General features: G+C 36.9%; 55 protein-coding genes and 1 riboswitch (1 of these 56 running past the window's edge). Of the genes, 26 read left to right on the top strand and 29 right to left on the bottom strand.

From position 1 onward, the window contains the following. On the bottom strand, positions 1-398 hold the 5' portion of the coding sequence (locus AC2A07_RS12470) for an NUDIX hydrolase (protein ID WP_484050686.1). The gene continues 214 nt to the left of window position 1, outside the view; 398 of the gene's 612 nt are visible here — the first part of the coding sequence; its start codon is at positions 396-398; its stop codon lies beyond the left edge, outside the window. 30 nt (positions 399-428) lie between these two features. Here AC2A07_RS12470 and AC2A07_RS12465 point away from each other — a divergent pair, with 30 nt between their 5' ends. Then, a complete protein-coding gene (locus AC2A07_RS12465) occupies positions 429-818 on the top strand; it encodes an SRPBCC family protein (protein ID WP_314498080.1) in 390 nt (129 codons plus the stop codon). A gap of 32 nt (positions 819-850) precedes the next feature. On the opposite strand, the gene AC2A07_RS12460 is transcribed toward AC2A07_RS12465, so the two are convergent. The 4 genes from AC2A07_RS12460 to mdlD all read right to left on the bottom strand — a co-directional run bounded on the left by AC2A07_RS12460 (position 851) and on the right by mdlD (position 5,297). Then, on the bottom strand, positions 851-1,897 hold the full coding sequence (locus AC2A07_RS12460) for an anhydro-N-acetylmuramic acid kinase (RefSeq protein WP_314498078.1): 1,047 nt from the start codon (positions 1,895-1,897) through the stop codon (positions 851-853). An 11-nt stretch (positions 1,898-1,908) separates the two neighbouring features. After that, positions 1,909-2,505, bottom strand: coding sequence for an LPS export ABC transporter periplasmic protein LptC (gene lptC / locus AC2A07_RS12455; protein WP_314498076.1), 597 nt, complete (start codon positions 2,503-2,505; stop codon positions 1,909-1,911). A 2-nt stretch (positions 2,506-2,507) separates the two neighbouring features. Continuing rightward, positions 2,508-3,794, bottom strand: a complete 1,287-nt coding sequence (gene bamG, locus AC2A07_RS12450) for a BamG family beta-barrel-assembly machinery protein (RefSeq protein WP_314498074.1) — start codon at positions 3,792-3,794, stop codon at positions 2,508-2,510. A 189-nt stretch (positions 3,795-3,983) separates the two neighbouring features. Then, entirely contained in the window at positions 3,984-5,297 is a 1,314-nt protein-coding gene (gene mdlD / locus AC2A07_RS12445) for an NAD(P)-dependent benzaldehyde dehydrogenase MdlD (protein WP_484050685.1), read from the bottom strand. A 212-nt stretch (positions 5,298-5,509) separates the two neighbouring features. Between mdlD and AC2A07_RS12440 the strand changes: the two genes are divergently transcribed. From AC2A07_RS12440 to AC2A07_RS12420, 5 genes are all read left to right on the top strand, one after another. Next, positions 5,510-6,628 carry a DNA polymerase III subunit gene (locus AC2A07_RS12440; RefSeq protein ID WP_484050684.1) on the top strand — a complete coding sequence of 373 codons (1,119 nt, stop codon included), beginning with the start codon at positions 5,510-5,512 and terminating at the stop codon, positions 6,626-6,628. A gap of 161 nt (positions 6,629-6,789) precedes the next feature. Further along, positions 6,790-7,416, top strand: a complete 627-nt coding sequence (locus tag AC2A07_RS12435; RefSeq protein ID WP_314498067.1) for a TetR/AcrR family transcriptional regulator — start codon at positions 6,790-6,792, stop codon at positions 7,414-7,416. Beyond that, positions 7,400-8,713 (top strand): TolC family protein, encoded by a 1,314-nt coding sequence (locus tag AC2A07_RS12430; RefSeq protein WP_484050683.1) that lies wholly within the window; start codon positions 7,400-7,402, stop codon positions 8,711-8,713. The genes AC2A07_RS12435 and AC2A07_RS12430 overlap by 17 nt, the downstream gene beginning before the upstream one ends. A gap of 19 nt (positions 8,714-8,732) precedes the next feature. After that, the gene (locus AC2A07_RS12425; RefSeq protein ID WP_484050682.1) at positions 8,733-9,836 is read left to right on the top strand and encodes an HlyD family secretion protein; all 1,104 of its coding nucleotides are present in this window, start codon (positions 8,733-8,735) and stop codon (positions 9,834-9,836) included. Positions 9,837-9,949: 113 nt separating this feature from the next. Continuing rightward, entirely contained in the window at positions 9,950-11,527 is a 1,578-nt protein-coding gene (locus tag AC2A07_RS12420) for a DHA2 family efflux MFS transporter permease subunit (RefSeq protein ID WP_484050681.1), read from the top strand. Between the two features lie 48 nt (positions 11,528-11,575). Here the strand turns inward: AC2A07_RS12420 and AC2A07_RS12415 are convergent, their stop codons facing one another. Next, positions 11,576-11,941, bottom strand: coding sequence for a winged helix-turn-helix transcriptional regulator (locus AC2A07_RS12415; RefSeq protein ID WP_314498060.1), 366 nt, complete (start codon positions 11,939-11,941; stop codon positions 11,576-11,578). 90 nt (positions 11,942-12,031) lie between these two features. On the opposite strand from AC2A07_RS12415, the gene AC2A07_RS12410 reads away from it, so the two are divergent. Both AC2A07_RS12410 and AC2A07_RS12405 read left to right on the top strand, forming a co-directional pair. Beyond that, the gene (locus AC2A07_RS12410; protein WP_484050680.1) at positions 12,032-12,562 is read left to right on the top strand and encodes an NAD(P)H-dependent oxidoreductase; all 531 of its coding nucleotides are present in this window, start codon (positions 12,032-12,034) and stop codon (positions 12,560-12,562) included. Positions 12,563-12,797: 235 nt separating this feature from the next. Further along, positions 12,798-13,352 carry a DNA-3-methyladenine glycosylase I gene (locus tag AC2A07_RS12405; protein WP_484050679.1) on the top strand — a complete coding sequence of 185 codons (555 nt, stop codon included), beginning with the start codon at positions 12,798-12,800 and terminating at the stop codon, positions 13,350-13,352. A 675-nt stretch (positions 13,353-14,027) separates the two neighbouring features. On the opposite strand, the gene AC2A07_RS12400 is transcribed toward AC2A07_RS12405, so the two are convergent. From AC2A07_RS12400 to AC2A07_RS12385, 4 genes are all read right to left on the bottom strand, one after another. Continuing rightward, positions 14,028-14,393 (bottom strand): glyoxalase, encoded by a 366-nt coding sequence (locus AC2A07_RS12400; RefSeq protein ID WP_484050678.1) that lies wholly within the window; start codon positions 14,391-14,393, stop codon positions 14,028-14,030. Between the two features lie 146 nt (positions 14,394-14,539). Beyond that, a complete protein-coding gene (locus tag AC2A07_RS12395; protein WP_484050677.1) occupies positions 14,540-15,037 on the bottom strand; it encodes a DUF2199 domain-containing protein in 498 nt (165 codons plus the stop codon). Positions 15,038-15,123: 86 nt separating this feature from the next. After that, positions 15,124-16,710 carry a patatin-like phospholipase family protein gene (locus AC2A07_RS12390; RefSeq protein ID WP_484050676.1) on the bottom strand — a complete coding sequence of 529 codons (1,587 nt, stop codon included), beginning with the start codon at positions 16,708-16,710 and terminating at the stop codon, positions 15,124-15,126. Between the two features lie 288 nt (positions 16,711-16,998). Beyond that, the gene (locus AC2A07_RS12385; RefSeq protein WP_484050675.1) at positions 16,999-17,898 is read right to left on the bottom strand and encodes a magnesium transporter CorA family protein; all 900 of its coding nucleotides are present in this window, start codon (positions 17,896-17,898) and stop codon (positions 16,999-17,001) included. 78 nt (positions 17,899-17,976) lie between these two features. Here AC2A07_RS12385 and AC2A07_RS12380 point away from each other — a divergent pair, with 78 nt between their 5' ends. After that, a complete protein-coding gene (locus tag AC2A07_RS12380) occupies positions 17,977-18,999 on the top strand; it encodes a 3-oxoacyl-ACP synthase III family protein (RefSeq protein ID WP_484050674.1) in 1,023 nt (340 codons plus the stop codon). A 92-nt stretch (positions 19,000-19,091) separates the two neighbouring features. Here AC2A07_RS12380 and AC2A07_RS12375 read toward each other — a convergent pair whose 3' ends face one another. The 4 genes from AC2A07_RS12375 to AC2A07_RS12360 all read right to left on the bottom strand — a co-directional run bounded on the left by AC2A07_RS12375 (position 19,092) and on the right by AC2A07_RS12360 (position 21,685). Next, complete coding sequence (locus tag AC2A07_RS12375) at positions 19,092-20,252, bottom strand: thioredoxin family protein (protein WP_484050673.1); 1,161 nt, start codon at positions 20,250-20,252, stop codon at positions 19,092-19,094. 162 nt (positions 20,253-20,414) lie between these two features. Then, on the bottom strand, positions 20,415-20,672 hold the full coding sequence (locus AC2A07_RS12370) for a hypothetical protein (protein WP_484050672.1): 258 nt from the start codon (positions 20,670-20,672) through the stop codon (positions 20,415-20,417). An 82-nt stretch (positions 20,673-20,754) separates the two neighbouring features. Next, the gene (locus AC2A07_RS12365) at positions 20,755-20,967 is read right to left on the bottom strand and encodes a cytochrome C551 (RefSeq protein WP_314498037.1); all 213 of its coding nucleotides are present in this window, start codon (positions 20,965-20,967) and stop codon (positions 20,755-20,757) included. A 319-nt stretch (positions 20,968-21,286) separates the two neighbouring features. Then, positions 21,287-21,685 (bottom strand): DUF7674 family protein, encoded by a 399-nt coding sequence (locus AC2A07_RS12360; RefSeq protein WP_484050671.1) that lies wholly within the window; start codon positions 21,683-21,685, stop codon positions 21,287-21,289. 397 nt (positions 21,686-22,082) lie between these two features. On the opposite strand from AC2A07_RS12360, the gene AC2A07_RS12355 reads away from it, so the two are divergent. The 4 genes from AC2A07_RS12355 (at position 22,083) to AC2A07_RS12340 (ending at position 27,175) form a co-directional block, all read left to right on the top strand. Then, positions 22,083-23,096, top strand: coding sequence for a nucleoid-associated protein (locus AC2A07_RS12355; protein ID WP_484050670.1), 1,014 nt, complete (start codon positions 22,083-22,085; stop codon positions 23,094-23,096). Between the two features lie 218 nt (positions 23,097-23,314). After that, positions 23,315-25,522: an ATP-binding protein gene (locus AC2A07_RS12350; RefSeq protein ID WP_484050669.1), complete on the top strand. Its 2,208-nt coding sequence runs from the start codon at positions 23,315-23,317 to the stop codon at positions 25,520-25,522. A gap of 13 nt (positions 25,523-25,535) precedes the next feature. Next, positions 25,536-26,087: a biliverdin-producing heme oxygenase gene (locus tag AC2A07_RS12345; protein ID WP_484050668.1), complete on the top strand. Its 552-nt coding sequence runs from the start codon at positions 25,536-25,538 to the stop codon at positions 26,085-26,087. 161 nt (positions 26,088-26,248) lie between these two features. After that, positions 26,249-27,175, top strand: a complete 927-nt coding sequence (locus tag AC2A07_RS12340) for a malate dehydrogenase (RefSeq protein ID WP_314498028.1) — start codon at positions 26,249-26,251, stop codon at positions 27,173-27,175. 204 nt (positions 27,176-27,379) lie between these two features. Here AC2A07_RS12340 and AC2A07_RS12335 read toward each other — a convergent pair whose 3' ends face one another. The 6 genes from AC2A07_RS12335 to AC2A07_RS12310 all read right to left on the bottom strand — a co-directional run bounded on the left by AC2A07_RS12335 (position 27,380) and on the right by AC2A07_RS12310 (position 32,345). After that, complete coding sequence (locus tag AC2A07_RS12335; protein WP_484050667.1) at positions 27,380-27,769, bottom strand: RidA family protein; 390 nt, start codon at positions 27,767-27,769, stop codon at positions 27,380-27,382. Positions 27,770-27,852: 83 nt separating this feature from the next. Beyond that, positions 27,853-28,434 (bottom strand): Crp/Fnr family transcriptional regulator, encoded by a 582-nt coding sequence (locus tag AC2A07_RS12330; protein ID WP_484050666.1) that lies wholly within the window; start codon positions 28,432-28,434, stop codon positions 27,853-27,855. Positions 28,435-28,438: 4 nt separating this feature from the next. Then, positions 28,439-28,996 carry a hypothetical protein gene (locus tag AC2A07_RS12325; RefSeq protein WP_484050665.1) on the bottom strand — a complete coding sequence of 186 codons (558 nt, stop codon included), beginning with the start codon at positions 28,994-28,996 and terminating at the stop codon, positions 28,439-28,441. 16 nt (positions 28,997-29,012) lie between these two features. Further along, positions 29,013-30,374, bottom strand: a complete 1,362-nt coding sequence (locus AC2A07_RS12320; protein ID WP_484050664.1) for a glycine-rich domain-containing protein — start codon at positions 30,372-30,374, stop codon at positions 29,013-29,015. Between the two features lie 107 nt (positions 30,375-30,481). Continuing rightward, the gene (locus AC2A07_RS12315) at positions 30,482-31,390 is read right to left on the bottom strand and encodes an NAD(P)/FAD-dependent oxidoreductase (protein ID WP_484050765.1); all 909 of its coding nucleotides are present in this window, start codon (positions 31,388-31,390) and stop codon (positions 30,482-30,484) included. A 244-nt stretch (positions 31,391-31,634) separates the two neighbouring features. After that, positions 31,635-32,345 (bottom strand): hypothetical protein, encoded by a 711-nt coding sequence (locus tag AC2A07_RS12310; protein WP_484050663.1) that lies wholly within the window; start codon positions 32,343-32,345, stop codon positions 31,635-31,637. A 307-nt stretch (positions 32,346-32,652) separates the two neighbouring features. Here AC2A07_RS12310 and pafA point away from each other — a divergent pair, with 307 nt between their 5' ends. Then, a complete protein-coding gene (gene pafA, locus AC2A07_RS12305) occupies positions 32,653-34,296 on the top strand; it encodes an alkaline phosphatase PafA (RefSeq protein ID WP_484050662.1) in 1,644 nt (547 codons plus the stop codon). A gap of 140 nt (positions 34,297-34,436) precedes the next feature. Here the strand turns inward: pafA and AC2A07_RS12300 are convergent, their stop codons facing one another. From AC2A07_RS12300 to AC2A07_RS12285, 4 genes are all read right to left on the bottom strand, one after another. Beyond that, entirely contained in the window at positions 34,437-34,742 is a 306-nt protein-coding gene (locus AC2A07_RS12300) for a barstar family protein (RefSeq protein ID WP_314498017.1), read from the bottom strand. A gap of 359 nt (positions 34,743-35,101) precedes the next feature. Then, positions 35,102-35,587 (bottom strand): ribonuclease domain-containing protein, encoded by a 486-nt coding sequence (locus AC2A07_RS12295; protein WP_484050661.1) that lies wholly within the window; start codon positions 35,585-35,587, stop codon positions 35,102-35,104. A gap of 499 nt (positions 35,588-36,086) precedes the next feature. Further along, positions 36,087-36,878: an NAD(+) synthase gene (gene nadE, locus AC2A07_RS12290; RefSeq protein ID WP_484050660.1), complete on the bottom strand. Its 792-nt coding sequence runs from the start codon at positions 36,876-36,878 to the stop codon at positions 36,087-36,089. 14 nt (positions 36,879-36,892) lie between these two features. Next, positions 36,893-37,423 carry a GNAT family N-acetyltransferase gene (locus tag AC2A07_RS12285; RefSeq protein ID WP_484050659.1) on the bottom strand — a complete coding sequence of 177 codons (531 nt, stop codon included), beginning with the start codon at positions 37,421-37,423 and terminating at the stop codon, positions 36,893-36,895. Between the two features lie 118 nt (positions 37,424-37,541). On the opposite strand from AC2A07_RS12285, the gene gldB reads away from it, so the two are divergent. The 7 genes from gldB to AC2A07_RS12250 all read left to right on the top strand — a co-directional run bounded on the left by gldB (position 37,542) and on the right by AC2A07_RS12250 (position 44,032). Continuing rightward, on the top strand, positions 37,542-38,528 hold the full coding sequence (gldB, locus tag AC2A07_RS12280) for a gliding motility lipoprotein GldB (protein ID WP_484050658.1): 987 nt from the start codon (positions 37,542-37,544) through the stop codon (positions 38,526-38,528). Positions 38,529-38,615: 87 nt separating this feature from the next. Then, on the top strand, positions 38,616-38,942 hold the full coding sequence (gldC, locus tag AC2A07_RS12275) for a gliding motility protein GldC (protein ID WP_314498004.1): 327 nt from the start codon (positions 38,616-38,618) through the stop codon (positions 38,940-38,942). 126 nt (positions 38,943-39,068) lie between these two features. Next, positions 39,069-40,208, top strand: coding sequence for a cystathionine gamma-synthase (locus tag AC2A07_RS12270; protein WP_484050657.1), 1,140 nt, complete (start codon positions 39,069-39,071; stop codon positions 40,206-40,208). Positions 40,209-40,409: 201 nt separating this feature from the next. Beyond that, entirely contained in the window at positions 40,410-40,859 is a 450-nt protein-coding gene (locus tag AC2A07_RS12265) for a GNAT family N-acetyltransferase (RefSeq protein ID WP_484050656.1), read from the top strand. Between the two features lie 77 nt (positions 40,860-40,936). Beyond that, complete coding sequence (locus AC2A07_RS12260; RefSeq protein ID WP_484050655.1) at positions 40,937-41,440, top strand: DinB family protein; 504 nt, start codon at positions 40,937-40,939, stop codon at positions 41,438-41,440. A gap of 325 nt (positions 41,441-41,765) precedes the next feature. Beyond that, a complete protein-coding gene (locus AC2A07_RS12255) occupies positions 41,766-42,314 on the top strand; it encodes an L-threonylcarbamoyladenylate synthase (RefSeq protein WP_484050654.1) in 549 nt (182 codons plus the stop codon). 299 nt (positions 42,315-42,613) lie between these two features. Further along, entirely contained in the window at positions 42,614-44,032 is a 1,419-nt protein-coding gene (locus AC2A07_RS12250) for a CCA tRNA nucleotidyltransferase (RefSeq protein WP_484050653.1), read from the top strand. A gap of 117 nt (positions 44,033-44,149) precedes the next feature. Here AC2A07_RS12250 and AC2A07_RS12245 read toward each other — a convergent pair whose 3' ends face one another. The 4 genes from AC2A07_RS12245 to AC2A07_RS12230 are packed head-to-tail and all read right to left on the bottom strand — an operon-like array spanning position 44,150 to position 49,668. Next, a complete protein-coding gene (locus AC2A07_RS12245) occupies positions 44,150-45,157 on the bottom strand; it encodes a T9SS type A sorting domain-containing protein (RefSeq protein ID WP_484050652.1) in 1,008 nt (335 codons plus the stop codon). Between the two features lie 32 nt (positions 45,158-45,189). Continuing rightward, positions 45,190-46,479, bottom strand: coding sequence for a DUF5074 domain-containing protein (locus tag AC2A07_RS12240; RefSeq protein ID WP_484050651.1), 1,290 nt, complete (start codon positions 46,477-46,479; stop codon positions 45,190-45,192). Positions 46,480-46,502: 23 nt separating this feature from the next. Next, positions 46,503-47,627, bottom strand: coding sequence for a YncE family protein (locus AC2A07_RS12235; protein WP_484050650.1), 1,125 nt, complete (start codon positions 47,625-47,627; stop codon positions 46,503-46,505). A 16-nt stretch (positions 47,628-47,643) separates the two neighbouring features. Beyond that, entirely contained in the window at positions 47,644-49,668 is a 2,025-nt protein-coding gene (locus AC2A07_RS12230; protein ID WP_484050649.1) for a TonB-dependent receptor plug domain-containing protein, read from the bottom strand. Between the two features lie 119 nt (positions 49,669-49,787). Then, positions 49,788-49,936: riboswitch (cobalamin riboswitch) on the bottom strand. A 643-nt stretch (positions 49,937-50,579) separates the two neighbouring features. On the opposite strand from AC2A07_RS12230, the gene AC2A07_RS12225 reads away from it, so the two are divergent. Together AC2A07_RS12225 and AC2A07_RS12220 are read left to right on the top strand one after the other, a co-directional pair. Then, the gene (locus AC2A07_RS12225) at positions 50,580-53,468 is read left to right on the top strand and encodes a SusC/RagA family TonB-linked outer membrane protein (RefSeq protein WP_484050648.1); all 2,889 of its coding nucleotides are present in this window, start codon (positions 50,580-50,582) and stop codon (positions 53,466-53,468) included. Between the two features lie 11 nt (positions 53,469-53,479). Beyond that, positions 53,480-55,078: a RagB/SusD family nutrient uptake outer membrane protein gene (locus AC2A07_RS12220; protein ID WP_484050647.1), complete on the top strand. Its 1,599-nt coding sequence runs from the start codon at positions 53,480-53,482 to the stop codon at positions 55,076-55,078. A gap of 54 nt (positions 55,079-55,132) precedes the next feature. On the opposite strand, the gene cdd is transcribed toward AC2A07_RS12220, so the two are convergent. Continuing rightward, positions 55,133-55,615: a cytidine deaminase gene (gene cdd, locus AC2A07_RS12215; RefSeq protein ID WP_314497982.1), complete on the bottom strand. Its 483-nt coding sequence runs from the start codon at positions 55,613-55,615 to the stop codon at positions 55,133-55,135. A gap of 106 nt (positions 55,616-55,721) precedes the next feature. Here cdd and namA point away from each other — a divergent pair, with 106 nt between their 5' ends. From namA to AC2A07_RS12200, 3 genes are read left to right on the top strand one after another with little or no spacing between them, the layout of a single operon-like run. Beyond that, on the top strand, positions 55,722-56,774 hold the full coding sequence (gene namA, locus AC2A07_RS12210) for an NADPH dehydrogenase NamA (protein ID WP_484050646.1): 1,053 nt from the start codon (positions 55,722-55,724) through the stop codon (positions 56,772-56,774). A gap of 30 nt (positions 56,775-56,804) precedes the next feature. Next, complete coding sequence (locus AC2A07_RS12205; RefSeq protein ID WP_314497976.1) at positions 56,805-57,092, top strand: DUF2752 domain-containing protein; 288 nt, start codon at positions 56,805-56,807, stop codon at positions 57,090-57,092. 23 nt (positions 57,093-57,115) lie between these two features. Further along, the gene (locus tag AC2A07_RS12200; protein WP_314497972.1) at positions 57,116-57,445 is read left to right on the top strand and encodes a CCC motif membrane protein; all 330 of its coding nucleotides are present in this window, start codon (positions 57,116-57,118) and stop codon (positions 57,443-57,445) included. The last annotated feature ends 226 nt before the right edge of the window (positions 57,446-57,671 follow it).

The following is a 57,671-nucleotide window of genomic DNA, read 5'->3' as shown; positions in this document are numbered from 1 at the left end:
ATATGGTACGTAGTATTGATGAAATCGAGAAGCTCAACATTATGTAAATTGGTCTCTTCTTCAATTTCACGGACTGCAGACTCTTCACGGGATTCGCCCTTTTCCATTTTTCCTTTAGGAAGATCCCATTTTCCCAATCTTTTGATAAAAAGAATATCACCATTGGATCTCTTGACGATACCTCCTGCGGCTTCAATAATTCTGAAAAGTTTTTTAAATTCTTCCCAAATTTCCCCGATCTGTTCTCCATAAACATTCAGCTCTTTCACGGATGTATTCTGAATCAGATCAAGCGCAATCTCTAAAGTTGTGAAACTTTCATATTTCAACGTTTTTTCCAGGTCTTCAGACTGCTTAGAGAGTAATAATTTTTTTTCGTTCACAAAAACTTTATACATTTGTAAGAATTTAAATACAAAAATAAAAAAATGAATTTAGAAGGACGAAAAATTGTTGTCAATAAATCATCTAAAGAATTATCTGAGCTGTTGAAAACACCAGAAAATTATAAAGATTTTATGCCAGACGGTCTTCAGAAGTTTGAAAGCAGAGAAGATGGGTTCAAATTCGGACTTCAGGGCATGCCCGAAATTGCTTTAAAAATCGACGAAGTAACCGAAGAAAAGGCTGTTTTAAAATCTGCAAGTTCCAGCTTAGACTTCACGCTGACAGCAACTTTAAAACCTCTCAGTGAAAATCAGACAGAGGTTCAGATGCTTTTTGAAGGGAAATTTAATCCATTTATTAAAATGATGGTTGAGAAACCTCTTCAGAATTTTATCAATACTTTAACGGATAAGATTGAGGCTTATAAATAATTATAAGAAACCTTCAGAAATGAAGGTTTTTTTTATGCCATAACTCCTGAACTGTGATCTGAGCTGCTTCCTGTAGCGGACGAAAGAACATTTGTTTCACCGTTGATTCTTAAAACCCCCATAAAAGCAAAGATCAGAGCTTCTTTAAAATCAATAATTTCTTTATCAGGAATAATGATTTGTGAATCTGTTTTTTTTCTGATTCTCTCAATAAGATAATCATTATAGCTTCCTCCACCGGTACATAATACTTTTTCCAGTTTATACTGATTACATACTATCGAAATTTGTTCTGCAGCATGTTCCGTAAAAGTGTTTAAAAGATCTTTAAAGTCTGATCCCTGTAGCAAAGGGAATATATCCTCATTGCACCATTCAATACCCAGCGATTTCGGATGAGACTGGCTGTAGAAGCCAATAGAATTAAGCTGTGTAAGTAATTCATGATTAATCCTGCCCTGTCGGGCTAAATTACCATTCTGGTCAAAATCCTGATTAAGATGTCGGGCTAATTTATTTAATACAATATTGACAGGAACAATATCAAAAGCGATTCTTTTATCATTATATCTTAATGAAATATTAGAGAACCCACCAAGGTTAAGACATGCGCTGAATTCCGAAAATAACAGTTCATCACCAATCGGAACCAGAGGAGCTCCGTTTCCGCCCATCAGGACATCAAGTGTTCGGAAATCGTACACTACAGGAAGGCCCGTTTCAATTCTGACTGCCCGTCCGTCACCAATCTGCAGGGTAAATTTTTTCTGAGGCTGATGAAAAACCGTATGACCATGTGATGCGATCAGATCAATATTTTTAAGATGGTGTTTTTCAATGAAATTTTTCACTGCTTTCCCTAAATAAAACCCATATTCAGAATGAAGTTCCAGAATTTGCTCAGCGGATAAAAGGATAGAATTTCTGAGCTGTTTTTCCCAATGATCGCAATAAGGAATGGTTTCAGCTTTTACGATCTGAAACTTCCAGGTTGAGTCTTTTTTTTCAAACTTTACCAGGCAGATATCAAGACCGTCCAAACTTGTTCCCGACATTAATCCGATTGCCTGAAAAACCATGATTTTAAAGTTTATTTTTTAGATTCGGCAATTTTACTCTTGCTGATATCAAGATCACCTGAATTGTTGTAGAAAGTATATTCAGAAAAGTCATCTTTTGCAGTCATGCCGTTCGCACCGACCAATACAGATCCGTCCGCTGTTGTTGTATATACGGTGTCCTTCGTATAAATTCTGTTTTTTCTCTGATCCCAGAACACACTCTGTGTGGCAAATCTCTGTCCGTCACTGGTTAAGATCCGAACATCGCCGCGGGCTTCGTAAAACTGCTTATATTCGTATATTTTTGCATATTTAGCTGTAATATTTCCCGGCTTTTTAGGATTTTTCTTATCAAAAAATTCTATTTTCATTCCTCTTCTTGCAATCGTATACGGGCTGTCAATCAATTCATATTTTTCGATGATCGGAGCAGTGGCTTTCAACGTGACAAAACCGGAATCTCTCTGAACGATTTTAGCATTATTAATGATCTGGGAAGGAAAGTTTTTACTCTGTTTTTCGTTCTGTTTGGTCAGATCTTCTTCACAGGAGGTAAATACAAAAAATATAGCACAACTGAAAAGGTATGCTATATTTTTATATGATATGTTGAAAGTCAACATCATGATTAATTATAAAGTGATTTTCTAAACCATCTGTCTGCAAAATTAAATCCTACTCTTAAATTAATGAAATTCTGATTGATCAGGTTGTTTTTAAGAGTACCTCTTTTTCCGAGTTCAACGCCTATTTCAAGGCCACTCATTCTCGTAATACTGCTTGTTTTGAACGGAAGCATTACCCCTCCGGAGATACCAAATTTGTTGATGTCAGTTCCTGCAATTTTAAGATTTCCTTTTTCATAGAAAGCCCCGTAACGGTAAACCACTCTTGAAAAATAATTTCTGAAGTTATTGTAGTTGGGAAGATACCATCCACCGGCAGAAATTCTGTAAGAGTCGTTGAAATCAAATGTATTTCCAAAATAACTGACTGTTTCCCCTTTTTTATAATCCAGCTGTGCAGATAAAAACCATTGGTTTTCGCTTCCGTAACCTGCACCTAAAGAGGCTTGGAGAGGAAGAAGATTTTTAGAATTTGTCTTTCTTGTTTCGATCGGTGCTCCGCTGTCAGGAATTACTTTCACATTACCTTCTGTATAATAGTAGGTACTGTTGGTATATTCAGTTGCCATATTACTGGTATTACCGAAAGTAGCGGTTGCTCCCAGGGTAAATTTACGGTCTGTACTGGTGTTGAGTTTCTGATAGCTTGTTCCTAAAGTGAAATTCAGATTCTTGATCTTATTTTTAGTTTCATATCCGTTGATCAGTTCAGCGTTAGATGTAGTAAACTCATTGGTATCGTACAGGCTTCCAAAATAAAGGTTGGCACGGGCACCCACCGCAAATTCTGAATTTATTTTATAAGAGAGCGCTAACTGTGCCGTATTCAGTGTTCCGCTACCTGTGAAACGGTTTGCGTACACTGTTCCGTCCTCCATTGTTTCCCTGTTAATGATGTCGTAACTTTTAGAGCTATATGGCTGATATAAAAGTCCCATTTTTATTTTCGAAGAAATAGGAAAAGCCAATGAAATATTGGATAAATACGTAGAATGTTTTGTAGACTTTGTATTATTATAATCAGTTTTGAAGTAATTATTTTCGTTCGTAGCTTCAAGCTTGATGCTTGTTAATTCGAAATTGCTGTTGTTCGCAGGGTTTCCGAAGTTGAAGTTACTGCTGAAGTCACTTATAAAAGCAGTCGAAATTCCTCCCATAGAGGTAGTTTCAATCGTATTATCATATTTTACATCACCAATTCCATAAGTTGCATAAGGTGAATTGCTCAAACTTTGCGCGTCAAGGAAATACCCAACTGAAATGAATGATAGTACAAAAATTTTTTTCATTCTAGATTTTTAAAATAATGCGCAAATATCTTAAATATTAATGAATTGTAAAAATTTACTGAGGTTAAAGTTTGTTAAGGGCTTTTTCATCGGCATAAAATGTATTTTCTTCAAGATAATGGGATTAATTTTATCAATAAAACAGGCTACCCTTAGTGAGTAGCCTGTCATCTTTCTAATAATTAAAATTTATTTTACCTGTAATACAGATCGGGTATGACTGAAGTTTTCAAAACTGAATTTTCCGTGGTATTTTCCCATTCCGGAAGTGCCTACACCGCCGAAAGGAATAAAATGAGAACCCACATGGATGAGCGTGCTGTTTATTTCAGCATCACCACTTGTGGTGCGGCTTAAAACATCCTCTGCAAAATCCTGACTTTCTGTGAAAATGTACAGAGCGAGAGGTTTTGGGCGGTCATTGATCTGTTCAAGGGCTTCATCAATGTCAGAGTAGGTCATGATCGGAAGTACAGGACCGAAGATTTCCTGCTGCATCACCTTGTCATCCCAGTTGACATGATCCATTAAGGTCGCCTCAAAATGGCGGGTTTCCGTATCATAATTTCCTCCATAGATTACTTTTTCCGGCGCAGCTTCAAGATATCCTGCCAGATTTTTAATCTGTTTTGAACTTACGATCTTCCCGATTTTTCCTAAAGAATCATCATTGTATGTCATTTTCAGATAAGCTTTCATTTTTTCAATGAAAGAATCTTTTACGGACTCATGGATATAAATGTAATCCGGAGCAACACAGGTCTGACCGCAATTGATCCATTTCCCATAGGATATTTTAGCAACAGCTTTATCAAGATCGGCGTCTTTATGTACAATCGTTGGAGATTTGCCTCCCAATTCAAGTGTTAACGGGATCAGTTGTTCCGCAGCAGCTTTCATCACGATTTTACCCACATTCGGGCTTCCTGTAAAAAAGATATAATCAAATGGCAGGCTTAAAAGCAACGTGTTTTCTTCAATTGCACCCTGAACAACGGCAACATAGGATTCATCAAATGATTCTTTTACTATATTTTCCAGCACTTCTGCAACATGCGGCGTGTTTTCTGAAGGCTTTATAACAGCCGTATTTCCTGCGATCAGGGCACCGATCATAGGGCTTAATGTCAACTGCACAGGATAGTTGAAAGGTCCTATGATATAATTGACACCAAACGGCTCATAAATTATTTTACTCACTACATCGTCCCCTGATGCCTGTGGTTTGGATTCTGTAAAAACTGGCTTTGCCCATTTGTCAATATTTTCTAAAAGATAATCAAGCTCACTGACTACAATCTGAATTTCCACATACTCTGCTTCTTTTCTGCTCTTGCCTAAATCGATATCCAGTGCTTCACAGAGAGCATCGGTATGCCCGATAAATACCTCACGGAATTTTTTCAACTGGGTCTTTCTGAATTCAATATCCTTTGTCTGATTCGTTTTGAAAAATGCTTTCTGCTTTTCAAATATTTCTCTTATTCTTTCTTCTGATTTCATATACATGGATTCTTTTTAATAATAAATTTCTGCAAATATATTGATTGCAATTAAATTGCGCACAATTTAATTATGAGTTTATCTACAGCTTTGTTCAGTAATTTCTGTAAAGTATGTTCTGCAGATGAAAAATTGATGCCAAAGATTTTGAATATTAAATTTAATTAAAGCATTATCTCATAAATTGAGAGAAGATTTTTTATCTTTGAAACATGAATTGGGAGAACATTGCCGGACAGGAAAATCTTAAAAAACTTCTTCAGGACAGCATCGCAGAAAACAGGGTGAGCCATGCCCAGCTTTTCATCGGAAAAGAAGGCTACGGTACGATGCCGTTGGTTTTAGCGTATGCAAAAGAAATTTTAAACAGAGAAAATGAGCATGCTGCTTCAAAGGTTGAGCATCTGAATCATCTTGATCTCCATTTCTGCTTTCCGGTATTCACAGATAACAAAAACTCACTGAGTAAAAATAAATTTGAACAGTTTCGTGAAATGATGCTGGCATCGCCTTACGCAAGCTATGATGACTGGACTGCATTTTTAGATTCAGAAAATAAACAGTTATTTATCTCGGCAGATGAAATTGATGATCAAAATCAGAAATTTGCCCTGAAAAGTTTTGAAGGCGGCACCAAAATTCTTATTGTCTGGAGAGCAGATAAGATGAACATTGCAGCATCAAACAAGTTTCTTAAGTTCCTGGAAGAGCCACCTGCCAAAACAATCATCCTTTTAACTGCAGAAAGTGCAGATGATATACTTCCGACGATATTATCAAGAACCCAGATCATTGAAGTCCCGAGAATCGCAGACGAAGATCTGAAAAACCACCTGAAAAATCAGTTGGCAGCTTCAGAAGATCAGGCGAAATCAGTAACACATGAAGCGCAGGGAAATCTGAATGAAGGCATAAAGCTCTTGAATTCAGAAATCAAAAATCCGGAGTTTGAAAAGCTATTTGTGCAGTGGGTACGAGACGCATTTATGGTAAAAAAGAAGCCTGAATTCCTGAAAAATATTATCATTTGGGCACGGGAAATTGCTGGATGGAACAGAGAGAAACAAAAGAACTTTCTCAATTATGCTTCAGAAATTTTCAGATTGGCTCTGCTTCAGAACTATCAGACCGAGGAACTGGTCTATAAAAAAATCGATGCCAACGGTTTCAACTGGGAGGGATTCTCTAAATTTATAAGCGGTGCGAATATCATCAGTATTCTAGATGAAATCAGTACGGCGGATCTTCACTTAACCCGCAATGGAAATCCTAAAATTGTCTGGACTGACCTGGGAATCAAACTGTCAAGATATATTCATAAAAATACATAGAAATTCAGGTTTATATCTGAATTTTTTTTACTCAGCAGAACCTGCAACCATTATTATCGCCATCTATTGAGATTATATTCAAAATCTAATTTAAAGTTCAATCAAACGTTTGATTTTGTCAGAATTTGATGTACATTTGCACCCGAAAAAACATCATATTTATGATTTCAAAAGAAGAAAATATATTGTTTGCAGCAGAGAAACTCTTTGCAGAAAAGGGTTTTACGGGAACTTCTACAAGAGAAATATCCAAAGCAGCCAATGTAAATATTTCAATGATTTCTTATTATTTCGGATCAAAAGAAAAACTATACGAGAAATTGGTTGAGTACAGAATGAGTGAAGGGCAGTATTTTTCCAATGAAATTCTGGAACGCAGCGATATTAATGAGTGGGAAAAAGTAGAGAGAATCGTTGATCAGTTTGCAGGAAGAGTACGTAATCACAAAATGTTCTTCAGAATCATGCAGAGAGAACAGCTGTACAGTGACAATCCTCAGATTGTTGAGTTTCTTAAGCAAACGAAATTAAGCTTTATCACCATGTATTCGAAGATTTTGGAAAGTGGTCTGAAAAAAGGGATTTTCACTAAAAATCCCCCGATTTATTTACTGCATTCTACCGTGAGCGGAACGTTATTTTATGCTTCTAATGCCAAACAGATGTATAAAGATTTTCTGAAGAACGATGAAGACGAAAAAGTTTTTGAAGAGAGATATTTCAATGAACTTACACAACATATAAAACATATTTTAAAAGACCTTTTAGGTTATGAAGAGAATAAATAACTCAGTTATTGTACTGTCCCTTTTCGCAGGAATCATGTACACCCAAGCTCAGGAGAAAAAACAGCTCAGCCTCGATGAAGCCGTACAGTTGGGAATCCGGAACAGTAAAAGTTTAAAGATAGATGCTGCCAAAATAGAAGAAGCAACTGCGGATCTTCTGGAAGCAAAAAACAGACAGCTTCCCGAGTTGAAAGTTTCTGCAAGTTATCTCTATCTGCCACTGAAACCCAATGTTGACATCAGGCTTCCCGGTGTTTCAGGTGCCGGTGGCCCTGAAGTTCATCAGGTAGCGTACGGATCAGCAAATCTGACCGTTCCTATTTACAGTGGCGGCAGAATAAAATATGGAATTCAGTCTGCAAAATATTTGGTGGAAGCATCAAAATTAAGCAGTGAAAATGATAAGGTGGGTATCGCTTATAATGTTGCCCAGGCATATAATAATTTATTCAAAGCCAATCAGTCTATTAAAGTTTTAGAAGAAAACCTATCTGCTTCACAAAAAAGAGATGAAACTTTTCTTAAACTTGAAAATAACGGAGTCATTGCAAGAAACGACCGTTTAAAGGCAAACCTTCAGACTTCAAATATTGAATTGCAGTTACTGGAAGCAAAAAATAACTACAATATCGCCAATATCAATATGGATCTGTTACTGGGACTGGATGAAAGTACAGAAATCGAAGTAGATCAAAATTACATTAATGAATCTGATGATGTAAAACCTGTCGGTTTCTATCTGAACGAAGCTAAAGAAAACCGTAAGGATCTGCAGGCTTTGGATCAACAGAGAAAAGCTGCAGAATTGGGAACGAAATCTGCAAAAGCAGAGAATCTTCCTTCTATTGCATTTACAGGTGGTTACGTAGCGGCGGATATCCCGAAATTTTTAACAATTTACAATGCCGTTAATGTTGGGGTAGGAGTTTCTTATAATTTATCAAATCTCTGGAAAGAAAATTCTTCACTCAAGCAGTCAAAAGCCAGAGAAATGCAGTTGTCTGCCACCAATGAATTATTGAATGACAATATCAAATTAGAGATAAACAGGGAGTATCAGAACTCCGATTACTCTAAAAAAAGAATTGCCGTTTTTGAAAAAGCAGCTGTTCAGGCCAACGAAAACTACAGAATCACAAAAAATAAATATGACAACGGCTTGGCAACCATGACAGAACTTTTAGATGCTGATGCTGCACAGATTGCAGCCAACGTTGGAGTGATCAATGCTAAAGCAGATGCGGCATTAGCATACAGAAAACTATTACAGACAACAGGAACTTTAACAATCAAATAAAAACAGAACGAGATCCAAAATGGAAAATAACAATACTCAGGTAACTGAACCTAAAAAGAAAAAAAGTTTGGTTTTTCCAATCATTTTAGCAGTAATCATTATCGTAGGCGGTATTTACGGTTACAGAACCTACTCCTATGGTCAGGTTCACGAAGAAACTGATGATGCACAGATTGCCTCAAACATGAATCCTGTAATTTCTAAAATATCAGGATATGTAGCTGAAGTAAAAGTAAAAGACAATCAGTTTGTAAAAAAAGGAGACACCTTGGTTATTTTAGATAACAAAGATCAGAAAATGGCTTTGGAACAGGCTCAGGCCGCCTTATCAACAGCAAAAAGCAATATTTCATCGGCTCAGTCCTCAACCAATGCAACTTCAAAAAATATCAGCAGTTCGCAGGCTGCCGTTGCCACTGCAAATGCTCAGATCGAAGCAGCAAAAGTAAACGTATGGAAAACTTCTCAGGATTTGAAGAGGTATTCAATTCTTGTGAAGGACCATTCTATTACAGAGCAGCAATATGAGCAAGCCTTGGCAGCAAAACAGTCTGCAGACAAGCAATTACAGGTTTTGGTAGATACAAGAAATCAGATCGCACAGCAGACCGGTATAGCATCATCACAGACAGAAGCCAGTTCACAACAGATCTCAGTTGCCGGTTCAGTAGCGAAACAGAGAGAAGTGGATGTGGAAAGTGCAAGATTAAATCTTTCTTACACGGTAATTGTTGCTCCGGAAGATGGTTTTGTAGGAAAAGTCCCTATTCAGGCAGGTCAGTTTTTACAGGCAGGTTCTCAGCTGTTCAGCCTTGTTAAAAATGACCAGAAATGGGTGATTGCCAACTTTAAGGAAACCCAGGTAGCTAAAATGGTGGAAGGTCAGAAAGTTCATATTAAAATTGATGCTTTCCCTGATACTGATTTTGAAGGGGTGGTAAGTTCATTTTCTCCGGCGACAGGTTCTACATTCTCTATCCTGCCTCCTGATAATGCAAGTGGAAACTTCGTAAAAGTAGTGCAGAGACTTCCGATCAAAATTGATTTTGTAAAATTGAACCCCAATATTGCAAAAAGACTGAGAACAGGAATGAATGTAAAAGCAGAGGTTTCTTTACAATAGATTAATCATTAAAGATTCAGACATTAAAAGATTACAGAACCGCTACAATAATCATGATGCGGATCAGTAATCTTTTAATCCTTTAATTTTTTAATCTTTAAATTAAATATCAAATGCAAGATTCATTAGTAGAATATGGAGCACGGAGAGTGATCATCACGATCACAGCGATTCTTTGTGCTTTGCTTGAAATTGTGGATTCCACGATTGTGAACGTTGCCCTCAATGAGATGAAGGGAAACCTTGGAGCTACTCTTTCTGAAGTGGGGTGGGTCATTACAGCGTATGCAATTGGTAACGTAATCGTAGTGCCGATGACCAGTTGGCTTTCCCAGCAGTTTGGACGGCGAAATTATTTCGCTGCATCCATTGTGATATTCACCATCTTCTCTTTTCTGTGCGGAAATGCCGATAATATCTGGGAACTTGTATTTTTCAGGCTTTGTCAGGGAATAGGAGGCGGAGCACTGCTGGTAACCTCACAGACAATTATTACCGAATCTTATCCGGTTGAGAAAAGAAGTATGGCCCAGGCAATTTACGGTTTGGGAGTAATTATCGGTCCTACTTTAGGTCCGCCGCTGGGAGGGTATATTGTTGATAATTTCAGCTGGCCGTATATTTTCTATATCAATATTCCTATCGGTATTGCAGCAACATTGATGACGCTGCAATTTGTGAAGAGTCCTAAATTTTCTGAAAAACGTAAAGCTTCGGACGTTGACTGGTTGGGAATTATGCTGTTGGCACTGACTGTAGGATCTTTACAGTTTATTCTGGAAAGAGGGCACGAAGAAGACTGGTTTGAAAGCGGGATGATCGTTACTTTTACGACAACAGCCGTGTTAGGATTTATTCTTTTCCTTTGGCGTGAACTGACCTTCAAATATCCGATTGTGGAACTCCGGGTGTTGAAAAACGGAAACCTGAGAATCGGAACCGTGATGTCATTTGTTTTAGGATTCGGTCTGTATGGGTCAACTTTTATCGTTCCTTTATACACACAGAGTATTTTGGGATGGACGGCACTCCAGTCAGGTGCGTTGATGATTCCGGCAGCACTGACCACTGCTTTCATGATGCCGATTATCGGAAGATTACTTTCAAAAGGCGCAAAGCAGCAGATACTTGTTTCCCTGGGATTATTTATTTTCTTCATCTACAGTTTCTGGGGTTATAAAATTCTCACACCGGATACCAGTAAAGAAGCCTTTTTCTGGATGCTTATTGTAAGAGGAATGGGATTAGGACTCCTGTTTATCCCAATTACATCTTTATCATTAAGTACTTTAAAAGGACAGGAAATCGGTCAGGGAGCTGCGTTTACCGGAATGATGCGCCAGCTGGGCGGTTCATTCGGAATTGCTGCAATCACAACTTTTATCGCCAATGCAAGCCAGAAATACAGGGTGAATTTAATATCCCACCTCGACAGTAACAGCTTTGATGTACAACAGCGTTTAGCAGGTTTAAAAGCCAATTTCATCGCCAAAGGAATGACACCTGATGCCGCAATGAATGCTGCCTATAAAGTCTTGGATCTTACGGTCACCAAGCAGGCAACCGTACTTTCTTATATGGATGTATTTCTTTATCTCGGAGTTGTTTTCTTAGTCTGCATTCCGTTTATCTTATTTATTAAAGAACGGAAAAGCAAAGAAAAGATTGATCTGAGTGAAGCAATGCACTAAACTATAAGCCTCTGAATAACTTCAGAGGTTTTTTTATGTTTTTGCAACTCAGGACTTTTCAATAATTGATTTATGCATCGTGCCCCATTTATCCAGTTCGGCGATCACCGGTTTCAGTTGATAGCCGATTTCTGTCAGTTCGTATTCCACTCTTGGAGGTACTTCTGCATAAACGGTCCTTATTACAATTTTATCTTCTTCCAGCCGTCTCAATTGGAGGGTCAACATACGTTCTGTAATATTTCCCAGACTTTTTCTCAACTGTCCGAATCTCATTTTTCCGTTAATCAGATAACTGCAGATGGCCAGTGACCATTGGCCGCCAATCATTTTGGATGCATACAGTTCCGGGCATTCTTCCGTCAATGCCTGTTTGTTGGCAAAATTGGTGGATGTTTTTTTTATTTGGGTCATTACGTACATTTTTTATAGTACCATACAATGGGTTGCTACGATCTGAAATGTAAGTTACAACTATTATTTTTGTAAAAGAAATTTGAAAATATGAAAACATTAATCATCGTTATTCATCCCAAAATGGAAACTTCCGTCATCAATAAAAGATGGATCGAAGAGTTTAAAAAATTCCCTGAAAAATATACCGTTCATGAATTATACAAAGCTTATCCTGACGGAGATTTTGATGTTGAAAAAGAACAGAAACTGATTGAGTCTTATGATAAAATTATTTTTCAGTTTCCTTTTTACTGGTTCAGCAGCCCACCATTGCTGAAAAAATGGCTTGATGAAGTACTTTTGTATGGATGGGCTTACGGAAGTAAAAGCGGTTATAAAGTCGGAGGTAAAAAGATTGCTTTAGCGATTTCTGCCGGAGTAGATGATGAGGATTTAAGAGCCTCAGGAAAGTATAAGTATACAATGAAGGAATTGTTGAGACCTTTTGAACTTACCTTTGAATATATCAGGGCAGATTACAGCGAACCTTTTATTTACTATGGGTTGGAACAGGATCCTTCTCAGGAATGGGTTGAGAAAAGTGTTCCGATGTATCTTGATTTTACGGATCATTTTTAATGGGAAACTTCTGAAAAGTTTTGATTGGAAAAAATATGGACTACTGACAGTCATTTGTCACCAACTCATCTTATCTTTGTATTCTGGAGGTTAAGATCAGTAAGATGATCAGAGTCTTTTAACCATCAGAAAAAATATTACAAACCGAAAAAATAAGCAGATCCGAAGTGAATAAACTTCGGAATTGCTTTCAGCTTTAAACAGATTTTTAACCGGAACTGAAAAACCTTTTATAATGAGTTACTGTTCAGTCATTGAAACAATGCACCCCGAAAGCAGGAAAGAACTGCACAAAAAATACCACGACAATCATTACGGCTTCCCGATCCATGATGACAACGAATTGTTTGGAAGACTCGTTATGGAGATCAATCAGGCAGGTCTGAGTTGGGAGACGATTTTAAAAAAGGAAGAGGGCTTCAGGAACGCATACGACAATTTTGATATTAAAAAAGTAGCTGCCTACCGTGAAGAAGACAGGGAAAGATTATTAAATGATCCCGGAATTATCAGGAACAAACTGAAAGTCAATGCTGCGATAGAAAATGCTAAAGCGATCATCGAATTGCAGCAGGAATTCGGTTCGTTCGAACAATGGCTGGAGCATCATCATCCTAAAAATTTACAGGAATGGATGAAAATATTCAAAAAAACATTCAAATTTACAGGCGGAGAAATTGTCAACGAGTTTTTAATGAGCATCGGTTTCCTGAAAGGTGCCCATGCGGAAGGTTGTGCAGTGAATGAAAAGATTTTAAAATGTGATCCGATGTGGAGGAGAGATCAGTAAGTAAATAACCTGAGTTCGGGATAAATAATTTTTTAAATAATTGATTTTCAAAACAATGCTATTTTATCGCAAAGAAAAACAAAGAAATTCTACTTTTTGAAACGCTTTTAAGTTAAACAATGCCACTTCGTTTATCAAAGCAATACAAGAATTTTGTATTACCTTGATAAGTTTCACGCCTTTGTCTATCCTAAATCTTAGAAAATCACGTAATTACTATTTTTGTTTAGCTTTGCGTTTTATAGAGCCTTATCCCGAACTGAGGTTAAATAAGTAGTCTTTATATAAATTGTTACTGAGAACCTAATCGTTTGATTTTGTAACCGGAATTTCAGGTTTCAGAATCTAACTTAAAGTCTGAAAAGCCCCATCTGTCAAGGCTGAAGGTTAGTGCATAAGCCATTGGTAATCGACAGGACTCATTTATTTATTAGCTTTGCAGACGGTAAAATAATTCCTGCAACCAAAAGAATAATTCCTGATATAAAGAACGGAAACCAAAGGACAAAACATAAATCACTCAGTTTGATCAAAAAACGAGGGAAGTTACCTGTTGCTGAAAACATGCTTATTGAAAAAATAGACATCAAAACAGATAGTATTGTCAACGACACTCCTGTTAAGAAAGAGTACCTGTTTAATAATTTTGTTTTCATACTTATTACTTATCAGTTTTTATATCTGACTTTTCAATCTCTCAATCAACATTGTGATCATTCTTTTATTGAAAACTTTACTGTCAGATTGATAGATCTCCAATTCATCCAAAGTAAACATCCCGATGGTCATTCCAATGAAAGTATTTTTAAGCACAGCATCTTTTTGCAGGCTCTGTTCAATAAATATCTGCTTTTTAAATGATGACAATGTGGGGAAGTCAGCTTTCTGGCGTAGTGCATAGTTTGTAAACAGGGAAAGGTAAAGATCGTTCTGTAATTTTAAAACGGGTCGCAGGGTTTGATTTTGAAATATTTCTGCAGGAGTGGTTGTTTCTGAATTAGGTAGGTTTAGAGATTCTCTGAGGTTTATTTTTGTGGTCATGAACTGTTAATTAATTTTGATAAAAATGATGTTGTGGATTTGTAGTCCATCACTGATTTATTGTTTCGTGAAGATACAATATTGTTGTTTTTGTAAGAGGTAAGCACAATTGCAAATCCGAGCTATCGGAAAAAGTCATAATAACATTAGCTGTTAAAAACAAAATCAATCCTTCTTTCCGCTTCATCCTGTGAAATTCCGTTATAAAAGTCATCGATAAAAGGGTGGTTATGGCTTTCATGTGGATAAATAATAGGTCTTCCTGTTTTATTGTCAACCTGAACATTTGCCGGAATGAACGTTTCAAAATTGTAATCAGGCAGATAGTTTGAAAGCCAGCCAAAATAAACATTTTCAAAATCCGGATTATGATAGTTTTCAACATATTCATTAAAGCTCTTTTCGCTCAATGATACCCAAACACCATACTCTAAATCCTGACAGCTTTCTTTAACTTCCTGTACAAGCACAGCTCTGACAAAGTAGCACGTCTCGTCACTATATCTGATCGTACATAAATCAGATGTTAACTCAGAATTTGTCAATTCTTCATCAGAAAGATTCTCATACAGAGAAGGAGCGTTATAGGCAATTGCGGGCCAGTCTTCTTTTTCTTCTCCACAGCATTCACAGATATATTTCATGTTTTAAAAATAATGAAAATAAACAAATCAAAATCAAAAAGGACAGGTTTTACTACCTATTCATAAATAGAATTTTACGGTCCAAATCATCCCACTGTCGGAGTATCCTCCTCTTTCAGAATCTTTTTTTCTTTCATGGCGACCATCATTCTTTCATATTTATACTGTGCCCAGTCAAATTGATTCATAAAATCAAGGGCGGCCATAAACCCTGCATTGAAAAGCTGTTCTTTTTCCTCTCTTTTCATAAAGAAATTAAGCCAGCTGCTTGTGCCGCAGTTTACGGTTTTGATGCTGTAAATATTGTAGAAGGAGTATTTGTTCAGAAAGGTTTTGTCATTAAAACCTTTTAATGTTCCGATGATATTTCCGGCATAGGAGAATGGCGTTTTCAGAATCTCCTGACTGGTTTTCCCTTTTTGCCCTGATACTTCAGAATCGCTGGTCAGCTGTACACCAAATAAGGGAAGTCTGGGATAAAAGATATCATTCATGTGAAAAAGATCAATCGGAAAATTGGACAGGGTGCCGCCGTCAATGAAAATTCCGACAGGATAAATATCTTCTTTTTGGGTGTTCATCCAGAATTTCCAGGCATACTTCACCGAGTCATCATCTTTGTTGATCAGTTTCTGCATGGGCTCAAAGAAGAAAGGGACGGACATCGACGCACGCACAAATTCAGCAGGGCTTATGTGTTTCAGTTCTTCTTCCGACCAGTAAAGATTGGCCATTGTAGGCAGCTCGACTTTTATCTTCGCATTGATATCCGTTGTAATCACGATGTATTCAGTCTGCAGTCCGTAGAAAGGATTGTTTTTATAATAATCGTTGTTCTCTGTGCTTTCAAAAAAAATACGGTAGCGGGTTTCATCGATATGTTCAAGATGATTCATTTTGATCTCCTCAATTCCGTTGAGGGCATTGGTGTAGTATTCCATGCCATTACCATAACGGTAACTGAGATTCATTTTATATTCTTTCTGAACAAATTTCTTATTGAGTTCGGCCACTGTTTTAATACCGAATCCCTTCATGACTTCGGTCATCTGGCTGAGGAAAACATTTCCGGGATTCAGTCCGCTGTTGCTTTTCCTGAAATCGTTATAGAATTTTTTGAAACCTATCAATCCGATAATCACAGGAATCAGGGGGATCAAAAAAAGAAGCTTTGCGTTAAGAATGGTTTCTGATGAAATGATGAGAGGCAGTGCAATGAGAATCACCATGATGACCGCAATGATGATCCCATTGATTTTAATGAAATTTTTATTACTCAGCAACGCATGAATTGTGGTTCTGACGTAATTTTTGCCATCTATAAAATCAGAAAAGTCCCAATTAAAGAGAATCTCTTTAATGACATCTCCCTTGGCTTCTTCTTTCGTTTTGCAGGCAGCAATGAGCATCGTATTAATTGCTCCTGCGCTTGTTCCTGCTACTTTAAGAAAACGGATGCCGAAGATTTCCAGTGCATAGAGGTAACCCACCAGCGCGCTTCCCCAGACACCGCCGCCTTCCTGTACAAATTCGATATACTGATTGCCTTCAGCATCAAGAAGGTCGGAAAATTCTTTGGTTGAAATATTTTCATGTAAAGCAGTAAGCTTTTCTCTGGCATCTCCTGAAAGTACGTCTTCCTCAAGGATTTTTTGAAGGATTTCGGGTTTCATTATTTTGGTTTGGTGTTTTGTTTTTAGTTAATTGCGCTAAAGCTTTTAAAAAGAAATTTTCTTTTCCCCGAACCTAAAGGGAGGGGGATTTCTTAAATTTATCAAAATTACACCCTTTAGGGTTGGGGAAATTAATTTTAATGAATCTTAACTATCTATTAAATTTTAAAAATGTTTTCAAACAATTTATAACTTTAAAATTCTTGTGCCTTATCGTTTTAAATATAAAATTCTCATAGCGTCTTTACGTTTAACAAAGTAATTTCTGTTTTTTCCCTCGCAAATGAACTACCACTGTTTTCTTCTCGCATAGATGAAAGTACAGATCACAATCACAGCCATAAGTCCCAAGGTGTAAAAATAACCATGTTTGGTATGCAGCTCAGGCATATTATCGAAGTTCATTCCATAGAGCCCGGCGATAAATGTGATGGGTAAAAAATAGACCGAATAGATGGCCAGAACTTTCATGACCTGGTTTGCCTTTTGGTCAGATAAGGCAAGAAACATGGAAATTAAATTGGTTAACTGTATATTTAAATGATCAAAATCAGCAACAACATCCTTCTGTTTATCCTTCAGGTCGACTATTTCAGAATCTTCCAGATTTAACAGTTTAAATTTATCGATTGCGTCATTGGAAATGGTTAAAACCCTTGAGTTGAGCCCTGATTTTCTTTTCAGTTTATAGAGCCTCCGGATCTGGTTGGTATGGTTGGTATTCTTCAGGAAAATCTCATTCTCAATATTGTCCATTGTTTCAAACAGGCTGATGGCCTCGTCATCAAAACTTTTCATAATGACCAGGGAAATCATGAGTGCTATCTTATGTGGGTGGGTATCTTGTGAACTGGCTGTAAGTTCTTTTTTGGTTTCTGCAATACTTTTTGCCTTCATCCGATGCACGGTGATGATGGTTTTCTCTAAAAGGAAAATTCCGATTTTCGTACTGATGTCACTGATGGTGTTGAGGTTTTTACGCTCAAGTTCTGTACTTTCGCGCAGAAGGAAAAATTTTACATTCCCATCCTCTTCGTATTTTGGTAAATGATTGGGATCTAAGGTATCTTCCAGAAGAAGATTGTTGATCTCATATCTTTCGTGCAGATATTTCATATCTTCATCCGTAGGAGCTTCTACGTCTATCCATTCGCATCCCGGATCTCTGTAAATTGTATTGATAGGCATTCAGTAAAAATACTATTAATTTTAAAAAAAACGATGTGTAGAATAAAGTTTTATCTTTACCAAAATTAAACAGACTATATGATTAAAAGTACAATAAAAGGGATCGGATTTCATGTTCCGGATCATGTTGTCACCAATGATGATTTAGCGAAATTAATGACCACCAATGACGAATGGATTACAGAGCGGACGGGCATCAAAGAGCGAAGACACAGGATCAACAGGAATGATGCTCAGGAAACGACAGCATATTTAGGCTTTAAAGCTTCTGAAAAAGCGATTCAGCAGGCAGGATTAACTGCAAAGGATATTGATTATATTGTCTTCGCAACCCTTTCACCGGATTATTATTTTCCAGGTTGTGGAGTGCTGCTTCAGGATATGCTGGGTTGTGATACGATTGGTGCTCTGGATGTAAGAAATCAGTGTTCAGGTTTTGTTTACGCGATGAGTGTTGCCAATGCATTTATTAAATCAGGAACTTATAAAAATATTTTGGTAGTAGGTGCTGAGGTTCATTCTTTCGGTCTCGATTTTTCAGATGAAGGAAGGGGAGTCTCCGTCATTTTCGGAGATGGTGCAGGTGCCATCGTACTGTGTGCGTCAGAAGATGAAAAGGCAGGAGATATTTTAGCGATGAACATGCATTCAGAAGGGAAATATGCTGATGAACTGTGTACGCAGTTTCCCGGCTCAAAATATGGCTGGAGTGACAGGATGAGAAAAGAACCTGAAAATGTGACCGATAGGGAAGTATATCCTATTATGAACGGAAATTTCGTGTTTAAACATGCCGTTACAAGATTTCCTGAAACGATGATGGAAGCTTTAGATAAAGCAGGAAAAAAAGTTGATGACCTCGATATGTTTATTCCTCACCAGGCCAACCTCCGCATTGCGCAGTATGTGCAGCAGAAATTCGGACTGCCGGACGAAAAAATTCATAATAACATCCAGAAATACGGAAATACAACGGCAGCCTCTATTCCAATTGCATTGAGTGAAGCGATCGAACTTGGAAAAGTGAAGCGGGGAGATCTGGTTCTTCTGTCTGCATTTGGAAGTGGATTTACCTGGGGAAGTGTTTTGTTTGAGTATTAAAATTTTTTTAGGTCTTTTCTTCCTAGATCAATAAATAAAAATTCCGCTGAAATATATTTCAGCGGAATTTTTATATTTAAGATGAAATCAGTTTATAAACTCTTCAGTATCTTTTCTGTGTCTGCAGTATCTTCACCTGCGGCTTTTCCTAATGCAATAGATTTTTCAGCCCATAGTTTTGCATTTTTCTTATCACCGACTTTGTTGTAAAGATTAGCCAATGTATCTGTGTTGGCATAATTTTCATTTTTCTTTACAGATTCCTGAGCCCATTTTACAGCAGTTTCCAAAGAAGATTTTGTATTGACGTTCTCGAAGAAGTTCCAGGCAACCGAATTTAATTCTTCTGAACTTGCTGCAGAATAATCTTTATAAACCTCCAGGGTCATTTTCTCGTAAGTAGCAAAATCCTTGTCCTTTAAAGCTCTGCTTGATTTTGCTCTTTTCAAAAGTTTCTCAGATTCTTCTTTAGACAGGAATTTTTGAGTTTCAGTTAGAAAATAAGCATCGTTCCATTTTTTTGTGTCGGCACTGTAGGTTTTTTTCATAATGGTATTCAGCTTAATATTCTTATCTACCATTTCATAACGTTCAGCCGGCATAACTTTGATGATTTCTTCTTTCTTATTTTGGAAAATCTTATATAAAGGACTTTCTGTACTCTGAGTTCCCGCAAGAATCATCTGAACATCATCCTGGTCCAAAGAAGTTTTTGCGCTCAGGTAACGGTCCAGAACTCTTCCTGCAAAATCTGCATCATTATAGATGGTTAGTCCTGCAAGGTTTTTTAAAAACTCAGGATCTTTTTCCCCTTTTTCAAATTTCTGTTTCAGGGCGGTCAGCCTTTTATTAGGATCTTCAGCATCTTTTGCAAACTGGATGAAATCCTTCTCTTCAACATATCCTAAAGTTCTGTGAACTTCTTCCCCGTCCCCATTGATAAATAAATAAGTGGGAAAGGCTTTGACATTGTATTTTTTCGCCAGGTCGATTCCTTCGCCTTTTTCCATGTCAATTTTAGCATTGATGAAATGTGCATTATAATGATCACCGACATCCTTCAGGGGAAAGATGTTTTTCACCATCAGTTTGCAAGGTCCGCACCAGACTGCGTAAGCATCAACGAAAATCAATTTGTTTTCTTTCTTTGCTTTGGCCAGAAGGCTTTTAAAGCTGCCTTCTTCGAATTTGATCCCTTGTCCGAACACAGTCACGGCAAGGAATATAAATGATAGTATTGCTGTTTTTTTCATGAATTTTTTTATTGAATACAAATGTAATAATTAAGTCAATGCGAGTGCTTAAAATTATTAAAAATTGAAATTCTGAAAGGTAATTGAATGAAAGTATCGAAAATTTTAAGAAAAATGGATTTATTAAAGAAAAAATCCACAGAAATTTCTGTGGATGATGAATTATCTTGATCCCCCGCCGGTTTTATTGGGTGGGTTTTTTTGATAGTTTGTAGGGGTCTCTGTAGAATCTTTTGGGATATTGGCCTCACTTCCGGTTCCAGGATTCTGTTCTGAATTTGCTACTGCAGAATCTCCCATGTCATTTCTCATTGCGTCTTTATCATGCTCTGCTTTAAACTCTTCACGGTTTTCTTTTTTCTGAGCACAGCTTCCTAAAAACAGTAAGCCTGCAACAGCTGCTATCCATAATTTTTTCATAGTATTTCTTTTAATGTTTTGATAATCAAATATAAAAAAATCCACAGAAACTTCTGTGGATTTTCATTCTTTCAATAGACATTTATCTTGTAGCCGGAGTTGATACTGAATCTACTCTTGCTGAGTCCATTGGAACCGTAGCTGTAGCTGTTGTATCAGCCATATTGGTTGATGCAGCCGGTGCTACGTCCATTGCCGTTGAATCTGTGTCAGTTGCAGACATCTGTTTTTCTTTTGTTCCACAGCTTGCTGCCATGAATCCTATTCCTAAGGTTAACAAAACTAACTTTTTCATAATATTATTTTTTAATGGTTTAAACAGGTATTCAATAACTATTCCGAAAACATATTATTTATTATTAATTATATAATAAAAATAATAAATTATTGTTAAAATTAATTAAATTGCTAAAGGTGAATTGTTTACAGAAATGAATTTTATGTGACTACAACTGGAAAAGTAACAGTGCTGTTATAAGGATCGTTTAATACTGTGGATCTTCAAAGTAATGATTTATACGGATAAAAGCAGTGTATTGATTTTGGGAATAGATAGTGATATCGGTTAAAAAATCGCGCCCAGGCTGAAAGCCTGAGCGCGGTCTATATAGAATTTAACTTTTCTTAAACATGATTTCGTCCAGTCGGGTCTGGTTATGATAAATCTGCTGAAACTCAATCGGCATATACTCATAGAGAATATTCCATTGATGGATGTCTGTATGTTTTTTCAGACTTCCGAATGATCGGATAAATAGATTTTCAATGATATGTTTTACATTGAATGTCCCGTTTTTGTAAAGCCATTCCATCATTCTGATGTTTCTGTTTACAATATTGATCTTTGATTCCTGTAGAAGGACTTTTAAATAATCAACAGTAGACTGTATGATGGCCGGAAAATTATTCTCTGCAGAAAGCTGGGCTATCTCGTTCTGAATGGATGGATAAAATATTTTTAAATGCTCAATTGCCTGAGTTTCATTGATCGTATCCGCTTCAAAATTCTTCATTGTTAAAATATTTTTAAACATTTGAATAGTATCTAAAAGTGTACCAAATTGTCATCAGATTTAATAATGACCGATTCTTTTTAAATCCGGAATAAAAAAGAATTGTATTTTTTTTAAATGCTTGATTTTGAGTATTTTAAGTGGTCTTATGAATCTGATCTCTGAGGTAACTGCCTGATTATTAAAGCTGATTTTTTGGGACAGATTTCGTAATTATGTAACAAAACCGTCAAAATATGTAATGAACATGTTGATAAGTTCATCAGGGACATGCATATGAGTTTTAGTAATAATTTATCCCGTAATATTGTCACTAATTGAAGCGAAATTTATCAGGATATTTTTTGTCATTTTAATCCTCAGATTGAATATCTTTGCAGTCCACAAAAAATCAAAGATGTTTACAAAAATTGCAGTACACAGAGTAGGAAATAAAATTAACGGAGAATCCCTGATTCTGTCTCAGGAAGAGCTTCAGCTTGATGAGGGGACTGTTGAAATGCTGGAAAATTATTTTTTGGGTTCATTCAAAACAGAAGAGACTTATCAGTTCTACAGTGATTCTTATTTGGTCAATAATCCGGTATTCAGTTCGGTATCTGAAATTTTTGAAGATAAAAGCAAGTTCCTCTGGGAATCTGAAAATCTTGCAAAACATCTTTTTGAAGCCGCTGAAAATCCAAGAGTTCAGGGTGGGGAATTATTTGTAGTTTACTTTGAAGATGATCGGGAAGGTGATGAGAAGGTGGATAAAATAGGAATTTTTAAAACTGAAAAAAGAGAATCATTCCTTAAAATTTTCCCTCAGAACGAGTCATTTGAAATTGACAGAGATCAGGGCATCAGCCTTTCTAAAATTGATAAAGCTGCATTGATTTACAACAGTAGTAAAGAGAGCGGTTACGTACTCTCTGTAGTTGATAACAATAAAAACGGTGATATGTATTACTGGTTTGAAGATTTCCTGAAAGTAAAACAGCGTGATGATGAATATTTTCATACCCAGGAAGCATTGATGGTTTACAAAGATTATATCACCAAGCAACTTCCTCAGGAATTTGAGGTATCAAAGGCAGATCAGGCAGATTTTCTGAATCAGTCCATTAATTTTTTCAAAGAAAAAGAAGAATTTAAACTTGATGATTTTGCAGCTGAAGTTTTAAAAGATGAGCATGTAATAGAAAGTTTCAATAATTATAAAACAGATTATGAACAGGAAATGCAAATCAATATTGCAGAAGAATTTCCTATCAGCGAAGCGGCAGTGAAAAAAACGCAGAGACATTTTAAAAGTATCATTAAACTGGATAAAAACTTCCATATTTACATTCATGGAGACCGGAAAATGCTGGAACAGGGTCAGGATGAAAAAGGTAAATTTTATATGCTGTATTTTGACAAAGAAGTTTAGACCTGTTATGCGGGAACAAACCGATTTACACAGTTCTGAAATCAAAATATTTGTTGTAAATTTAATATTTCATATTGAAAAAGCATGTTTGAATGCGTTAAAATATAATTAATAAATTATAATCTTTATTAATTATTATTATAAATATTATATCATATACCACAAAGTTATTTTCAATTATAAAAAATAGTTAACTTTGATATCTTTAAGTGTTATTTATGAATTTTGTTGAATGTCATGAAGAGCCCATCCACATTCCGGGCTACATACAAAGTTTTGGGTATCTGATTGGCATCGATGCAATATCCCATACCATTACTTTTTTCAGTGAAAATATTACCGATATTTTCGCTTTTGAAAATTCTGAAGATTTTTTCGGGAAGAAAATTACAGATTTCCCGGAGTTATTCCATGCAATTTTGACTTCCGATGTTTTCCAGTCTCTGGAGAATCTTACCAAAAGAGAGAATGAAACGTACTTCGATAAAATTTTTATCAGAGAAAAAGAGTTTCACTTTTCCGTTTTTAGAAGTCAGAACCAGATTTTTCTGGAGTTCGAAGCTCAGTTAAAAAACCCAGGGAAAAGGATTACCAATAAATATGATAATTTTTACATTATTGATAATGATCAGGAAATCTGGAATCAGCTTCTAAGTACACTTTTTAATATTATCAACTATGACCGTATCATGGTTTATAAATTCATGGAGGACGGTTCAGGAAAGGTGATTGCAGAAAAAACCAATGATAATTTAGAAAGTTATCTCGGCTTGCATTATCCTGAATCGGATATTCCCAGACAGGCACGCGAACTCTATAAAAAGAAAAGAAAAAGAATCTTCAGCAATGTCTATTCAGAGCCTGTAAAGGTGATCAGTAAAACGCTTGACAGCATTGATCTTACATTTTCAGGATCCCGCGCAATGTCTCCCATTCATGGACAGTATATTAAAAATTCCGGTGCTTCCTCAAGTTTCAGTATATCGATTATTATTGAAGACAAGCTTTGGGGACTGGTAACCTGTCAGAATTCTGAGCCTAAGCATATTGATCTGGAAGATCGTGTTCAGGCAGGGATTTTCACAGTTTTAGCATCAAATGCCTATTCATCGTTCAGATCAAAAAAAGAATTGGATTACCGTTTGGATTTGAGCTTAAAAGCTTCGCATCTCAAAGCTGAATTTCTAAAATACAATACCTTATTTGAATCGCTGGTTGAAAATAAGTCAGAGATAAGAAACCTTCCTGAAGCTGACGGTCTCGCAGTAATTTCAGAAAATTTCGTCGTTACCGACGGGATAACACCGCAACGTGATACGGTACAGAAAATTGTTGACTGGGCTTATCAGAATACAGAAGAAACAGTTTTTATCAGCCGCAGTTTTCTAAGAGATTTCGGAGATGCGCTTGATCTTGATGATACTGCCGGCGGAGTCGTAATTTACTTTGTTGAAAGAAGTAAAAAAGAGCTGCTGATCTGGTTCAGAAAAGAATTTGATGATCATATCAACTGGGCAGGAAATCCGGAAAAGAAAATAGGTGTCTTTTCCCAAAATGGAGAAGAAAGAAATATCGTGTCTCCAAGAACCTCTTTTGAAACTTTCAAAGAAGATATCAAGGGATGCTCTAAAAGATGGAACAGCCGGAACGAAATTGCTGTACAGTCAGTACGGGATGTCATTTTAGAAACTTCACATAAACAGTATATCACCATTAAAAGGCTGAATGAACAGCTTAAAAAAGTGAATGAAGAACTCGACAGCTTTTCTTACACGATTTCGCATGATCTTGGAACTCCTTTAACAGTCATGAAACTGAATGCACAAATGTTGCTGAAAAGCCTTTCAGATACTTCAGATAAAAACAAACACAAGATCACGTCGATCATTGATGAAATCGACAGCATGGCTGAGATGATGAATGATGTACTGCAGTTAAGCAGAGCCAAGCACAGCGAAATTGAGCTTGATAATATCGAAACTCAGCAAGTTATAGAAAAGATTACCGAAAATGCCAAGCTGACTTTTGACAGCCCGGAGAGTATAGTAGTGATTAAAGAATGTCCAAATGTTTTAGCAGATAAAACCCTTCTGCATCAAATATTTCTTAATATTATCAACAATGCCATTAAATATTCCTCAAAACAGGAACATCCTGAAGTAGTGATTGAAGGATCAGAAGCAGGTGAGCAGGTGATCTACAGGATAACAGATAATGGGATCGGAATTCCTGAATCTGAAAAACACAGAATGTTTAAGATTTTTAACAGGATGGATAATGCCAGAAAATTCAAAGGAAATGGAATCGGTCTTTCCATAGTTCACAGAATTATGAGCAGGATTGGCGGAAATGTTGACTATGAAAGTAATAATAACGGAACTTGTTTTATTCTAACGTTTCAAAACCCTAAATTTGTGAAACTTTAAATGTAAAACAACAATGGTATCTGAATATCTTAAACAAAACACTGCTGAATTTCATGATGCAGCCGAAAAACTATTTAGTTCTGATAAAATTTTCAGTAAAACGTTTACTCTTGATGATTACAAAAAAATCATCAGCACCAATTATCTGATGCTTCTTCACAGTGAAGATAAAATATTCAGCAGTCTCTCTGAAAACTTTTCTGAAAAGCTTAAACTGGATCAGAGAGTAAAACTTCCATTGATTGAAAAGGATTTGTCAAGCCTTTCTTTAGAGAACCAGGCGCCAAGCCACAATCTGGAATTTGCCAATGAACATGAAGCATTGGGAGCCATGTATGTGATCGAAGGGTCTACTTTAGGCGGAAATGTAATTGCGAAGCAGCTTTCCAGAACTGAGGGTTTTGAAAAAGTGACGTTCAACTTCTTCGGATGTTATCAGGAAAATACAGGACCGATGTGGAAAAACTTTAAAGAGGTTTTGGACACCGAAGTTACTGAAGAAAACTACAATGAAGTATTGACAGGTGCTAAGAAACTATATACGTTTTTACTCAACGTTAATTAATATACTCAAATAATAATTAAAATTCCCGAAAGATTGCCCAATTTTTCGGGAATTTGTACATTTGGGAAGCAAAAATTAAGACTGACAAATAATAATCAAATAGTATCATTATGAAACTGTAAAGTTTCATAATATCATTTAAAACAATAAATCAATATATTATGAAAGTAACTGTAGTAGGTGCAGGCGCTGTAGGAGCAAGTTGTGCAGAATACATCGCAATGAAAGACTTCTGTTCAGAAGTGGTTTTAGTAGATATCAAAGAAGGTTTTGCTGAAGGAAAAGCAATGGATTTGATGCAGACTGCATCTCTGAACGGATTTGATACCAAAATTACCGGTACAACGGGAGATTACAGTAAAACAGCAGGTTCTCATGTAGCAGTGATCACATCAGGAATCCCAAGAAAACCGGGAATGACCAGAGAAGAATTGATCGGTATCAATGCAGGGATCGTAAAAGAAGTTACTGAAAACTTAGTGAAAAACTCTCCTGAAGTAATCATCATCGTGGTTTCTAACCCAATGGATACGATGGCTTACCTGGTACACAAAACTTCAGGTCTTCCTAAGCACAAAATCATCGGTATGGGAGGTGCTTTGGATTCTGCAAGATTCAAATACAGACTGGCTGAGGCTTTAGAAGCTCCAATCTCTGATGTGGACGGTATGGTGATCGCTGCACACAGTGATACGGGAATGCTTCCTTTATTAAGCAAAGCGACAAGAAACGGAGTTCCTGTAACTGAATTTCTTGATGACGAAAAACAGAAATATGTCATTGAAGAAACAAAAGTTGGCGGAGCTACATTAACTAAACTGTTAGGTACTTCAGCATGGTACGCACCGGGTGCTGCAGTTTCTGTAATGGTTCAGGCTATCGCTTGCGATCAGAAGAAAATGATCCCTTGTTCATTAATGCTTGACGGAGAATACGGTGAAAGCGATATCTGTTTAGGTGTTCCTGCAATTATCGGTAAAAATGGTGTTGAAAGCATTGTAACGATTTCTTTAACAGAAGAGGAAAAAGCTAAATTCGCTGAAGCTGCTAAAGCAGTAAGAGAAGTAAACGGTGATTTGAAATTTTAATTTTAAACATTCCGCATAAATGAACCGCGCGCCCAAAGGGCGCGCGGTTTTTTCAGTTTAATTCCCTGATAGAGTATTCCTCTAACTATCTTATTCTTTTTAAAAAAATGCAATAAAAAGAAATGCGTTGTTTAAATTTGAACAGAGTCCGGTTTTAGACTGACCACAGATAAAAGATCAAAATAATGCCGTTTTTAAACAGAATTATTTCACAACAGTAGCTTCCATCTCCACCTTCAGCGTTTCAAATAATGTTTTAACTTCGATCACGGTGCTTGCCTGCTGAATACCGTGTTGCGTTATCCAGCTTTGCCACAGGTCAAAATTTTCGAAAAATGCGGGATGATCTGTGGTATAGACATTGAGGCGGACAATATTTTTAAGTTCAAAATCTGCTTGTACAATAACTTTCTCAAGATTTTCCAGGGTTTTAATGATTTGCGTCCTCATATCAGAATTGCTGGTGATTCCGTTATCGTCTATTGCTGTCTGTCCGGAAACATACAGGGTACTCTGAACATTTTTTACTTCTACAGCCTGTGCATAATTTCTATCGTCCTGCCAGGTCCAGGGATTGATGATTCTTTTTTCCATGTCTGAATATATTTTTAAATTAAACAAGGGAACAAAGTTCGGCAGAACAGAAAAATTATTTGGGTGACCTGTATCACTATTTATCATTTCTTCAGACCGGATTCTACATACAGCCTGCTTAATGTCTCCCTGGAGAGTCCTAAATAGGCAGCCAGAACAGTTTTAGGAATTCGCATGACAAGAGTTGGGTAGTATTTCAGAAACTGCTCATAGCGCTCTCTGGCGTTCATGGTCATCAATGAGAGAATCCTTCTTTGACTGGTGATATGTCCGCCGATTGATTTTTTAAGAAAGAAACCGGTCATGAGGGGAACTTCGGTCAGAAGTGTCTGGTAGTTCTCAAATGAGAGCTTTAGAACTACAGTATCTTCCAGACATTGCAGGGACTGAGTCGCTTTGGTCTGTGAATAAAATGCCATATAATCTGTTTCCCACCAGTCTTCCATAGAAAAAGAAATAATATGTTCTTTTGCCTCCCTGTCACTGTAAAATAATTTTAAAAGACCTGAAACGATAAAATAAACATATTCTACCTGATCGTTTTCATGGATGATTATCTCTCTTTTTTTAAAATGTTCTTCTTCAAAAAAAGAACATGTTTTTTTAACCTCATCATCGGAAAGGGCTACCGTTTTCTGAATATGCGTTTTAAGAATATGATTCATATTTTCATCCTTCAAAATCTCCGCAGTCATGCTCTTTAAATATGTTGATCAGTTTCTCTGTAGTATAGAATTCTGAAATTCTCTTATTCTGAACTTCTGGCTCTCTGCCTTCTGTTGAAAGTTGATAGATAGGTTCGTTTTCAACTTTTGTCAGGATAAAAACAATTTCAGAAGTCTCTATTTTCAAAATGTTTCCCGTTTTCTTATACTTAAAATCTTTGAAACGTTCAAAATCATTTTTATCACAAATATTCACAAGGTCAAAATTCTTTGTGCTGATTTTGAGAACAGCAAGATCGCATGCGTAACAGTTTCCACTGAATTCTATTCCGTATTTTTTAAAGACATCTTTATTTTTAGAGTCTTTGAGTTCTATGGGTACGAGCCTGCTGTATTCTGACAGATCAATATCGTGAATTTCTTTTGAAGTTGTTCCCGCTGTATTCTCAGATTGAGAAATCTCTTGAGAATTCTTGACTTTTTCTTCGCTTTTTTTATTTTCATCCTTGCAGAAAGTCACTGATAGCAGAAGACTCAGATAGAGAGGAATTATCTTTTTCATATATTTTTAAATTTAGTTAATCTCCACCGCACCCTCCGCATGAACTTCCGCCACAGGATGAATCTGAGGAAGACGAAGTGCTGCAGTCTCCGCCCGGACTGTCAGATGCAGGGCCTGACCGGCTGGTGAGAGGAGCAAATGAAGTTGTCAAAACTGCTGTTCCCAGCAGAAAATAACTCCACTGCCAATTGCTGTCTGTATTTCTTTGTGGTAGAATGACTTTTCGATAAACATCAGGCAGAATTTTCGAACTGAACAGGTTGGTAATACGGAATAAATAACCGATCATAAAAAAAAGGAGAATGATCACCACAAAACTAATCTGTACAACAGGTTTGTCCCGCAAAACTCCGGTGATGATCCGAAGAAATCCAAACATGATAACAGATAAAAGAATAATGTAATTGAAGATAAATAAATTCCCGAAAACTCTCGATCCGTTAATGTACTTTTTAAGAGCATCCATTGATCTGACCGTATTTGAAAATACAGGTTTTGTGATAAGCTGAGAAAGAAAATTGGGATAGGAAGTTTTTCCCAGGTCATGTAAAAGATCAATGACCTGCCTGTGTTCCCTTGACTGGACCGAAGCAGGATTATTGGAACTTATAGTCTGATCTTTATTGATTATTATAGAATAATTATCAATCAGTTCGTTGACCGTTCCCATGATCACGGTTGAAATATTGCTGCTTTTCAGATAGATCAGTTCATAAGGCTGAAGGTCGAAAATAAAAGAATCGTGATCAAACCGATGCAGAGTCATGCTGGCTTTTCGTCGGTTATACCATTCAAGTCCACACAGAGTAAGTATAATGACCACGATATATATAATAATAAAATCAGGATTTTTGATGCTGAGATACAATGGTTTCATTAAAAAGTAGAGTGGGACGGAAAGAATCATGAAAGCTGATATTCCGATCATTACAGCAGTCCGAAGTTTAAATTTTGACTTTCTGAGATGAAGACTTTCAAACGGTCCGGCATATTTCCAGATGCTTACCGGCTGTTTTCCAAAATGAAGTTCATACAATTCTGCCGTATGGGTCTTAGCGAGTTTAAATTTTGTAAAATCATTTTTATCATGGGTAGAAGGAATATGCTGAATCTGTTTCCCTAAGATCCTGCACAGTTCATGATAGGATTTTGTAAAAATCAGGTGCTGATGCCAGACCTTGTCAACAGTTTCCGATGGAGACACCATGATCTCTGAAACTGCAGCCAGGTACATGAATTTTTTATATTCTAAAATTGCCTGCCTCGTAAAATTTTGAGTCCAGTAATTTTCGCAGGCCAGCCTGAGTGTAAAATCATATTCACTGGGAGGATGATCAAAGTCAAACTGTTCGATTTTTTTCCAGAGATCTTTATTCATTATGATTTTTGAATCTTGAACTTAAAGATAAGTATTTTAATTCCGGAACAATCTGAATTTTTTAAAATTCAGTTAAAACTTCTTGTGGCCCCTGAATGCCTGTGATTCTAAAAACAGTCGGTCACCAATTCCATATTGACCATAACTCCGGCTACATTTCCCGTCATTACGGCATTTGAAACCGATCGCATCATTGAAGCACTGTCGCCGCAGACAAAAAGTCCCGGGATATTGGTTTTCTGAAACTGATCTGTTTTCAGGTGACCGGATTCTGTAAATTCACATCCTAATTCTTTAGGGATATCAGAATGCTGATGAAAAGGCAGAGCTGCATAAACTGCTTCGAAACTGATCTCTTTACCATCAGAAAACAGTAAGCTTTTGACATAACCACTTTCATGTTTTAATTCCGAGATCTCAGTTTCAATGATCCCGATCTTATTGTTTTCTAGTTTTTCCAACTGCTCTGCACTGAAATTTGCTTTTCCCCTGGTCAGAATCGTTACATCTTCAGTTAAATTTTTAACAAGGGATGAAATATGAACGGCTCTGTCTCCATTGGCAATGACAGCCGTCTTTTTATGGCGGTATTCATAGCCATGACAGTAAGGACAGTGGATCAGCGATATGCCCCAGGATTCTCTGAAGCCTGTGATGTCCGGAATTTCATCAACAATTCCGGAAGCAACGATCAGTTTCCTGGAATTGAATTTCTGACCATTTTCTACCGTAATTTCAAATCCGGAGTCTGTTTTCTGAGTTGAAACCGCTTGTCCGTTATAAAATTCTACAGTGTCATATTCTGCAACCTGGTTTTTAGCAATAGCTGAAATTTCAGCAGGCGGGCTTCCATCCTGTGTTAGAAAATTATGAGAATGGGGTGTCTGAATATTGCAGGGTTTTCCTGAGTCGATGACCAGAGTCTTTCTTAGGGATCTTCCTAAAGACATTGCGGCAGAAAGTCCGGCATAGCTTCCGCCTATGATAATCGCATCAAACAGTTTATTTTCATTCATAATTATAAGATTTTCAGATTCGTAATCTTCATCTGAGTCACAGGGAAACGGATTAAATTTTCTCGGATCAATTTCCAAAGTTAACATAATTTTTCATTATTGCAATAAAGTCGCATTAATAACTTGGCGCAGGCAATTTATGCCAGGCGTTTGATTACTGATCATTATTGTATTTTTGTATGGATAATGAATAGAAAAACCTCTGCAATGATATACAGAGGCTTAGTACTTCTTATTGATCAGGTTACTTCTTTTTTGAATTTATGGAGTCTGATTCAGACTTTCCTTCCATGATAGACATTTTATTTTCAAAGGGTTTAGATTCTAAAATCGTGATGCTAGTCTGTTCTTTTCCGAGATTAAACTGTACAAAAACGTTTTTCTCAGCAGTCCGGATAATGTAGGTATTGACATTTTTCCAGTTATTACAGGAATGCATATATCCTAAATTATAAGCCTCGGGATCCTCTTTTTTAAGACGCTCCTCTTCGCCCTCTCTCAATGGTTCTCCTGTATTGATTTTAACCCCGCCAACATTTTTGATCAGTTCATCAAAACTTCTCTGAATTTCAAGGGGTGAGAATTTTTTATCTTTATTCTCTTCGGAAATTCTGATTTCAGCTTTATATGTTTTTCCTTCCATTGCTGTGTAGCTTCCATGGTCATAAAAATATTCTTTATCAAAATCCTTGGTTTGCCCTTCACCGTGATAGGAACTTGGATCTGTATAAGTATATCCTTCAGGAAGTTTAAAATAGGGGAAAGTTCCGTTAAATTTATCAGTGATGGGAATTTTAGTGATGTTGTAACCTGTATCTGAAATTACTTCTTCCGAATTTTGTTCGGTTTTGGAAACAGTATCTGAATCCTGCAGAGATATGTCAGATTCTGCCTTCTTACTGCACGACCATAGCGTAAGCGCTGCTAAAGCACTACTTAAAAGGATTTTCTTCATATTTAATAACGTGAGAGGTGTAGTTATGCTTTTTTATGGCATCAAAATTAGTGCTAAAAATAATAAATGGAGATTAAAATTATGTTAAATGATGAGGGATGACGAGCCATTTCAAACAGATTTTCTCTCATTTTCCACGTATGCGAGATAAACATTGTCTGTACGATTATCTTTTAATTTCAATATTGATGTACATATTCATTACCTTTTACATTTACGATCAATTGACGGACTCAATAATTAATTAAAATTTCACACGCCGAAACTTTCAAAACCTGTAAATTTGTGGACACAAAAAAGTTATTCAATGCTAAGGAAAATTACGATCGCTGCAGTCACTTTTGTCTCTTTAATGACTGTCCATGCTCAGAAAAATAAAAAAACACAGTTAGAAAGACCAAAATTGGTGGTAGGTTTAGTGATCGATCAGATGAGGTGGGATTATCTCTACCGTTTTTATGAAAAGTATGGTGATGATGGATTCAAAAGAATGCTTAGCAAAGGTTTCTCCTTTAACAATGTGATGATACCTTATGTTCCTACAGTTACTGCGATTGGGCACACTACAATTTATACAGGTTCTGTTCCTTCCATCCATGGTATTGCAGGAAATGACTGGACTGACAAGGCAACCGGAAAAAACGTTTACTGCACAGCAGATTCAGAAGTAAAAGGAGTGGGAACCAACGATAAAGTAGGAGGGCACTCTCCAAAAAATCTATGGAGTACCACGATCACGGATCAGTTGAGAATAGCGAGCAATTTTCAGTCAAAAGTAGTGGGTGTTTCACTTAAAGACAGAGCATCCATTCTGCCTGCAGGTCATAATCCTACAGGAGCATTCTGGTTTGATGAAAATACAGGAAATTTTGTAACCAGTACGTATTATATGCAAAGTCTTCCGGGTTGGGTGAATCAGTTTAATGAGCAGAAATACGCTGAGAAACTTGTTGCCAACGGATGGAATACTTTGTTACCGATTAATCAGTATACAGAAAGTACCAGAGACGACGTCCCATGGGAAAAACCTTTGGGTACTGCTAAAAGTCCGACTTTCCCTTACAGCAACCTGGCGGCCGATTATGCTGTCAATAAAGGAGTTCTAAGAACTACTCCTTTCGGAAATTCCTATACTTTAAAATTTGCCGAAGCAGCTATTGACGGATATCAGCTAGGACAGGATCAGGTTACGGATTTTCTTGCCATCAATGTAGCATCTACCGATTATGTAGGACATGCCTATGGACCCAATGCTATCGAAGTTGAAGATACGTATCTGAGGTTGGATATTGAGCTGGCAAATTTTTTCAAAATACTGGATAAAAAAGTAGGTGATGGAAATTATCTGGTTTTTCTTTCTGCTGATCACGGAGGCGCCCACGCTGAAGGATATATGAAAGAGAATAAAATGATGACCGGATTTTTTGATGATGGAATGGAAAAAAATCTTGGTGCTGAACTGGAAACAAAATATGCATCAAGCAAACTGATTTTAGGAATTGACAATTACCAGATTTATCTTAACCATCAATTGATTCAGGAGAAAAAGCTGGACGAAACTGCTATTAAAAAAAGCATCATTGAGAATCTGAATAAAGATCCACGCGTTTTGTATGCAGTTGATTTAAAAGAGGTAGGAAGCTCCGCGATTCCTGAACCTATAAAAACCAGAGTCATCAATGGATACAACTGGCAGCGAAGTGGAGATATACAGATCGTATCACATGACGGGATGCTTCCGAATTATGCTAAAAAAGGGACAACCCACAGTGTCTGGAATTCTTATGACGCTCATATTCCTTTACTTTTTATGGGCTGGAAAGTTCCACACGGGGAAAGTAATGCACAACATTTTATGACCGATATTGCACCCACCATTGCTCAGTTTTTAAGAATTGAAAATCCAAGCGGAAACGTTGGTCAGCCTCTGACTGAAGTGTTAGGAAGATAAATATGATTTATTATATCATTAAAAGCCCCACAAAAATATCTTGCGGGGTTTGTTTTTTTATAACTGAATTGAAAAGAGTGATTCAAGATAAAATCTGAAACATATAATTTCATCAGAATTATATCTCTTCAAAACGTATTTTACTGCTCTTCAGTTTCCTCTTCCTCATCATCATACTGCTCCAGATAGTAGGCGAAAGAAAAATCTTCTACTTCATCTTCGACATCTTCCAGTGTAGTTAAAAGGTCTTCAAAGATTTCAAGCTGATCAACGCTCATATTTACAAACTCTAAATGCAGAGGCAGTTTTATTTCGCCTGAAATAACATCTGAAAGCGCATCAAGATTATCTCCGAAATGTTCAGGAAGCTGTACCTTATCTTTTAACTGTGCATAAAAATCTTCATAATCTCCAAGATCTGCAAAGTCAATGTATACTGTGTTCATCGTTTTTTTATTTATTAATGTGCAAATGTAGCAGTTTATCAGTTATCTGGTCATGTAATTTATATCAATCAGGTATCGAATTGGTATATTATTTAATTTAATATAATTGTTCCACTCTCAGCATTATTACATTTCTACATTATCGAAATTGTTATTTTATTACATTTTGAAATCGTTAAATTGTTCCACTGCCGACATTGTTCATTTTAAATCATTAATCATTAAATTTTTACATTATTGACATTGCTATATTATTACATTATTAACATTGTTCCACTGTCCAAATTGTTACATTGTTCCATTGGCCTCACTATTACATTGTTCCATTAATAAAATTGTTCCATTTTAGAATTACATTATCACAGTTTTTCAAAACTTCTGTAATGGTTTCTGCTCAGATAGACCTCACCCTCTTTGGTGAAAACGATTCGGTCTGCATTTCGGTTTCCACAGTGGTAATTGACGTCTGCTTCAAAATACTTTTTGTTGGGCGGAAGTTGTTTTTCCCGGTTGCTGAAGTGATCTCCACCGATTACTTTTCCGGGCAGAACTTCACAGAGATTTCCCTTTGAGGGGTTCCAGCCTTCTTTTTTAGCTTCGTTTTTTGTGATGTAATAATCAGGGAGGTGATGATTTTGTTTTACATAATCGATAACGGTTGTCGCTTTGGATAATTCATCAATTGAATGGTTGTTTTCCGGTTTTTTTTCAGAACCTTGCCCTACCTTTTCTGTTTTTGTACCGATTTTTTTCTCCGCAATAAAATTATTGTAAATATACATGACAGACATTCCGAAAAGAAGTCCCATGCAGGCGAAAAGAAGCGAACGGATTTTAGAATTCATAGCTGAAATTTGGGGAGTGTAAATATAACAATGATTTTAATGTAACAGTTTAACAATGTGGGGAATGTAGCAATTTAATAATGAGTGTAATGTATCAATTTAATAATGGGGTAATCTATCAATTTAATAATGAGGATAATGTACCAGTTTAAAAGTTTGCTAAATGTAACAATGTTAGGTGTACTAATGTAGGAATATGACAATTTTAAAATGATCTAATGTAAATATGAAACAATAGAAAAATAAATAAAACAATACAATAATACCGAGTTGTAAATTAATTATTACACTACTGAATGATAAGATTGGTTCATGAAACTGCTACATTTATAAAGTTGATAAACTGTTACATTCCTCACATTGTTACATTAATAATATTAGTAAACTGTTACATTCACCATATTGCTACATTAATAAAATTGGTAAATTGTTACATTAATCACATTGTTACATTCCTCACATTGTTACATTAATCATATTATTGCACTATCTACCTCATTCACTCTCTCCACTCCTCATCAATATCACACACCGGAATAGGATTCATCTTATGCTGTGCTGCTTTGTGCATTCTTTCAAAAATAAGGAATACTTCCCGGTCACGGCCTTCGTAATCTTCAACAGTTTTTGTTCCCCATTCTTTCTGGATCTTTTCAAGTTCCGGATATGTTGCACCAATCTGCATCTCGTCAGTTCTTTCAGCATCCCAAAGTCCATCTGTTGGAATGGCTTCCTGAATATTTTTAACAAGATTCAGGGCTTTTGCCAATTCGTAGACTTCCGTCTTATAAAGGTCTGCAATAGGAGAGATGTCAACACCTCCGTCACCGTATTTTGTGTAAAAACCTATTCCGAAATCCTCTACCTTATTGCCGGTTCCGCAAACCAGGAGACCATTAATTTGTCCATAATAATAAAGAGTAAGCATTCTCAAACGTGATCTTGTATTGGCAAATGCCAGTTTTTCATTGGGAAACTTGTCATCATGCACATCAAAAGTTTTGTATAATTCCTCAAAAGCCGGTGTCAGATTGACGGACATGGCTTCAACATTGGGAAACTTCGATTTCAGATCATCCATGTGTTCCCAGGCACGGTTGACCTGATCTTCTTTCTGGCGGATCGGCATTTCAATCAAAAGCGTTTTCAGACCGGTCATTGCGGCAAGGGTAGATACCACTCCTGAATCAACACCTCCGGAAACTCCGATGACATAACCGTTAACTCCTGATTTTACGGCATAATCTTTCAGCCATTGTACAATATGATCAATTACTTTTTGTGTCTGCATTATATGAAAATTTATTATTTAAAATTCTGCTTTTTAAGTTCATACCAAAAACAAATTCCGTCCGGTTCTGTAAATTTACCTTTATTTTCAAACCCTAATTTCGTTAAAATACGATTTGAAGCGATATTCTCTGAATGAGCATTTGCGTAAATTACTTTAGCGTTAAATTGATTAAATCCAAATTCCAGTGAAGCCTCTGCTGATTCTGAAGCATAGCCTTTTCCCCAGACTTCGGGAAGAAATCTGTAACCGAGATCAAAAAAATTGCTGTGGCCGTTGATTTCTGCTTTATGCATCTTCAGCCCGCTCCAGCCGATGAGAAGTCTGCTCTCTTTTTCTATAACGGCAAGCCTTCCCAAACCATGATCTTCATATTGCTGTATAATCATCCTGATGACTTCTTGTGAATCTTCAAGTTTTGTAAGTGGAGGTGTTCCTATGTATTTCATCACCAAAGGATCAGAATCGAGCAAAAAAAGACGTTCATCATCATCTTTGACAAATTTTCGAAGTATGAGCCTTTCTGTTTCAAGGTAGATATCCATGTGTCCGGTACTATTATAAAGATTTTATTATAAGTCTGATAGCTACAAAAATTCCTTTTTCGGCAATAGTTTGTATTTATATCCTTATTTTTGTAAACTTAAATTTCATGTAAAAATAATGAAGATTTTTAGAATTGCAGCACTGTCATGCCTTTTAGTTTTAAGTTTGGAATCCTGTAAAAAAGAACAGGAAACTGAATGGAAAGTTGAAATAAAAAATCCTGCCGAAAAGGTAGAGGTGACCGATATATCAAAAGAATTTTATAATCAGAATGTTCCGTTAGAGCAATTTAAGGCAAAGTTTCCATGGTTTCAGGGAACCGTTGCTGATGAAGATTTCAGCAAAAGAAGAGCTGATGCGCAGGAAATAAAAATTTACAGGGAAGCCATCAGTAAAATCGATCAGAAGAAACTTCAGAATGAACTTCAGGATCTTTTTTCTCATATTAAATTTTATTTTCCACAGTTTAAAAGTCCGAAAGTTTTTCTTTTTTCATCAGCTTTACAGATGGTTCAGGATCCTCTTTTATATGATGATAAAACAAATTTTCTTTTTATTGATATTACCGGATTTATGGGAGATAAAAATCCGAATTATAAAGGATTGGAGCTGTATTTTCAAAAATCAATGAATCCGGGCAATATCGTTCCGAAAGTATCCAGAATGTTTGCTGAAAATATTGTTCCTTATACAGGAAACAGTCAGAAATTTATTGATCTGATGGTGTATAACGGGAAAATTATGACTTTACAGGATGCCTTTTTACCTGAAACTCCGGATTACCTTAAAATGGATTATACAAAACAACAGTACGATTGGGCCGCAGCCAATGAAGCCAATATCTATAATTATTTTGTTGAAAATAATTTAATTTTTGGAGATGATCACAGATTGGCAGAACGTTTTATTGCTCCGGGGCCGTTTTCCAAATTTTACACGGAAATTGACAACAACTCGTCTCCCATGGTTGGAATTTATACAGGTTGGCAGATTTGCAGGGAGTATTTTAAAAAGAAACCTGAAACCAAACTCACAGATTTCCTGAAAATGGATGCCACAGAAATTTTCAATCAGGCAGGTTACAAACCGAAATTAGAAGATTAGTAAGCTGATTATTCGATGATGAAGCCTCAAAAGGCAGAATCTAAATGAAATGCTTTAAAATAATAAAAAGACTAGAAAAATAGAAAAATGAGAAAGACACAGATAACGATAGATGTGGAACTGGATGAAAACCATATTCCCGAACTGATCACCTGGAATGCTGAAGATGGTGGAGTAGAAAAAGAGGAAACCAAAGCAACAATGATTTCGGTTTGGGATGATAAAACAATGGAAGCATTAAGAATTGATCTCTGGACCAAAGAAATGCCTGTAGATCAGATGAAAATGTTTATTCACCAGATTTTGGTGTCATTGGGAAGTACTTATCAGAGAGCTACAGGTGAAGATGATGTCGCTGCATGGATCGAGCAGATAGCAGAAGAATTTGCAGTAAAATCAGCTATAAAAATGTAAAAAGCCTTTGGCTTTTGGCAAGTGGCGGCTGGCTTTTTGCTGAAAGATCAAGGTAAAGTATAAATAGATTGTGGCATTGAGTTGTAAAACTAAATGCCAAAAGCAATAAGCTAAAAGCAAAATATTATGAATTTCAATACAAAAGTTATACACGGCGGGCAGCATCACGAATCTGCAACAGGTTCTGTAAACGTGCCGGTTTTTTTAACATCCACATTTGCACAGAAAAGTCCGGGAGTGCATTCCGGCTATGAATATTCAAGAGCGGCAAACCCTACAAGACAGGCTTTGGAAGATTCTTTGGCAAGCATAGAAAATGGAGCGAGAGGTTTAGCCTTCGGTTCTGGTCTGGCAGCAATTGACTGTGTTTTAAAATTATTAAACCCAGGTGATGAGGTTATTGCTGTAGATGATCTTTATGGGGGAACTTACAGAATGTTTACCAAGCTTTTTGAAAAATATCAACTGAAATTTACGTTTGTGAATTTTGATGATGCTTCTAAAATTGAGGAGGTAATTACAGACAAGACTAAACTGATCTGGATTGAAACTCCAACCAATCCACTGATGAAACTGGTTGATATTAAAGCGGTGGTAGAGATTGCAAAAGGAAAAGATATTTTAGTTGCAGTAGACAATACGTTTGCAACACCATACCTTCAGAGACCAATCGATTTGGGGGCTGATATCGTTATGCATTCAGCAACGAAATACTTAGGAGGACACTCTGATGTCATCGCAGGAGCTTTGATCGCTAAAGATGCCGAATTAGGTGAAAAACTACACTTCATCCAGTTCGCAAGCGGAGGAATATTAGGTCCTCATGATTCTTATCTGGTATTGAGAGGGATCAAAACATTGGCATTGAGAGTTCAGAGACATTCAGAAAACGGAATGGCTGTGGCAAAATATCTTGAATCCCATCCTGCAGTTGCGCAGGTCATCTATCCGGGACTGGAATCTCATCCCCAGTACGAGCTGGCAAAATCTCAGATGAAAGATTTCGGAGGAATGGTTTCCTTCACCTTTAAATCAGGAAAAAAGGAAGATGCCATTAAATTTTTAGAAAAAGTAAGAGTGTTCACTTTGGCTGAATCTTTAGGTGGAGTAGAATCTCTTGCCAATCATCCGGCGTTGATGACTCACGCTTCCATTCCCGCTGAAAAACGCGAAGAGCTTGGAATTACAGATGACCTGGTTCGGTTAAGTGTAGGAATCGAAGATGCGGAAGACCTGATCGCTGATCTGGAAAAAGCATTTTCTTAAAATAATAAACCATCAACATCCGTTTTACAGCGGATGTTTGTTTTTAATTGTACAATAATTTTAAACTGACAGTTAGCCTTGGTTTTCTTTGTTAGGCGGAACGCCTTTGTGAGCCTAAAAAAAGCAGAAAATAAAACTTAGTGAACCCTGTCTTAAAATTATCGACTTACAGATAAAAGATATTTTAAATTAAATTTTAAAATGAAAAATATAAGAAAAGCCACCCTTCAGGATTTACCTCAATTAGCTGATTTATTTGATCAGTACAGAGTTTTTTATCATAAAGATTCTGATATTCATTCAGCGGAAACTTTTTTAAAACAGAGGATTGAGAATAAAGATTCTGAAATTTTCGTTGCTGAAAGTGAAGGTGATTTAGTTGGATTTGTCCAGTTATATCCTTTATTCTCGTCCACAAGAATGAAGCGTTACTGGTTGCTGAATGATTTATTTGTCAGTGAAAATTATCGTGGGAAAGGTTTTTCGAAAGAGTTGATTGAAGAAACAAAAAAATTGGCTGTATCAACAAACTCAGCAGGAATTCTCCTCGAAACAGGAAAATCAAACGATGTCGGAAATAAATTATATCCAGGCTGCGGGTTTGAATTGTACGATGAGGTGAATTTTTACGAATGGACGAATAAATTATAGTGCATTGTAAACCGTCAATTATAAAATTTTTAAAATAATTCATTACCCATTACTCATTACCCATTAATTATATTAACATGACAGATTTTCAGAAATACATCCAGCGATATTTAGATTTGATTCCATCTGAAAATTGGCTTGAGGAATTAAAAAAAGTCGGTGAGAAAACCGTTTCCCTATACTCTTATCTGACCGAAGAACAGTCTGAATTCGCCTACGCAGAAGGCAAATGGACACTGAAAGAGGTACTTCTCCATCTATCGGACACCGAAAGAGTTTTCCAGTATCGTATTTTAGCTTTTGCAAGAGGTGAAAAATCTGAATTGCCGGGCTTTGATGAAGAAGGTTACGCCGCAAGTTCTTATGCCAATGAAAGGAGCTTAGATTCTTTACTGGAAGAATACCAACTCATAAGAAAATCTTCTCATATCTTAGCAGAAACAATCAATCCGGCGGTTTTAAATAATATCGGAACAGCCAATGGAAACCAAATTGCAGTTGAAACGATCTGTAAATTGATTGTTGGGCATAATATTCATCATCTGAATGTGATAGAAGAAAGATATTTGCCGGAATTGTAATGGATTTCAAACTTCAACAAATTTTAACAATCAAAAGATTTTGACTTTTATTCTCAACGATTATCAGGATAAGCAGACCTCAGCCCGTTTCTATATTAAATGTTCAGTCGGCTTTAGCTGAAAAACATATTCTGAGCAGAACGTTTTATTATCATTGATAACGTTAAGTAGGTTTTGGCTGAAGTCAGAAGAATGCTTAATTTTGAAAGCTGGTTAAAGCTGCCTCTACTGATGTAAATTTAGAAGTTTTATCATTAACAGAAATAGGCTTCATTCAGTTTCTCTAAAATAAAATCATCCGTCAGCCTGAGCAAAAAATAGTACAATGGAAAACATCATCAACATATTAAAAAGCGGTGGTACCATCCTTTATCCGACAGATACCATCTGGGGCATCGGGTGTGATGCTACCAACGTCGAAGCTATTAACAAAATTTTCGATATCAAGAAACGTGAGAAAAACAAATCAATGATCATTTTGGTAGAAACCGAAAAGAGATTGCAGGATTTGGTAGACGTACCGGAGATGGCTTGGGAAATTATGGATTTAAGCGAAAAGCCGGTTACGTTAGTTTATCAGAATCCCAAAGGTTTACCCGCAGAACTGTTAGCTGAAGACGGAAGCATCGGAATCCGTCTTGTAAAAAACGATTTCTGTAAAAAACTGATCACAAAACTGAATAAGCCGCTGGTTTCTACATCGGCCAATTTCAGTGGAGATAAGAGTCCGCTGAAGTTTTCGGATATTTCAAAAGAAATAATTGATCTCGTTGATTTTGCGGTTGAAGAAGACCGGGAAAAAGTCTCGCAATATACAGGTTCATCGGTTATCAAAATCTGGAGTGACAACAGAATTAAAATTTTGAGAGAGTAAAAAGCTTCGAATATATCGAAGGTTTTCAGACTTTTGTGTTCTTCGGTACAGGTACATTTATTTTAAAACTTATATCATTCCCGGACCAGGAATATGATACAGTTTACGAAATATGTATCCTTAATCAAAAATAAAATGACTCATAGGTTAAAATTATTTTGTCTCTTTTGCGGTAAAGGAAATTACTTTTACGGTAAATATTTATCTTTGCAAAATTACTGATAAATGAAGGGACAGGATTCTAACCCATATTTATCACCCCGCATCAATCATTCAACATCCAGCATCTAAAAAAAAAAATGTTCATCAATCTCAATCAAAATCAAAATTTAAAACTTTTCAAAATCATTTCTGAAGTTGCTGCTGCAAATAACCAGTCCGTGTATATTGTCGGTGGTTTTGTGCGTGATCTTATCATGAAAAGAAAAGCATCTACCGATATTGATTTTGTAACCGAGCAGAGTGGAATTGAGCTTGCGCAAAATGTAGGAAAGGAAATCGATCCTAAAATGAAAGTTTCCGTTTTCAAAACGTACGGGACGGCAATGATCAGATACAAAGACCTTGAGCTGGAGTTTGTAGGTGCCAGAAAAGAGAGTTACACAGAAGACAGTCGTAAACCTGAAGTCGAGGGCGGAACCATAGAAGATGATCAGAAAAGGAGAGATTTTACCGTCAATGCAATGGCTATTTCTCTCAATAAAGATAATTTCGGTGAATTGATTGATCCGTTCAACGGAATCGGTGATCTTGAAAATGGAATCCTGAAAACACCACTGGAACCTGCACAGACTTATTCTGATGATCCTCTGAGAATGATGAGAGCCGTACGTTTCGCCTCGACGTTACATTTTACGATTGAAGAAAACTCTTTACAAGCCATAAGGCAGGAAGCAGAGAGAATCAGGATCGTCTCGATGGAAAGGATCATGGTCGAGTTTAACAAAATCATGCTCTCTGAAAAACCTTCTGTAGGATTGCAATTAATGGAAGAAACAGGTTTGATGAAACTGATTGTTCCCGAACTGATTGATCTGAAAGGAGTAGAAGAGGTCGAAGGGCAAACCCATAAAGATAACTTCTATCATACTTTGGAAGTCGTTGACAATATCTCTGAAAATACAGATAACCTCTGGCTTCGCTGGGCAGCTCTGCTGCACGATATAGGAAAAGCACCGACCAAGAAATTCGTAGAGGGAACAGGCTGGACGTTTCATGGTCACGAGTTTTTAGGCTCAAAAATGACAAAAACACTTTTCCAAAAGCTGAAATTGCCACTGAATGCTGATATGAAATATGTTCAGAAAATGGTGAAACTTTCATCACGTCCGATCGCACTTATCACTGATGATGCTTCTGATTCTGCTTTGAGAAGACTTTTATTTGATGCCGGCGAAGATATGGAAGATCTGTTTACCTTATGTAAAGCAGATATTACCACCAAAAACTCAAGAAAACAGGAAAAATTTAAAAAGAATTTCCAGTACGTTGCCAATAAGATCAAAGAAGTTGAGGAGAAGGACCAGGTGAGAAATTTTCAGCCACCCATTTCGGGGGAAGAAATAATGACCATGTTTAATCTAAAGCCGGGCAGAGAAATCGGAATTCTGAAGGAAAAAGTAAAAGAAGCAATTTTGGAAGGGGATATCGCCAATGACAGCGAAGAAGCCAGAAATTTTGTAATTGCAGAAGCTGAAAAACTGGGTCTAACAATATAACCAATAGCTTAATTTTTTAGAATTGAAAAATCCGTTTAAAAGATGAAGACCTCTATAAAAATAAAAACCTCTTTCAGAATTACATGAAAGAGGTTTTATTGTTTCAGGCTGAATTTATTATTTGGATATAATAAGTTTCAGGCTTTGTTTGCTTTCATCATTACCGATCAGGATGATATAATTTCCGTTGGGTAAATCTGATACATTCAGTGTTTTATTAACTGTTCTTCCCTGTTTTACAAGTGATCCGCTGATGCTGTATATTTTGATTTCAACATCTTTGTCCGTATTGATTTTAATAAAATCTGATGCAGGATTCGGGTATAGACTGATTTGGTTTTCGGTCCTGTGATTTTCTGCAGTGGATAAGACATTAAATTCATTAATTACACCGACTGCATCCAGATCGAATCCTGAAGAACCGGCTGGGGTTGGGAACGGATCAATGGCAATATTACCGAAACTGTCATAGGTTCTGTACGCCTGAAGGTTTGTTCCCACAACATCGATTATTTTTACATGGGTAATTTTTGTTTTGTCTAAAAGCGGGTTATCCGGAAGGTCACTGAGGTCAAAAGGAGTTCCGAAACCTGCAGTGTATTTTCCTGCAAAATTATTCAGATACCTGGCATCCATCGTTGCAAAACCTGAACCTCCGACATCAGTGGTGTTCTGGATATAATCAGAAGGATATTCATTATGAGCAGGAAAGCGGAAGAAATTAACACCATCTGAACTCACTTCTACAAAAGCCAATTCCAGAAATGCTTTACCGGACTGACTTGACATGAATCCGTTTTCAAATATGGCAAAGTCATAACCACTTCCGTTGGTAATTGCTTTTGCAAAGGTAAGCGTAGCTGTACCACCGTCGCCCAGACTTACAACAGATCCGTTGGAAGCTCCGGTTGCAAAAGCATCAGTACCGACATTGGCAAGTGCTCCGGAAGTTCCGTTAATTTGCTGTGGTCCCCGTACTATAGTTACACCTGTAGCCCATGATTTAAAAAGAGTACTGTTAGCAGGTATCGCTGTAGAACCTGCAGTTCCTGCCTGCGGTGCATAACTCTGAGCCATCAGAAAGTTTGCAGAAAGAAATGCAGCAGCGATAAGTATATTTTTCATTTTAATTGATTTAAATTGAATTCTGCATCAAACTACTTAATGATGAATTTTTCTGTTTTCTGAATATTCTTATTAGAAATTTGAATAATATAGGCTCCTTTATTCAATTCTGATATTACGATTCCATTTTGATAAACACCTGATTTCACAATTCTACCCGTAAGGTCAATGATTTTATATTGAGATGCATCTGCATTTTTGATATATAGAATATCTGATACCGGATTAGGATAAATTGAAATGGAATTGTTACGCTGAGTTTCTGTCGTTGAAAGACTTGAAGCAGTATATACATTTTTGTAAACATTGTTGATGCCTACTGTTGTGGTAAATGTATTCAGCAGAGTTCCTGTCTGACTGTAAACTTTGAGCGTCGAAGCCGGGCCGAAATTATTGGCATTTCCCTGATAAACTTTTCCGTCAATCGTCGCAAAACCATAGAAATCACCATTGGTTGTGCTCGCAGTCGTGGTAAAAGCAGGAGTGCTGCTGAAGGTGGCCAAATCTGTATTTAGAGAATAAACAGCAGTGCCTCCTGCAATGAAAAGTTTTGTGCCGTCTGAACTGAATTTCAGTGCATCATACTGTGATGGCGGTACAATAGAAGTATTTGCTATACTTGCTGTCACCGTATCTGTAGCCGTACTGATTTTATAAACGGTAGATCCTGCAGTTCCTGTACACAATGCAAAAATATCGTTTCCAACTACCGTGATAGACTGCAATCCGTTGCTTAAAGTAATGGTGCTGATCACTGTATTGGTCGTGGGATTAATGACATCAATACTGTTTCCTGCCCGGTAAGAAGATTTATTCACATATACTTTTCCGTTCACGGTAACGATTTCTTCAGGATTCTCGCTTAATGGAATACTGGTAATATACGCAAATGTCGTTGCATCGTGTACCGTAACAAATTGTGTTGTGTTACCGTAATCACCCCAGTTGCTGGTGAAAATTTTTCCGTTGGCAACCGTTGAATATCTTGGGAACACAATGTTGCTTGTAATTACGGCAGATTTTACAAAACTTGCTCTGCTGGCTACGACAACTTTGTTTGAGTTATTTAAAACTAAATAAGATTTATCTCCGTTAAAATAAACAGACTGCAGGACATCTCCCAGCGCTTCACCATTATTTGCCAGACTGTAAACATTATTGGTAATATTATTGTTGGCGTCAATGTAAGAAATTTCCCCTGTCGGAGAACCGAAATTTCCTTCATTCGCTACGATGTAACCATTAGAATACTGCGCAGATACAAGGGTAACACCTGCAAGGGCAAAACTTAGTTTTAAAAACTTAAAGTAAAAATGTTTCATTTTTTTTGAATTATTTTGTTTGATTATTTATATAAAAAAGTAAGATGTCCGGGGATGTCGCCGGTTTTGGCTTTCCATTTTAATTTGCCGAATTTATTGTAGCAGAACAGCTCACCGGAGGATACATAATCTTTCGCATCAGTGATGAAAATATCACTGTTTGCCGGATTTACAGCGATACCGTAAGGAATGACAATATTATTTTGTGTTCCGTCTGTGATAAAATCAGAGCTGATCTGAGCTAAAGTATCCGTATTGATAATTCCATAACTGCTCGAAGCACCTCCGGACGTCCATTCGTAACTGATATAGTATAACCTGTTTTCTACAATTGAAAAATCACTTACAGAAATATTGAATTCTTTGATTACCTGATCAGTCTGAGGATTTAAAACATATGTTTTAGGAGTAATACTGCCAAAGTTTCCACGTGAGGTAACCCAAAGTTTTCCGGTGTCGTCTTTTTTAATTTTACTTAAATTAATCGCAACCGGAATTTTTTTAATTTCAGTAAAAGTATTCAGATCAATGACAGAAACAGTATTGTCATAATCCGGAGAACTGTATCCGCCCGAATTGGCGACATATAATTTATCTCCTACCACTTCCAGTTCATCGGGCTGCTTTCCTACATATACGGTGCCTTCAATCTGAAGCGTATTTACATTGACCTTTACCACATATCCGGCTTGTGAAGCTCCTATAGCTGTTCCATAAGACGTTACATAAGCGTAATCGTTATGAAAATTGATATAACGGCAGTTTTTTACGGGAATTTCGCCGATATGTTTTGCCGTTTTGGCATCCATCACCTCAACATAATTTGAAAGGTTGATGACAGCATACAGTTGATTTCTGTAGACCTTAATGTCATTACCTACATCTCCAAGGCTGTTGACTACTGTAGGATTTTGTGCATTGTAATAATTTTCAGTATAGGTTCCTGTAGTATAGTCAAAAAAATCGATTGAAGCTTTATTGCTTCCCATATTTCCTTCATTCAATACATATAATCCTTTGATATCGATATCCTCCGGTTCCTGTACTCCCGAAGTATTTGCACCAAAGTTGACATAATCGTAATCTTCTCTACAGGAATGAACTGTAAGAAGTAAAAAGAAAACAATAAACAGATATGCTTTTTTCATTTTTGAAATCTTTCTGTTAAAAATTGATTCTCAGGTTCACCCTGTAATTTCTTCCCGGCATGGGGAAATTCTGAATAATACTGTAATTCTGATCCAGCAGATTGTTGACTTCCAGTCCTAATCTGAATTTCCACTTGTTCATTTTAAATTCCCTTGTTCCGGAGATATCACTCGTATACCAGGGCTGCTCAAAATTTCTGTTGATGTTTTCAGACATATGATAGCGTTTCCCTACGTAGATAAAACTGTAATTCAGCTGCCAGTCCTTATAGGTAAGTCCCAGTAATGCACTCCCGTTATTTTTTGCAGTGTATGGAATCTGATTTCTGTAATAAGAAGTAATTTTGGTTTGAGTGACATCCAGAGCCTCGTTGAAAGTGTAGGTAAAGCGGCTGCTTAAGAGAAGGTTTTCAGCAATGAGCCAGATAGCCTGTGCAGAAATATCAATTCCTTTGATTTCCACTTCACCAAGATTGATCATCGTCCATCGGAATTGCTGTCCTTTGGGATAAGCTATAATTTTATCCTGCACTTTATTGTAATAGGCGTCGGCAATCAGATTGATATTTTGTAAAACTCCTGAACGGAAATCTTTATTAAAAGTAAATCCGACATCATATTGGTTGGTGAATTCCGGTTTTAATTGTGAACTTCCCACATCTGTGTAATACAGGTCATTGAACGTCGGCATCCTGAAAATTCTTTTATAAAATCCATGAACCTTAAATTCTGCAGAAAATGGCTGGTAGGAAGCAAATACAGCGGGTGTAAATTCAGAACGGTTTTGAGGTGTCGAAAACAGGGTGTTTTCTATCTTTTCCTGTACGAAAGTTCCCAAAACACTTCCCTGTAATTTAAATTTTTTAAAATCAAATTGTGTTGCCAGTGCGACAAGCTCCGTATTTCTTTCAGGGTAGGCAAATTGTCTTAAATTCGCATCTAAGGTATTATATTGGTAATCCGCCGAAAGGTTGATTTTCCAGAATTTGTAAGGCGTATACTGATGGGCTGTTGATATGTAAATCTCTTTCTGTTTATACGTATTGTCAATTAAGAGAGGCGTACTTTCCGGGTTATCATTGAAATAATGGGTGTAATCATCAGCAAACTTAGAATTGATCTGGAATTTATATTTCGGAGAAAATTCTTTCTCAAAGCTTCCCTGTACAAAAAAGTTTTTATCCCACTGCCTGCTAGAGAAAATAGTATTATTTTTAGTGACGGCTCCGGGTATCCCTCTTTCAGAATCGTAATAGAACGTCTTCAGTTTCCAGGTTCCGTTATTGATTTTTCCAAAAACACCTGCTTCAGCACGCAAGGCTTCAACATCTCCATTGGTTCTTGTTCCATAACGCTCCCATCCGAGGCTTCCGTCAGGTAGGGCAACTCTCTGATGAAATTTGTATTCACCGTTTCCTGTAAGATATTCTGTACTTAAGGCAAGGCTGATGTTACTGCTTATTTTTTGCTCTACCAGTATAGAAGGATTCACAACTCCGAAAGATCCTGAGCGATAGTTAAGGTTAACATTTGTTTTTTTTGAATCTGTGAATACCGGGGTTCTGCTTTGAAGATAAATTGATCCGGAAGAGCCAAAATCTTTTGCAGACTGAAAAATTTCACTTTTCTGACCATTGTACAGAGATATTGATTCCAGGTTATCTAAAGAGAATCTTCCCAGATCTACCGTTCCGTTCTGTGCATTTCCCATCGGTATGCCATCATAAAATACCCCGACATGCTGTGACCCCATTGCACGGATATTGACGGTTTTCATACCGCCGATCCCTCCATAGTCTTTGATCTGAACGCCTGCAAAATAGCGTACAGCATCTGCTACAGATGTGCTGTTTAATTTTTCAAGTTCGGCACCGGTAAGCTTTTGTGATGAAATTACGCCGATTTCCTGCCGTTTCGTATTTAGAATAATGTCCTGTATCATTCTTGTATGAATGGTATCATTTTCTATCTTCTGTGAAAAAACAGAAACAGGGGCAGCCAGTAAAAATAACAGCGCAGCAGAGTAAAAATGCTTATTCATTCAATTCTAATAAAAGCTCTAAAAATGGCTTTGTGAATGATATAAATAGAAGGAATTAACCTATAATTGTTCAGAACAAATAGATTTTTAAACCGACTACGCCTCACTCCACGAAAGCTTCATCTATGATTAATTTAAAAGGTGTCTGACTTGTCAATGTTTTATTATAGGTTAAACATCACTTACAGTAGCGGGTCTGCTTTGGATTTTCACCAAATTCCCTTTTTAAATCAGTGCAAATTTAAGTTTTTAATTCATAAGAGGCAATGAGATATTGTTAATTTTCAGATTGTTTTTTTACAGATACCGTAACTGTTCAGTTTTGTTATGGAAATTTTGTTGCTGTAAATTAATTAGAAATGTAAATTTTAAAGGCAGGAGACAGTATCTTAAAAATTAATAGCGATTAATAAGTGCTTTAAGTGCTTGAATAATTTCAGATGTTGCAGGTATTATCAATATGGGTAAATCAATTTAAAATAGTTATTAATCATCAGAGATAAAAACCTGTTATCTCTGATGACAGAATTTTGATCCGCTTAATTAAAAAACATCCCGGCTAACGGTTTAATATAATTTTGGAAACCATTTTAAAGACAATCCCAGTTTTATAAACGCAGGATGAAATTTATTAATTGTCAAAACAATTTTCTGAATAACAATTTATCTGAAACTAATAAAATTTTATAATATACATTACTATATAAATAATCAAAATATAATGAAATTTATTAAAAAATAAAGAAGTGATTAATATTAACAAAAATGTGATTTTGTTGCAGTTTTATTTTAATGAAAATCAGATAATTGTGTAATTTTTTAATAAATATTACTGTTTTACGTTAATTTGGATTGTTGTTTTAATAAAAAATTAACATATTTGTGATAGATAAATATTAAAATTTATTAACATGAATGTGAAAATTAAAATTTTAACTGTAGGAGTTGTATTCTTTACCGGTTCATCTGTATTTGCACAGGATTCAATCAAAACAAAGCAGATTGATGAAGTCGTAATGGTAGGATATGGTAAACAGAAGCGCAGCCAGCTTACAAGTTCGATCAGTAAAGTAGACGGGGATGATATCAAAGGATTGGTTACTCCAAGTTTTGAAAGTCAGTTGGCGGGAAGGTCTTCCGGAGTACAGGTTACGACGCAGTCAGGTATTGTGGGAGCTGCACCAAGAGTAGTGATCAGGGGGATATCCTCAATTAATTCAGGTACCCGGCCACTTTACATTGTTGACGGAATGCCGATCAATTCCGGAGATCTCGGGGGATATGCAGATGCCAATGCTTTAGGAGATATCAATCCCAATGATATAGAATCCTTTGAAATCCTGAAGGATGGTGCGGCAACAGCCATCTATGGTTCACGGGCAGCTAATGGTGTTGTATTGATTACTACCAAAAAAGGGAAAAAAGGTGCTGCTAAGGTAAGTTTTAACATTGTTAACGGATATGCTTTTCCTTTTAAAACCTTTAATCTTCTTCAGACGCCTGAATTTTTGACCATCTCCAATGAGAAGAGAAGTAATGCAGGTCTGGGCGATTGGGCTTCCGGAAACAGCTACAATACCAATTGGCAAAGGGAAGTTCTTAACAGAGGCGCAGCACAGTCTGATGCTGGCTTATCAGTAAGTGGAGGCAGTGATAAAACAAAATATTACTTTTCATTAGGATATTCTGAACAGGAAGGGATTGCAAAAAGTAATCAGATGAAAAGATATTCTGTGAAATCGAGTTTAGATCACAAATTCAATTCGTGGTTATCAGTCGGTGGGAATATTGCCATCACTAAAACAGATTATTCCGGTCTCAATACCGGAGGAAGCAGTATATCGGGGAATATGTTCAGTGCTGTAAAACAGTTACCCAATACCCCTGTATTTGATGCTGATAACCCAACCGGTTACAACATAAATCTTGCAAACGGATTCATGGGGCAATGGGATAATCTCCAGCCGGTAGGTGAAAATCTTTCAAATATTTCCTACATTCTTGCGAATAATAAGTATCAGTCGAATATTATGAGATCACTTCTCAATCTATATGTAGATGCCAATATTGCAAAAGGCCTTAATTACCGATTTCAGACCAATGTAGATAATGCGGATACTAACGGGCTTCTTTACTGGGATGCGCTGCATGGTGACGGGCGAGGTACCAATGGAAGAATACAAAGTAATAATACCAAATTACTGAGATGGAATATTCAGAATATTCTGTCATATAACAAAACTGTGGCAGATGCTCATAATTTTGCTTTTACAGGAGTTGTAGAATATCAGAAAGATAGTAATAAAAGTTTTTTCGGTGTCGGGACTGATTTATTAGACCGGTTTTTTAACCAGGCTCTGGTGACTGACTCTTACGGAACACAGCAGTCCGGCGGAAGCGCCACGGAGGCAGGCCTTATTTCATACGTTGCCAGACTGTCTTATAATTATAAGCAGAGATATTTCCTTCAGGGATCCATCAGAAGAGACGGGATATCGAAATTAAGTCCCAATACAAGATGGGCAAACTTTACCGGGTATTCTGCGGGGTGGAATATCTCAAATGAAAGTTTTTTTGAAAGAATCAAAAATACAGTCAGTGAATTGAAATTCAGAGGGTCATATTCTGAAACAGGAAATACGGAGATTGGCAGTTATCCTTACATGGGGCTTACCTCTGCCTCCAAATATGGTGCTCTCAACGGCATTGCTTTTACCCAGTTCGGCAACGAGAGACTGGAATGGGAAACCAGTAAAAAAATAGATGCAGGAATAGATATTTCTTTCTTCAGAAATAAATTGAAATTCATATTCGACTATTTCCAGAATGATATCGACGGACTGATCATGAATGCTCCTGTACCCGCATCTTTAGGTATTCCGGATAATTCAATCAGAAGGAATGTCGGAAGCATGACCAATAAAGGATACGAATTCAGTGTAGAATACCAGGCTGTTCAGAAAGATAACTTCTCGTGGAACTTAGGAGCGAATCTTACACTGCAGCAGAATAAAGTAACCAGAACTTCAGGAAATGCAGACCTCATCGGAGGGTCTTCAAATGATTCATCCATTGCACCTTATATCATTATCAGAGAAGGATATTCTATAAATTCTATATTCGGATTTGATTATTGGGGGGTTAATAAAGCCAACGGATTTCCTGTTTATGTAAAAGCAGACGGAACATTGATTCAGGGAAATCCTGCCAACAGCAGCTATTCTGTCTTTAATCCGGATAATCCTGATGATACTTCAGTATCTGCTTCCCTGACTTTGGCAGATAAAAAAATAATAGGAAATACGGTTCCGAAATATTTCGGAGGATTTAATTCTAAAATCAATTATAAAAACCTGGATCTGGGCTTTCTCTTTAGGTTCAGTGGCGGAAATAAAGTCTTCAATGCAACAAGAAGAGATTTGATGACGATGAATTTAAATAACAACAGTGCTGAAATATTAGGAAGATGGCAGAGCACTTCTAATCCGGGAGACGGGCAGACTCCACTGTTATATGCAGGCGCAAATACCATGATTAATCAGTCGAGTAATGCGACAACCCGATTTGTGGAAAAAGCTGATTTTATAAGTTTGGATAACCTTACATTAGGATATACATTACCTAAATCCTTAACTGATAAAGTCAATGTTTCATCCTTCAGGATTTTTGTACAGGGACAGAATTTATTTATGATTACAAAATATAAAGGTCTGAATCCGGAAATGGAAAGATCGGGAGTTGATTTGAACGGAACTCCTAGAGCTACCGTGTATTCTGTAGGTTTAAATCTTAATCTTTAAAATTTGATGCAATGAAAAAATATATAAAATTAATCACTATTATAGCAGTCGGTTTTTCCTTAAACAGCTGTACAGATGATAATTTATTAGATCTGACTCCGATCAATAATATTCCGGTTGAGGAAGCCTATTCAACACCGGCACTTATAGAAAGTTCCATGAATGGTGTGTATAATGCCGCAGCGTTGGGTCAATATAATTCGACCAGTTCAAACGGAGGAAGAGGGTACATATGGGGTGCGGCTTTTATACCGCAGGGTGATACAAGAGGTGAAGATGTGGTTAACACACAGGCATTTTTTCTCTTTACCTATACCAATACCTATGATACAGGCACAGCCAACAATACCTATTATTGGGTAGACGGGTACAGGTTGATCAACAGATGTAATCTATTGATTGAAGGAGTTACCGATGCTGTATCAAAAGGAATTGTGAGTCAGTCTGTCGCAGATAACTATATTGGGCAGGCTAAGTTTCTGAGAGCCATTACCCATTTTGAAATGCTGATGTATTTTGCAAGGCCTTATCAGTTTACGGCCGATGCATCGCATCCCGGAATTCCTTACCGGGAAGTTGGTATCAATACTGCGGCCGAAATAGAATCTGAATTGCTTAAAGGCAGAAATACCGTTGCGGAATGTTATGATAAAATCATCAGGGATTTAGATGATGCAGAAACAACAATCACGAATACTGCTAAATTTAAAGCAACGAAGAATGCAGCAGTCGCTTTTAAGACCAGAGTGTACCTGCACAAAAGAGACTGGCAGAATGTAATTACTGAAGGAAATAAGCTTAACGGGGCATTCACGCTCACCGCATCGCCCGAAGACCCTTTTGTCGTTAAACAGAATTTCAGTAATACTGAATCTATTTTTTCTGTACAGCAGGATGCTGCCAATAACCCGGGTCCTAACGGAGCGATCTCTTCTCTTTATTCTGCGAGGTTACTGGTGTGCATCAGTCCTATTATATGGAGAGATCCGCAATGGCTTGTAGATGATAAAAGAAGAACAGATAATTCTGCATTGGATAATGCTGCGCTTCGTGGAACAGGACTTGTTTTCACAAGCGGAGGAAGAAAATTCACCAACAAATATAAAGCGATCAGGGATAATGCAGGGGGAGATCCTATCAATACTGATGCAGCCCCTGTCATCAGGTATGCTGAGGTGGTACTGAATATGGCAGAAGCGTATGCAAGAACCAACGATCTTCAGAATGCCCTGATCAATCTGAACAGAGTAAGAAACAGGTCACTGGCAGATCCTGCAGCACAGGCCTACACCTCGGCAACACTTTCATCACAAAATACCCTTGTCAATGCGATCCTTAAAGAAAGAAGGATAGAGTTCCTGATGGAAGGAAGACGATGGAGTGATATTCACCGGCTGCAGGGAGATGATATAGCACCGATAAACGGTATCCCGGCAAAAGTAGCAGCAGGAAATCCTCCGGCTTCTGCATTTGTTCTCGGAACGGCTTACGACGGGCCTTACGGTGTCGCAGCTGTGCCTGCGTCAGATTACAGATTTCTCTGGCCGATACCGCAAATGGAAACGGCGAGCAATCCGACACTGGCAGAACAGCAGAATCCAGGATGGTAATAGTAGCAGATAAAAAAATCAGGAAGAATTTCTTTCCTGATTTTTTTGAATATTCTATAAAAATGTAGCATCAAAATAGAAAGGAAGCAAATCTTTAATAGACTTTACTTTGAAAACTTCTTCATTCAGGTTTGAAAAATAAACATCAATGTTTTCATTCTGTTTCGTTTCATATTCCATCATGCTCTGCCGGCATGCCCCACACGGTGGAATAGGCGGCGTCTTTTCTGAAAACTCTTTAGGTCCTCCTATGATGAATATTTTTTTGATTTTTTCATTGGGGAAATTGGCACCAATCCAGAACAGTGCGGTCCTTTCTGCGCAGAGCCCTGAAGGATAAGCCGCATTTTCCTGATTATTTCCGGTATAGATCTCTCCATTTTCCAATAGTACAGAACACCCGACCAGAAAAGCGGAATAAGGTGCGTAAGCATTTTCGCGCGCCTGTTTTGCTTTCCCGAAAAGCTCTTTTTCTGTTGCATTCAGTTCAGTGATGCTTTTGAAATGCTCGTAATTGATTGTAATATCTTTTTTCATTATCGCTCCGTAAAAGGGCGGTAAATGTACCCCTTTTTATGAAAGCTGGCAATATCTTTGTTACGTTACTAAATTTGTAATTTTAAAACTTTAAAAATCAAATTGAATGTTATATACTCCAATAAAATTTAGAAATGTAGAACTGAAAAACCGTTGGGTAATGTCGCCTATGTGCATGTACTCATGCGAGAACGGATTAGCCAACGATTTTCATTATGTACATTATGGAAGCCGCGCTCAGGGAGGAACGGGTTTGATTATAATTGAAGCGGCCGGAGTGGAGCCAAGAGGAAGGATTACCAATAAATGCATGGGAATCTGGAATGAGGATCAGGCTGCTGAACTTCAGAAGATTGTGGAATTTGTTCATGAAAATTCAGATTCCAAAATAGGAATTCAGATCGCTCACGCAGGAAGAAAGGGTTCGACATGGGAAAATAAACAGATTTCTGTAGAAGAAGGCTGGGAAACCATTGCGCCAAGCCCAATTCCTTATCATCCGTCAGAGAGGATTCCTCACGAATTGTCGGTAGAGGAAATTAAAGATCTGGTTCAGAATTTCAGAGATGCAGCAGAAAGATCCGTCAAAGCAGGTTTTGATGTCATTGAAATACATGCGGCACACGGATACCTGGTTCATCAGTTTCTGTCACCTCTTTCCAATGTGAGAACAGATGAGTATGGCGGAAGTTTTGAAAACAGAATACGCTTTTTACTGGAGATCGTGGATGCTGTCAATCAGGAGCTCAATGAAAATACGGCTCTGTTTGTAAGAATTTCAGGAACTGAATATGCAGAAAATGGATGGGATGTTAATGACAGTGTAAGGTTATCCGAAATTCTTAAAAATCATTCGGTTGATCTGGTTGACGTTTCAAGTGGAGGGAATATTCATGGAGCAAAAATTTCTGTTTTTGACGGATATCAGGTTCCATTTTCCTCCCAGGTTAAAAATGAGGCTGAGGTACACACAGGAGCGGTAGGCTTAATTACTTCAGCCGGACAGGCAGAAGAGATCCTGCAAAAGGGAGAGGCTGACCTGATTTTTGTGGCAAGGGCGATTTTAAGAAATCCGTATATAGCCGTACAGGGATCTTTTGAAATGCAGGAAGATAATTTTTTCCCTCATCAGTACCTCAGAGCAAAAATTTCTTCCTAATTTTAGCACAATCAAAATCAAAAAGTAAATATGAAGATTGAAGACTTTATGCTTCCATGTCCCAGTAAAAAATTCTTAGGAATAGAATGTTTCGGCTGCGGTACTCAAAGAGCAATTCTACTGGTTTTTGAAGGGAAGTTCAGTGAGGCATTTCATATGTTTCCTGCCGTATATACTTTACTCTTGTTTTTTGGTTTTGTAGTGGTCAATTTTATTGACAAAAAAAGAAATTATGGGCAGGTTCTGATATTTCTTGCAATTATTAACTCACTAATCATGGTATTTTCTTACTTTTATAAACATTTTTTCATCACATAAACTAAACATTAAAAAATTAAATTATGAATCAACAAAAATTACCAAATGCTACAGCGGTTTTAGTATTAGGAATTGTATCAATCGTTGCATGTTGCTGCTATGGAATTCCAGGCCTGATTGCCGGAATTATCGGTCTTGTACTTTACAAAAAAGACAATGCGCTTTATCAGCAGAACCCAACCCTTTATTCTGATTATAACAATTTGAATACAGGTAAAATTCTCAGTATTATCGGTATTGTTTTAAGCATACTTTATATCCTTTATTTGATCTTTGCTATCGCATTCATCGGATTTGATGCACTTTCTGATCCAGAATTGATGCAGGAAAGAATAAGAGATCTTCAAAATTAAGGAAAGTCACCTATTGACTTAGAAACCGCAGTAATGCGGTTTTTTTTATGTCCTGTAATGTAAATTTGGGAACGGCTAATAATCGTTATTGCAATTAATCCCTCAGGACAAAGAATATTTTGAATGTGTAATAAATATTTTGAAAAATTAAGAATTAACAGTCGTAATTAATTATAAATAGTAGAATTACGACATAAAATCGTAGAATTACGACAATTTTCAAAAA

The organism is Chryseobacterium sp. HNCC26DJ238, assembly GCF_057180465.1.
This window is presented reverse-complemented; position numbering and strand designations above follow the sequence as displayed.

Coding starts and splice junctions, on each gene's coding strand:
- AC2A07_RS12465 (WP_314498080.1), top strand. CDS start 429: ATGAATTTAGAAGGACGAAAAATTGTTGTCAATAAATCATCTAAAGAA.
- AC2A07_RS12460 (WP_314498078.1), bottom strand. CDS start 1,897: ATGGTTTTTCAGGCAATCGGATTAATGTCGGGAACAAGTTTGGACGGT.
- lptC (WP_314498076.1), bottom strand. CDS start 2,505: ATGATGTTGACTTTCAACATATCATATAAAAATATAGCATACCTTTTC.
- bamG (WP_314498074.1), bottom strand. CDS start 3,794: ATGAAAAAAATTTTTGTACTATCATTCATTTCAGTTGGGTATTTCCTT.
- mdlD (WP_484050685.1), bottom strand. CDS start 5,297: ATGAAATCAGAAGAAAGAATAAGAGAAATATTTGAAAAGCAGAAAGCA.
- AC2A07_RS12440 (WP_484050684.1), top strand. CDS start 5,510: ATGAATTGGGAGAACATTGCCGGACAGGAAAATCTTAAAAAACTTCTT.
- AC2A07_RS12435 (WP_314498067.1), top strand. CDS start 6,790: ATGATTTCAAAAGAAGAAAATATATTGTTTGCAGCAGAGAAACTCTTT.
- AC2A07_RS12430 (WP_484050683.1), top strand. CDS start 7,400: ATGAAGAGAATAAATAACTCAGTTATTGTACTGTCCCTTTTCGCAGGA.
- AC2A07_RS12425 (WP_484050682.1), top strand. CDS start 8,733: ATGGAAAATAACAATACTCAGGTAACTGAACCTAAAAAGAAAAAAAGT.
- AC2A07_RS12420 (WP_484050681.1), top strand. CDS start 9,950: ATGCAAGATTCATTAGTAGAATATGGAGCACGGAGAGTGATCATCACG.
- AC2A07_RS12415 (WP_314498060.1), bottom strand. CDS start 11,941: ATGACCCAAATAAAAAAAACATCCACCAATTTTGCCAACAAACAGGCA.
- AC2A07_RS12410 (WP_484050680.1), top strand. CDS start 12,032: ATGAAAACATTAATCATCGTTATTCATCCCAAAATGGAAACTTCCGTC.
- AC2A07_RS12405 (WP_484050679.1), top strand. CDS start 12,798: ATGAGTTACTGTTCAGTCATTGAAACAATGCACCCCGAAAGCAGGAAA.
- AC2A07_RS12400 (WP_484050678.1), bottom strand. CDS start 14,393: ATGACCACAAAAATAAACCTCAGAGAATCTCTAAACCTACCTAATTCA.
- AC2A07_RS12395 (WP_484050677.1), bottom strand. CDS start 15,037: ATGAAATATATCTGTGAATGCTGTGGAGAAGAAAAAGAAGACTGGCCC.
- AC2A07_RS12390 (WP_484050676.1), bottom strand. CDS start 16,710: ATGAAACCCGAAATCCTTCAAAAAATCCTTGAGGAAGACGTACTTTCA.
- AC2A07_RS12385 (WP_484050675.1), bottom strand. CDS start 17,898: ATGCCTATCAATACAATTTACAGAGATCCGGGATGCGAATGGATAGAC.
- AC2A07_RS12380 (WP_484050674.1), top strand. CDS start 17,977: ATGATTAAAAGTACAATAAAAGGGATCGGATTTCATGTTCCGGATCAT.
- AC2A07_RS12375 (WP_484050673.1), bottom strand. CDS start 20,252: ATGAAAAAAACAGCAATACTATCATTTATATTCCTTGCCGTGACTGTG.
- AC2A07_RS12370 (WP_484050672.1), bottom strand. CDS start 20,672: ATGAAAAAATTATGGATAGCAGCTGTTGCAGGCTTACTGTTTTTAGGA.
- AC2A07_RS12365 (WP_314498037.1), bottom strand. CDS start 20,967: ATGAAAAAGTTAGTTTTGTTAACCTTAGGAATAGGATTCATGGCAGCA.
- AC2A07_RS12360 (WP_484050671.1), bottom strand. CDS start 21,685: ATGAAGAATTTTGAAGCGGATACGATCAATGAAACTCAGGCAATTGAG.
- AC2A07_RS12355 (WP_484050670.1), top strand. CDS start 22,083: ATGTTTACAAAAATTGCAGTACACAGAGTAGGAAATAAAATTAACGGA.
- AC2A07_RS12350 (WP_484050669.1), top strand. CDS start 23,315: ATGAATTTTGTTGAATGTCATGAAGAGCCCATCCACATTCCGGGCTAC.
- AC2A07_RS12345 (WP_484050668.1), top strand. CDS start 25,536: ATGGTATCTGAATATCTTAAACAAAACACTGCTGAATTTCATGATGCA.
- AC2A07_RS12340 (WP_314498028.1), top strand. CDS start 26,249: ATGAAAGTAACTGTAGTAGGTGCAGGCGCTGTAGGAGCAAGTTGTGCA.
- AC2A07_RS12335 (WP_484050667.1), bottom strand. CDS start 27,769: ATGGAAAAAAGAATCATCAATCCCTGGACCTGGCAGGACGATAGAAAT.
- AC2A07_RS12330 (WP_484050666.1), bottom strand. CDS start 28,434: ATGAATCATATTCTTAAAACGCATATTCAGAAAACGGTAGCCCTTTCC.
- AC2A07_RS12325 (WP_484050665.1), bottom strand. CDS start 28,996: ATGAAAAAGATAATTCCTCTCTATCTGAGTCTTCTGCTATCAGTGACT.
- AC2A07_RS12320 (WP_484050664.1), bottom strand. CDS start 30,374: ATGAATAAAGATCTCTGGAAAAAAATCGAACAGTTTGACTTTGATCAT.
- AC2A07_RS12315 (WP_484050765.1), bottom strand. CDS start 31,390: ATGAATGAAAATAAACTGTTTGATGCGATTATCATAGGCGGAAGCTAT.
- AC2A07_RS12310 (WP_484050663.1), bottom strand. CDS start 32,345: ATGAAGAAAATCCTTTTAAGTAGTGCTTTAGCAGCGCTTACGCTATGG.
- pafA (WP_484050662.1), top strand. CDS start 32,653: ATGCTAAGGAAAATTACGATCGCTGCAGTCACTTTTGTCTCTTTAATG.
- AC2A07_RS12300 (WP_314498017.1), bottom strand. CDS start 34,742: ATGAACACAGTATACATTGACTTTGCAGATCTTGGAGATTATGAAGAT.
- AC2A07_RS12295 (WP_484050661.1), bottom strand. CDS start 35,587: ATGAATTCTAAAATCCGTTCGCTTCTTTTCGCCTGCATGGGACTTCTT.
- nadE (WP_484050660.1), bottom strand. CDS start 36,878: ATGCAGACACAAAAAGTAATTGATCATATTGTACAATGGCTGAAAGAT.
- AC2A07_RS12285 (WP_484050659.1), bottom strand. CDS start 37,423: ATGGATATCTACCTTGAAACAGAAAGGCTCATACTTCGAAAATTTGTC.
- gldB (WP_484050658.1), top strand. CDS start 37,542: ATGAAGATTTTTAGAATTGCAGCACTGTCATGCCTTTTAGTTTTAAGT.
- gldC (WP_314498004.1), top strand. CDS start 38,616: ATGAGAAAGACACAGATAACGATAGATGTGGAACTGGATGAAAACCAT.
- AC2A07_RS12270 (WP_484050657.1), top strand. CDS start 39,069: ATGAATTTCAATACAAAAGTTATACACGGCGGGCAGCATCACGAATCT.
- AC2A07_RS12265 (WP_484050656.1), top strand. CDS start 40,410: ATGAAAAATATAAGAAAAGCCACCCTTCAGGATTTACCTCAATTAGCT.
- AC2A07_RS12260 (WP_484050655.1), top strand. CDS start 40,937: ATGACAGATTTTCAGAAATACATCCAGCGATATTTAGATTTGATTCCA.
- AC2A07_RS12255 (WP_484050654.1), top strand. CDS start 41,766: ATGGAAAACATCATCAACATATTAAAAAGCGGTGGTACCATCCTTTAT.
- AC2A07_RS12250 (WP_484050653.1), top strand. CDS start 42,614: ATGTTCATCAATCTCAATCAAAATCAAAATTTAAAACTTTTCAAAATC.
- AC2A07_RS12245 (WP_484050652.1), bottom strand. CDS start 45,157: ATGAAAAATATACTTATCGCTGCTGCATTTCTTTCTGCAAACTTTCTG.
- AC2A07_RS12240 (WP_484050651.1), bottom strand. CDS start 46,479: ATGAAACATTTTTACTTTAAGTTTTTAAAACTAAGTTTTGCCCTTGCA.
- AC2A07_RS12235 (WP_484050650.1), bottom strand. CDS start 47,627: ATGAAAAAAGCATATCTGTTTATTGTTTTCTTTTTACTTCTTACAGTT.
- AC2A07_RS12230 (WP_484050649.1), bottom strand. CDS start 49,668: ATGAATAAGCATTTTTACTCTGCTGCGCTGTTATTTTTACTGGCTGCC.
- AC2A07_RS12225 (WP_484050648.1), top strand. CDS start 50,580: ATGAATGTGAAAATTAAAATTTTAACTGTAGGAGTTGTATTCTTTACC.
- AC2A07_RS12220 (WP_484050647.1), top strand. CDS start 53,480: ATGAAAAAATATATAAAATTAATCACTATTATAGCAGTCGGTTTTTCC.
- cdd (WP_314497982.1), bottom strand. CDS start 55,615: ATGAAAAAAGATATTACAATCAATTACGAGCATTTCAAAAGCATCACT.
- namA (WP_484050646.1), top strand. CDS start 55,722: ATGTTATATACTCCAATAAAATTTAGAAATGTAGAACTGAAAAACCGT.
- AC2A07_RS12205 (WP_314497976.1), top strand. CDS start 56,805: ATGAAGATTGAAGACTTTATGCTTCCATGTCCCAGTAAAAAATTCTTA.
- AC2A07_RS12200 (WP_314497972.1), top strand. CDS start 57,116: ATGAATCAACAAAAATTACCAAATGCTACAGCGGTTTTAGTATTAGGA.